Annotated in this window: 34 protein-coding genes (1 of these 34 only partly in view); 32 read left to right on the plus strand and 2 right to left on the minus strand. The window is 41.8% G+C overall.

Annotated features, from left to right (window positions below; all coding sequences use genetic code 11):
• Positions 1 to 84 precede the first annotated feature (84 nt).
• The 29 genes from QWY93_RS08370 (at position 85) to QWY93_RS08510 (ending at position 52,004) form a co-directional block, all read left to right on the plus strand.
• On the plus strand, positions 85 to 1,698 hold the full coding sequence (locus QWY93_RS08370) for a DUF5060 domain-containing protein (RefSeq protein ID WP_290247743.1): 1,614 nt from the start codon (positions 85 to 87) through the stop codon (positions 1,696 to 1,698).
• Positions 1,699 to 1,881: 183 nt separating this feature from the next.
• On the plus strand, positions 1,882 to 3,516 hold the full coding sequence (locus QWY93_RS08375; protein WP_290247744.1) for a glycoside hydrolase family 28 protein: 1,635 nt from the start codon (positions 1,882 to 1,884) through the stop codon (positions 3,514 to 3,516).
• A 265-nt stretch (positions 3,517 to 3,781) separates the two neighbouring features.
• Positions 3,782 to 4,915, plus strand: coding sequence for a pectate lyase (gene pelA, locus QWY93_RS08380; RefSeq protein WP_290247745.1), 1,134 nt, complete (start codon positions 3,782 to 3,784; stop codon positions 4,913 to 4,915).
• A gap of 238 nt (positions 4,916 to 5,153) precedes the next feature.
• Positions 5,154 to 5,726, plus strand: a complete 573-nt coding sequence (locus QWY93_RS08385; RefSeq protein WP_290247746.1) for an RNA polymerase sigma factor — start codon at positions 5,154 to 5,156, stop codon at positions 5,724 to 5,726.
• 559 nt (positions 5,727 to 6,285) lie between these two features.
• Positions 6,286 to 7,365 (plus strand): FecR family protein, encoded by a 1,080-nt coding sequence (locus QWY93_RS08390; protein WP_290247747.1) that lies wholly within the window; start codon positions 6,286 to 6,288, stop codon positions 7,363 to 7,365.
• 74 nt (positions 7,366 to 7,439) lie between these two features.
• Complete coding sequence (locus QWY93_RS08395) at positions 7,440 to 11,021, plus strand: TonB-dependent receptor (RefSeq protein WP_290247748.1); 3,582 nt, start codon at positions 7,440 to 7,442, stop codon at positions 11,019 to 11,021.
• 18 nt (positions 11,022 to 11,039) lie between these two features.
• Positions 11,040 to 13,004: a RagB/SusD family nutrient uptake outer membrane protein gene (locus QWY93_RS08400; protein WP_290247749.1), complete on the plus strand. Its 1,965-nt coding sequence runs from the start codon at positions 11,040 to 11,042 to the stop codon at positions 13,002 to 13,004.
• Positions 13,005 to 13,414: 410 nt separating this feature from the next.
• Positions 13,415 to 13,729: a hypothetical protein gene (locus QWY93_RS08405; RefSeq protein ID WP_290247750.1), complete on the plus strand. Its 315-nt coding sequence runs from the start codon at positions 13,415 to 13,417 to the stop codon at positions 13,727 to 13,729.
• A gap of 278 nt (positions 13,730 to 14,007) precedes the next feature.
• Positions 14,008 to 17,250: a SusC/RagA family TonB-linked outer membrane protein gene (locus QWY93_RS08410; RefSeq protein WP_290247751.1), complete on the plus strand. Its 3,243-nt coding sequence runs from the start codon at positions 14,008 to 14,010 to the stop codon at positions 17,248 to 17,250.
• A 31-nt stretch (positions 17,251 to 17,281) separates the two neighbouring features.
• Positions 17,282 to 19,279, plus strand: coding sequence for a RagB/SusD family nutrient uptake outer membrane protein (locus tag QWY93_RS08415; RefSeq protein ID WP_290247754.1), 1,998 nt, complete (start codon positions 17,282 to 17,284; stop codon positions 19,277 to 19,279).
• Positions 19,280 to 19,372: 93 nt separating this feature from the next.
• Complete coding sequence (locus QWY93_RS08420; protein WP_290247755.1) at positions 19,373 to 21,070, plus strand: pectate lyase family protein; 1,698 nt, start codon at positions 19,373 to 19,375, stop codon at positions 21,068 to 21,070.
• 499 nt (positions 21,071 to 21,569) lie between these two features.
• A complete protein-coding gene (locus tag QWY93_RS08425; RefSeq protein ID WP_290247756.1) occupies positions 21,570 to 23,285 on the plus strand; it encodes a pectate lyase family protein in 1,716 nt (571 codons plus the stop codon).
• A gap of 28 nt (positions 23,286 to 23,313) precedes the next feature.
• Positions 23,314 to 23,961, plus strand: coding sequence for a DUF3826 domain-containing protein (locus tag QWY93_RS08430; RefSeq protein ID WP_290247757.1), 648 nt, complete (start codon positions 23,314 to 23,316; stop codon positions 23,959 to 23,961).
• Between the two features lie 54 nt (positions 23,962 to 24,015).
• The gene (locus QWY93_RS08435) at positions 24,016 to 27,174 is read left to right on the plus strand and encodes a DUF6298 domain-containing protein (RefSeq protein WP_290247758.1); all 3,159 of its coding nucleotides are present in this window, start codon (positions 24,016 to 24,018) and stop codon (positions 27,172 to 27,174) included.
• Positions 27,175 to 27,299: 125 nt separating this feature from the next.
• Positions 27,300 to 28,721, plus strand: a complete 1,422-nt coding sequence (locus tag QWY93_RS08440; RefSeq protein WP_290247759.1) for a glycoside hydrolase family 140 protein — start codon at positions 27,300 to 27,302, stop codon at positions 28,719 to 28,721.
• A gap of 117 nt (positions 28,722 to 28,838) precedes the next feature.
• Positions 28,839 to 30,422, plus strand: coding sequence for a glycoside hydrolase family 28 protein (locus QWY93_RS08445; protein ID WP_290247761.1), 1,584 nt, complete (start codon positions 28,839 to 28,841; stop codon positions 30,420 to 30,422).
• Between the two features lie 7 nt (positions 30,423 to 30,429).
• Positions 30,430 to 31,371, plus strand: a complete 942-nt coding sequence (locus tag QWY93_RS08450) for a glycoside hydrolase family 43 protein (RefSeq protein WP_290247762.1) — start codon at positions 30,430 to 30,432, stop codon at positions 31,369 to 31,371.
• Between the two features lies 1 nt (position 31,372).
• Positions 31,373 to 33,241, plus strand: coding sequence for a sialidase/neuraminidase family protein (locus QWY93_RS08455; protein WP_290247763.1), 1,869 nt, complete (start codon positions 31,373 to 31,375; stop codon positions 33,239 to 33,241).
• A 16-nt stretch (positions 33,242 to 33,257) separates the two neighbouring features.
• Positions 33,258 to 36,116: a glycoside hydrolase family 78 protein gene (locus QWY93_RS08460; protein ID WP_290247764.1), complete on the plus strand. Its 2,859-nt coding sequence runs from the start codon at positions 33,258 to 33,260 to the stop codon at positions 36,114 to 36,116.
• Positions 36,117 to 36,143: 27 nt separating this feature from the next.
• Complete coding sequence (locus QWY93_RS08465) at positions 36,144 to 37,049, plus strand: dihydrodipicolinate synthase family protein (protein WP_290247765.1); 906 nt, start codon at positions 36,144 to 36,146, stop codon at positions 37,047 to 37,049.
• A 15-nt stretch (positions 37,050 to 37,064) separates the two neighbouring features.
• The gene (locus QWY93_RS08470) at positions 37,065 to 38,660 is read left to right on the plus strand and encodes a sodium:solute symporter family protein (RefSeq protein ID WP_290247766.1); all 1,596 of its coding nucleotides are present in this window, start codon (positions 37,065 to 37,067) and stop codon (positions 38,658 to 38,660) included.
• A complete protein-coding gene (locus QWY93_RS08475; protein ID WP_290247767.1) occupies positions 38,657 to 39,802 on the plus strand; it encodes an iron-containing alcohol dehydrogenase in 1,146 nt (381 codons plus the stop codon). Before QWY93_RS08470 ends, QWY93_RS08475 begins: the two co-directional genes overlap by 4 nt.
• 9 nt (positions 39,803 to 39,811) lie before the next feature.
• Positions 39,812 to 40,861 carry a 4-hydroxythreonine-4-phosphate dehydrogenase PdxA gene (pdxA, locus tag QWY93_RS08480; protein ID WP_290247768.1) on the plus strand — a complete coding sequence of 350 codons (1,050 nt, stop codon included), beginning with the start codon at positions 39,812 to 39,814 and terminating at the stop codon, positions 40,859 to 40,861.
• The gene (locus QWY93_RS08485; protein WP_290247770.1) at positions 40,839 to 42,014 is read left to right on the plus strand and encodes a four-carbon acid sugar kinase family protein; all 1,176 of its coding nucleotides are present in this window, start codon (positions 40,839 to 40,841) and stop codon (positions 42,012 to 42,014) included. The genes pdxA and QWY93_RS08485 overlap by 23 nt, the downstream gene beginning before the upstream one ends.
• Before the next feature lies 1 nt (position 42,015).
• Entirely contained in the window at positions 42,016 to 43,461 is a 1,446-nt protein-coding gene (locus QWY93_RS08490; RefSeq protein ID WP_290247772.1) for an alpha/beta hydrolase family protein, read from the plus strand.
• A 182-nt stretch (positions 43,462 to 43,643) separates the two neighbouring features.
• A complete protein-coding gene (locus QWY93_RS08495; RefSeq protein WP_353959629.1) occupies positions 43,644 to 46,103 on the plus strand; it encodes a glycoside hydrolase family 95 protein in 2,460 nt (819 codons plus the stop codon).
• A 29-nt stretch (positions 46,104 to 46,132) separates the two neighbouring features.
• A complete protein-coding gene (locus QWY93_RS08500; protein WP_290247773.1) occupies positions 46,133 to 47,353 on the plus strand; it encodes a glycoside hydrolase family 88/105 protein in 1,221 nt (406 codons plus the stop codon).
• A 17-nt stretch (positions 47,354 to 47,370) separates the two neighbouring features.
• Positions 47,371 to 48,930: an MGH1-like glycoside hydrolase domain-containing protein gene (locus tag QWY93_RS08505; protein WP_290247774.1), complete on the plus strand. Its 1,560-nt coding sequence runs from the start codon at positions 47,371 to 47,373 to the stop codon at positions 48,928 to 48,930.
• Between the two features lie 281 nt (positions 48,931 to 49,211).
• The gene (locus QWY93_RS08510; RefSeq protein WP_290247775.1) at positions 49,212 to 52,004 is read left to right on the plus strand and encodes a glycoside hydrolase family 78 protein; all 2,793 of its coding nucleotides are present in this window, start codon (positions 49,212 to 49,214) and stop codon (positions 52,002 to 52,004) included.
• Between the two features lie 161 nt (positions 52,005 to 52,165).
• Here QWY93_RS08510 and QWY93_RS08515 read toward each other — a convergent pair whose 3' ends face one another.
• Positions 52,166 to 52,447 carry a hypothetical protein gene (locus QWY93_RS08515; RefSeq protein ID WP_290247776.1) on the minus strand — a complete coding sequence of 94 codons (282 nt, stop codon included), beginning with the start codon at positions 52,445 to 52,447 and terminating at the stop codon, positions 52,166 to 52,168.
• A 161-nt stretch (positions 52,448 to 52,608) separates the two neighbouring features.
• Between QWY93_RS08515 and QWY93_RS08520 the strand changes: the two genes are divergently transcribed.
• Positions 52,609 to 53,780 (plus strand): IS3 family transposase gene (locus QWY93_RS08520; RefSeq protein ID WP_435380184.1). Its coding sequence is split into 2 segments (ribosomal slippage): positions 52,609 to 52,870 and positions 52,870 to 53,780, totalling 1,173 coding nucleotides; the frame shifts between segments, so codons are not numbered across the junction.
• A 599-nt stretch (positions 53,781 to 54,379) separates the two neighbouring features.
• Positions 54,380 to 54,997 (plus strand): hypothetical protein, encoded by a 618-nt coding sequence (locus QWY93_RS08525; RefSeq protein WP_290247777.1) that lies wholly within the window; start codon positions 54,380 to 54,382, stop codon positions 54,995 to 54,997.
• Positions 54,998 to 55,439: 442 nt separating this feature from the next.
• Here QWY93_RS08525 and galE read toward each other — a convergent pair whose 3' ends face one another.
• Positions 55,440 to 56,462, minus strand: coding sequence for a UDP-glucose 4-epimerase GalE (gene galE / locus QWY93_RS08530; protein ID WP_290247778.1), 1,023 nt, complete (start codon positions 56,460 to 56,462; stop codon positions 55,440 to 55,442).
• 222 nt (positions 56,463 to 56,684) lie between these two features.
• On the opposite strand from galE, the gene QWY93_RS08535 reads away from it, so the two are divergent.
• Positions 56,685 to 57,671, plus strand: partial view of an acyl-CoA dehydrogenase family protein gene (locus QWY93_RS08535; protein WP_290248845.1) — the 5' portion only. The gene runs 153 nt beyond the window's last position; only the first 987 of its 1,140 coding nucleotides appear in the window; the start codon lies at positions 56,685 to 56,687; the stop codon falls past the right edge of the window.

The raw sequence follows: 57,671 nt of genomic DNA on the forward strand, positions 1-57,671 counted from the left end.
TTTTTTAATCAGCAAAGTGCAGGAAAGTTGGGTAGGAATATCTTATTACTTTATTCCATATCCATTTTTAACCCAAAATTAACCATGCGATTAGCTATTAAATTCAACAAAATATTCCTGACTTCTTTTTGTTTAGCGCAACTGTATTTCCTTACTGGGAATTCAGTAGTTGGTCAAACTTCTGTACCGCAATGGGATTTATTTGAATTGATCCTTGAGGGGCCGGAAGGTGGAAATCCTTTTATTGGAACAGAATTCGGCGCGGTTTTTTATAATGATAACGATTCACTTTGGACGGAGGGGTTTTATGATGGTAATGGAGAATACAAGATCCGATTTATGCCGGAAGAGCAGGGAGAATGGACTTATAAAACTTTCAGCAACAAACCTTCTTTGGATGGAAAAGAAGGAAAATTAATTTGTACGGAAGCCAAAAGAGGAACCCATGGACCTGTAATGGTTCGGGATCAATATCATTTTCAATATCCAGATGGAACTCCTTTTTACCCTTTTGGTACCACTGTTTATGAATGGCCATTTCAATCCATGGAATCCCAGTTAAAAACTTTGGAAACCTTAAAATCTTCACCTTTTAATAAGGTGCGGTTTTTGGCAGTTCCTCCCTATAAGGAAAGGTACATTGAAGAGGGGAAATTAAAAATAGAAGAATTTCCATTTGAAGGGACCTCCAGGGAAAACTGGGACTTTTCGCGCTTTAATCCTGAATATTTTAAAAAACTTGATCAATGTGTAAAGTGGCTTTATGAAAATGGAATACAAGCAGACCTGATTCTTTTTAGACCCTACGATGATGGACGATGGGGCTTTGATGAAATGGATCAGGAAACCAACAAACGTTTTGTCTCCTATATGATGGCTCGTTATGCTGCATTTTCCAACATTTGGTGGAGTTTGGCCAATGAAAATAGTTTTATGAAAAGTCTGACTGATGAGGAATGGGATGAATTGTTTCAGTTGGTGGAAGAAAAAGATTCTTATGGCCATCTCCGGTCCATACACAATGCAGGAAATATTTATGATTATGGAAAACCTTGGGTGAGCCATATTAGCTTACAATATTATAATGCCGTGAGAGTTCCCGGCGTAAGTCCTTTACTGAGGGATTTGTTCCGGAAACCAGTTGTCCATGATGAAATCAATTATGAGGGAAATATTACCAGAAGATGGGGAAGGATTTCTGCCGAAGAACTTACTTTTCGTTTTTGGAATGCATACATCGGGGGAGGATATGCGACTCATGGTGAATCTTATAAGAAGAACCCCTGGATTTCTACAGGTGGAAAACTGATAGGGGAAAGCCCTGAAAGGATTGCCTTTTTAAAATCGTTGGTGCAAGAAAGTCCGGTGGATTGGAATCCTGTTGATCAGTATTATGAATTGAATCTTACTGGAAAAGGAGGGGAGTTTTATATGTTTTATTTCGGAAAGGAAAGCCCATCCTCTTGGAAGGTGATTTTGCCCAAAAGAGGCCTAGAAGAAGGGGATCGGTTTAAAGTCGAAATTATAGATACCTGGAATATGACCATAGACCCGGTTGAAGGAATTTTTGAAATGGTTCCTTTAGAGGGAGATGGCTATAAGTTCAGAGATAAAGATGGAAGGGAAATCCAACTTCCTGGAAAACCCTATTTAGCTTTAAGAATTAAAAAAGTAGCAGAAAAGCCTTTTTATCCATAAAAAGGCTTTTAGAATTAATTGAAGCTTCTTTGTTTAAACTATTGAATGTCAATAATGGTAAAGGGTGATTTTCCGCAGGATAGCACAGGACAGATGTCTTTCCCGATTAAATTAATTTGAAACTTATTCTGTAAACTGATTGAACAATTTTCCTTGAATGGAAGGAAACAATCTAAGATAACCATGATTAGAAACAATAATGTTTTTGTGATTTTGATGGCTGGCTTGCTTTTGGCCACCGCTTGTACTCCCAATAAGGCAGAGAAAAAGGAGGAATCTTATTTTCCTTTGGACAGCTTAATGACCAGGGACCAGGTGGGTGCTGATAACTTGCCAGAGGAGATAGCTCCGGTAGATGCACCTTTCGATATGCCGGAATTTAAAAAACCTGAATTCCCCGATCGTACGGTAAGCATTGTGGATTATGGAGCTAAGCAAGGGGTGATATCCACAGCATCCATCCAAAAAGCCATTGACGAGGTAAGCGCCCAGGGAGGTGGTAAAGTGGTGGTTCCTGAAGGAAAATGGAAATCCGGAAGAATCAGTTTGAAGAGCAATGTTAATTTCCATATTTCCGAAGGTGCTGAACTTTATTTTAGTGGTCAATTGGAAGATTTCCGGCCAGCGGTATTTACCCGACATGAGGGGGTAGAAGTAATGTCCTTGGGTGCATGTATTTATGCATATCAGCAGGATAATATAGCATTGACAGGAAAGGGTACTTTGTATGGTCCTGAGGAAGGACCTGTGAAGGACCAAATGATGACGGAGGATGTTACAGAGAAATTTGTTCCCATCGAAAAACCGGTTGAGGAAAGGGTTTATGAAGGCTACAATGGGGAATCTATCTTTTTGCCCATGTTTGTCAGCCCAACCGAATGTACCAATGTTTATATAGAAGGGATTACCCTGGAGCGTACAGCCTTTTGGAATATTGTACCGGTTTATTGTGATGGAGTGATCATTCGTGGGGTAACCGTAAATTCTGTTGGGATCCCTCGTGGAGATGGAATTGACATTGAATCCTCTAGAAATGTTTTGATAGAGTATTCTACCCTTAATAATGGGGATGATTGCTTTACCATGAAGGCAGGTAGAGGTAAGGATGGAATCCGTGTCAACAAGCCTACCGAAAATATTGTAGTCCGCTATTGCCTGGCCAAACAAGGACATGGTGGAATTACCGTTGGGAGTGAAACTGCCGGGAAAATTAAGAATCTTTACATCCATGATTGTGTATTTGACAATACCGGTGTGGGGATTCGTTTCAAAACCCGTCGTCCAAGAGGTGGAGGCGGTGAAAACCTATATTATGAAAGATTAAGAATGAACCTGGAAATGACAGCATTCCGTTGGGATTTGCTTGGCCAGGAATTGTATGTGGGTGATTTGGCCAAAAGAATGCCTCCCCGTGAAGTCAATGAATTGACACCTAAGTTTAAAGATATTCATATCAAGGACATATTGGTAAATACTGCTTCGACCTTTGTAAATATTAATGGTATTCCAGAATCCCCATTAGAAAATCTGGTAATGGAAAATGTTGAGGTAAAAGATTGCCGCAGGTTTTTCAATGCCGATGATGCAAAAAACCTCACTTTCCGGCATGTCAAAGTAAGCAGCCAGGACAGCCTGATGAAATTTTTGGATGCCCGCGATATCCTGTTTGAGGATGTTCAGTTTGACGTTCCAGGGGGGGGCATTTATGCTCAAACTAAAGGTGAACAGACCAAAAATATTCAGTTCGAAAATACTACCCCGGCCCATCCCAAAAATTGGAAAGATGGAAGTTACAGCGGGGAGTCTGATGCAAAATAATTGATAAACAGAGTCCGGTTAATTAGGACCGAAATATGGAATAAACCGTCATTGTCCCATGGGGACGCCTATGGAGCGAATCCTTTTGCGATTGGTGTAGTGTGAGGAAAGGGTGTTGCAATCTTCATGGAGACTGCCACGACTTTTTCCCCACAACCTCCCAATAAGCCTCGCAGTGACGATTTTAGATTCGAACTAAGGTTGATAATTCCAAATGAAATAATTCCTGCATTCGGACAACCTATTTAATAGCCAAACCCAAAATATGAAACTCCAATCGTTATTTCCTTTCTCTGGATTATTTGGAGGAAAAAACCTTCACAAAAGGTTATTAATCTTCAGTTTGTGTTTAGTGGCAATCGCCTGTGGTATTAAACCAACTGCCGAAAAGGTTTCCTGGAATGAAGCGCAACACCAGGAAGATAGTTGGTATGGCAGTCAGGAAGCCCAACGGATTGCTGACAATGTGCTTTTGTACCAGAATCATAATGGAGGATGGGTGAAAAACATTGATATGGCTGCAGAGCTATCTGAGTCCGATAAGAAAGATTTGGCAAAGGAAAAGAGTAATCAAATAGGGACCACTATTGACAATGGTGCCACCCATACCCAAATGAGGTATTTGGCCAAAGTGTTTGATGAAACAAAAAATGATAAATATAAAGAAGCTTTTTTGGATGGTTTGGATTATCTGTTGGAAGCACAGTATGAAAATGGAGGTTGGCCCCAGTTTTACCCCATCAGAGAAGGTTATTATGAACATATAACTTACAATGACGGGGCGATGATTGGGGTAATGCAACTGCTCAAAGACGTGGCAAAAAAGAAACCTCCATATGATTTTGTAGGTGAAAATAAGCGTCAAGCTGCTCAAAAAGCCATCGATAAAGGATTGGAAATCATATTGGAAACCCAGGTTGAGGTGGATGGAGAATTGACTGTTTGGTGCGCCCAGCATGATAAGGACGATTTAAGTCCAGCTAAGGCAAGGGCTTATGAGCTGCCTTCACTTAGTGGAAGCGAAAGTGTTGGCATAGTTCAGTATCTCATGGAATTGGAACAACCAGATGAACGGGTGATTACTGCGGTAGAAAGTGCGGTGGATTGGTTCGAGTCCTCTAAAGTAGAAGGAATTCGCCTGGAAAAAGTAAATGACGAAAACTCTCCAAAAGGATATGATCTGGTAGTTGTAGAGGATCCCGAAGCCAAACCCATTTGGGGACGGTTTTACGAATTAGAAACACAAAGACCAATTTTTGTCGGAAGGGACGGTATTATCAAGTATCACCTATCCGAAATCGAACAAGAAAGGAGAATAGGTTACAGTTTCTTAGGCAATTATGCCGGGAAGTTGTTGGGAAAGGATTATCCCGAATGGAAAGCCAAAATAATTCAATAAAGAATAAAACTTCCATTTCCGGCAAAAAAATGTCATAAACGGGGATTTTGAGAAATCGGCAGGTAAGTACAGGGAAGTTCAGCGGGAGATAGTGATAACTTTGTTAATGTTACTGGGATTGAAATTTGATTCTATTAAAAAACAACAGAAAGAAATTTTCACTTGAGTAACAGCTGAAAAGTATAATGAACCAAGAAAGGTTTAAATCCAAATATTAGGAACAGGAAACCCAAGGGCTATGAACTATGAAACTTTAAATGATGCACAGTTGTGGAAGATGATCGCATCTGATGACAGGGGAGCTTTTGGCTATTGCTTTAAAGTTTATTCCAAGGACTTATTTAAGTATGGCCAAAAATTTACCGGTAGCCGGGAGGTGATTGAAGATGTTATTCAGGATGTGTATTTGGGTATTTGGAATAAAAGAAAAACAACCCAGATCAGTTCATCGCTTAAGTTTTATTTGTTCACCGCATTTAGAAGGGAGATCATCAGAAGGTTGTCTTCTTTTAGAAAACAGGAAAGTATTGACCAATTTTCTTCTGCTTTATTAAAAGAATCTTCCTATTTGGATGGTGTGGTAAAGAAGCAATTTATCAATGAATCCAATGAAAAACTACACAAAGCCATTAACCTGCTGACAGAAAGACAAAGGGAAGCGGTGTATTTGCGTTACTTTGTAGAATTAAATTATGATGAAATAGCAGAATTGATGAATGTTCAGATTCCTTCTTTATATAATTTGATATTTAAATCTATTAAGGTTTTAAAAGATTCAATGACCGAAAAAGTGCAATCGAAGACCAAATGAGAGACTTTTTAGAAAGTCATTACCAAAAATGAAATTTTTTCTTTATTAAATACTTCTTTAATCCATCCATTTTTTGGAAAAGTATTAGGACAACTCTCCCAAAATCCATTTATCATTAATCCAAGTCAGCGGGCCCAATTTGAAAGCCGCTTGAGGAATTAAAAATAACACCATATTCACCCCTTGAAAGATGGCATATTAAGATTGTTTTTTAATTGAAAGCTATTCATTGATACTTCTATTTGACCAGTTCAATCCTACAGGAAGAAAGAATCAATTTTGAAGAAATAGTTTGGAAATTTTATCCAGTTATAAATCCCCCATGCCTTAAAAAAGGGTAGTTCATATTCAAAAAATGCCCAAAAAGGAAAAAAAGATTAAAATTGAGCCTGGAAAATCATCTTTTTTGTATTAAGATCTATTAAAAATTTTACCGATTTATTGCAAGGTTTGTAAATATCGATGGAGATAGTTGAAAAACTATTGAAGTTTCAATTTTTATGAAAAATGGTGATTAGAAATCAGATAATTGGCCCCCTTCTAATTAAAGAACCTGAAATTGAATAATCATTTCAATCATATCGAAGATTTCTTGGAGGATGCTTCCTTTAGACAATGGGTGTTCCGTAAGGAAACATTTCAGGACCAGCAATGGGAAGCTTGGTGTGAAAACCATCCGGAAAAAATGGATATGGTAGAGGCTGCCAAGTCCCTATTGTTGGCGATGGGTGAGCAGGAGCAGGAATGGGAGCCGGAAAGCCAAAATAAGGTTTTTGCAGCCATCAATAATATCATTGATGCCGAGGAAGAAAAACCTGTTGAATCCCATCTGAGAGAAAGGCTAAAGCCTAGGCGGGAATACACCGGATTAAAAATTATGGTGATCCTGGTGGTAGCAGTAGTGGGTTTGGTTGGAATTAATCTTACCGGGATTTTTGAGGAGACCATGAGGGAAGAGGAAAAAATGAGCTGGATTGTAAGAACCGCTCTTCCCGGCGAAAAGAAAAAAGTGCATTTGCCCGATGGCAGTGATGTGATTTTGAATGCCGCTAGTGAAATCCGATACCAGGAGGGTTTTGGTCAAAATAACCGGGAGATCATCCTGAAAGGAGAATCCTACTTTAAAGTAGCCAAAGACAGTTTGCTTCCTTTTAGAGTTCATGGAGGCAACCTAACCACAGAAGCTTTAGGGACAGCATTTAATGTAAGTGCCTATGACGGGGAAACCAGTAAAGTGCAATTGGTGGAAGGAAAAGTAAAAGTGGATCAGGAAAACCAAAAAGCAAGGGCTCAGGAGAGCATGATCCTTAATCCAGGTGAAGCTGTTTTACTTTCCGAAAAAGGATTTGAAAAAGACCATTTTGATACAAATACTGTACTACTCTGGACCAAGGGGACCATTTACTTTGAAGACACACCATTTCCTGAGGTGGTCAAGACTTTAGAGAGGTGGTATGGAGTAAAAATCAAAACTGAGGGACAATTTGGAAAGAATGCCAAAGTGTCCGGGGAGTTTCATAGAGATAATTTGGAAAATGTACTACTGAGTATTGCTTATGCTTTCCAGTTTGATTTTTCCATAGAAAATAAAAACGTAACCATACAATTTAAAAAATCATCAACCCAAATGAAAACATAAATAGACATGGAGTATGGGTGACTGAATAACCTTCGGTCGCCGCAAAACTTTATTTATTCAATTGAGCATAAACCTTGGGTGATAAAAGCCGGGTTTTAGCAATTAACAATTCACCAAAACAACAAATGATTATGAAGAAATTATTACACAGCCTAAAATTTAAGGGGAAAATCTTTCTCTGCGGCTTTGTATTACAGCTTTTCTGCTTGAATTTGCTGTATGCTGCAGGAGCAAGCACCCAAGGGCCAAAGGATTTGGAAGAAATCCAAGTGTCTTTAGACTTAAATAATGTCTCTTTGGAGGAAGTATTTTCCGCTTTGCATAAAGCGACTGAGTTTTCTTTTGTCTTTGACAAAAAAATGTTGGCCCGTCAGGCCACCGCAAATGTAAAAGTAAATAACGGATCTTTGGAGGAAGTTTTGAGCCAGTTGGCAACTTCCCACGGATTGGCTTTCAAACAGGTTAATGACCGAATCAGTGTAAGGAAAGCTGAAAATAAGGTTGATGCTGTTGCAGCACCTGTGCAGGCACAGGTAACCATCACTGGTACTGTAGTGGATGAAGAGGGTGAGCCTCTTCCAGGTGCTACTGTAACAGTGGTAGGTACCAACAAAGGTACAGTAACTGACATTGATGGTAATTATAGTATTAATGTTGAGGAGGGTGCCACCTTGCAATTCTCTTTTATTGGTTTCGAAAAGAAACAAGTGGTTGTTGAAAATCAAACTGAAATCAACATAACCCTGAAAATGGATGAGAACGCTATGGATGAGGTTGTTGTAGTAGGCTATGGGGAACAAAAAAGAGAACATTTAACCGGTGCGGTAGAAACCGTAAACATGGAGGAGCTTGAGGACCTACCTGTAGGTGATTTAGCTACTGCATTACGCGGAAAACTACCAGGTGTTAATATTTCAGGTGGTTCTACCCGTCCTGGTAGAAAACCAACATTAACGATTAGAAATCCTATATCCTTGTCAAAAGACGGCGGTAATAATCAGCCTTTGTATATTATCGATGGGGTTCTTCAGATTGATGATCATGGGCGAAATGATAATACTTTATTCAACCAACTTGACCCTTCAGAAATCGAAAGCCTTAGTATTTTGAAAGATGCGGCGGCTGCAGTTTATGGTTCAAGAGGTGCTAACGGTGCCGTGGTTATTAAAACAAAACGTGGAAAAGCAGGCCCTCCTAAGTTTAGTTATAATGGATCTTATGGTATTACTGATGAACAGAAGCGCACAGAAATGCTTAGTGCTGCTGAGTATGGACGGTTTATGAATGAACTTAACGGCCCATACGGTAACCCAAATGTTAGCAGGGATGATAGTAATAGCGATAATTATTTCTTCTCCGATGATGAGATTGCACATTTTGAAGACAATAGTTATGACTGGCTTGATCGCGCATGGTCTTCAGCTTCTACGCAAAGACACTCAATTAATGCAAGTGGTGGGGCAGAAGGTGCAACCTATTTTGCAGGCGTTTCTTACTACCAACAAACAGGAAACTTAGCTGAGGTTGATTATGACAAATGGACCTTCCGTGCCGGATCAAATCTTGATATAGCAAGAGGTTTAAAAGCGAATTTGCAGGTGTCTGGTAATTTCTCAAATCGTTCTTCTACTTTTAATAAAGTAAGTGGTGAAAATGAAGAAGATGATTATAATAACTTGCTTCGTGCACCTCGCTATGTACCTCCTTATATTAACGGATTGCCTGTAAATATCCCGAGGGGTGGTATTGGTGGAAATGGATACCATTATTTCGCCATCCAAAACCTTGATAACTTTAAAGTAAATCAGGATCAGACTTTAACCTTCAATATGAATGTTGCCTATGAGGTTCCGTTTATTGATGGATTGGCCTTTAGAGCAACTTATGGTAGAAACATGGGAAGCGGGAAATACCACCAGTTGGGTACAAAGTATGAGCTTTATAATTTTGAAAGAAGCGGAGAAAATGGACATATATATCTGCCAGATGCAGAGGTAGTTGGAGATCCTGTTGTGGTTGAAAATGGGGACCGTATCTTCTATAGAAATTCAGATAGCTTTTCAGAACAATACAACTTTGTTGGAACTTACAACAAAACATTTGGGAAGCATACCATTGGTGCCCTGGCTACGATAGAGCGTGGTGAATCTGAGGGCTCTCAGCAACAGGTTCGACGTGAAGACGTGGCGCCAAATTCAAATGGTGAATTTAACTCAGCATTTGGTCCGCAAGAAGGATATACATGGAGATATGAGTCAGGTGCACTTTCCTACGTAGGGCGAGTAAACTACCGATATGATGATAAGTATTTATTGGAAGTTTTATATCGGTCAGATGCATCTACAAAATTTGCTCCTGAAAATTACTGGGGTCACTTCTACTCAATTTCTGGGGGATGGATAATCTCTGAAGAAGATTTCTTCGAATCGGATGTGCTTGACTTCTTGAAGATCAGGTTATCTCACGGTAAATTAGGGAAAGACGATACCAAAATGTGGGCATGGAGACAACGTTACACCTATCAAATAGCTAAAGGCGCTGCATTTGGTGGCGATGCCCCAAGGACAGATGGGTTTAAGATGGAGCTTTCCCCAAATAGAGATGCGGTCTGGAGTGATGACTATAAAAACAACCTCGGTATTGATATGCAGTTCTTAGATGGGAGGTTAAATATTACAGCTGATGCCTTCTACAATAAAGGACGAAACATGTTAATTGAACGAACAGGAGCTGTACCATTCTCCATTGGAGGTACTGTTGCTGCAGAGAACTATGGCGAAGTGAATTTTTGGGGAGGTGAATTTGCAGTAGGATGGAAAGATAATATAGGTGAAGACTTTAGCTATGGTATTGATGTGAACAGTGGTTGGAGTACCAATAAAGTCCTTGTAGGGAATTTTGATGAGAATTCTGTTTTGCCTTGGTATGCTGGTCAGGGAGAGCCATCAGCCGTTGGAACCTGGGGTTATGATTACCTTGGCATGTTCAAAGACCAGGCAGAAATTGATGCCTATGTGAGTGAGTATAACATTCAACAGGTATTTGGTACACCCGCAAATCAACTAAAACCAGGAATGCTTTATTACCGCGATGTTCGAGGAAATCATTTGGGTGATGGCGAGTTTGCTGAACCAGATGGTATTATCAATGACAATGACCGGGTAGAACTTCAGAGACCAAATTCTAGTTATGGTCTTGGGTCAACCATAAGATTAAAATACAAGCAGCTAAGCCTTCATGCAACTCTTGGAATATCTTGGGGTGGGTATCATGACATTGATGCCAGGAACATCAGGATTAGATCAGAGATCGACCGAAGTTTCCAAAGTGTACCAAAAATCTGGAATAATATCTATAATCCAGATACAAACCCAAATGGTACCATGCCAAATCCATACTTTAGAAATATAAATAATAGACCGTCTGATTTTTGGAGGGTGAGTAGTTTTCGGTTTACCATGCCTAACTTAAACCTGGGCTATTCATTGCCGAAAGAAACTGTTCAAAAATTGAACCTGTCGGCTTTAAGTGTTAGGCTTACTGCAATTAATCCAGTTAACTTTGTTAATCCATATTCCTACAAGAATGCAAATAGTTCATGGGATGGATATCCAGTGTTAAGTACCTATTCTTTAGGCCTAAACATCAGACCGTAACTTAAAATAATGAATACAATGAAGACTATTAATATAAAAAATATAAGCAAATTATATTTACTGGCATTTGTGTTCCTGATGGCATCTTGTAATGATGATTTTCTCGAGGAAAAACAAGATTGGACAGGGGTAAACGAGCAGGTGTTTCAGGATGAATTAAGGGCCTCAGCCTATGTGGACTATGTTTATGGTTTGTTTTTGCCCAGCGATGGGAATGTGCCGCAATGGTATTATAACTCCCATAACGATGACCTAATGCAAACCAGTGATGAGGCATATGGTGAAACAAGATGGAATCAGGAATGGGCAACCATTTCACCAAGTGAATACCATTGTTGGGATTATATTGGTAGAAAGATGACTACCAAGATAGAAAACACACCGTATACCAGAATTCGCCAAATTAATTTATTCATCAATAGCGTAGATGAATATGACGGAATTGATGAGCCAATGAAAAGTTACTTGAAAGGACAGATGTATTTTTGGCGTGCTTATCAGTATTACGATCTGGCCACCTGGTATGGTGGAGTTCCAATCGAATTAGAAGCAAAAAATCCAATTGTGGACCCTTCTGGTGGTACGCCAAGAGCCTCTGCAGAAGAAACTCTCGGACAAGTAATGGCAGATTTAGATAGCGCCATAAATTTATTGCCTGGCAGATGGGCTGATGCAGCTGATTGGGGTAGAGTGACCAGTGGTACGGCTGCAGCTTTAAAAGGAAGGGCCGCCTTGTTATGGGCAAGCCCCCAGTTTAACAGAAATGATGAAGAAGCCCGTTGGGAGGCAGCTTATGAAGTAAATAAAGAAGCTATAGAGATCCTGGAGGCCAATGGATTTGGATTGTATCAGGGAGATTGGGCTGATATTTGGAGTGAGGAAGTTGGTAATCCAGAGGCTGTTTGGGTTTGGAGCTATAATACTATCACAAATGATCGACAAATGAACAGTGGTTGGGCAACTGTTACTCGACCAGGTGATCAGGGAACATTTTATCAATTAAAACCAACCAAACAAACCGTTGATGCCTTCCCGATGAAAGATGGACGTCAAATTGGCGAATCTGAAAATTATAACTACGATTTACAAACGTTTTATAAAAACAGGGATCCACGCTTTTATGCAACCTTTGTATTCCCTGGCGATAAATTTCCATATGGAGATGATCCTGACTACCGCTCCTGGAACTATACCTGGTCTAGTGAGGAAGGATTAGAAACGCCAAATGAGGATACTGGTAGAGCTGCTAGTCGAAGTGGTTTTTATGTGAAGAAAATGACAAATCCTAATGCATCAGATGATGACTTCTTTACAAATTCCGGAAATGATTATATCGAAATACGTTTTGCAGAAGTAGTCCTAAATCTGGCAGAATCTGCGATTGGTTCTGGAAGATTGGATGAAGGTAAACAAGGCATTATGGAAATTCGTGAACGTGCCGGAATCGAGAACCTGGATGGCAGTTATGGATTAGCTAATGTAAATTCAAGAGATGAATTATTTGGAGCTGTTGTAAGAGAAAGACAAGTAGAGTTGGCTTACGAGCGTCAAAAAAGATACCACACCTTGAAACGTTGGATGTTGTTCAATGATGACTTCAATACTTGTACTAGACTGGGAATTGAGCCTCTTGATGGATCAAGAAGAACTGGTTTCTACTTTATTGCCCAAAATGAAAGTGGCGAAGATTATGTAGGAAGTGAGGATCCATTTGAAGGAAGTGATGCTCCGGTAGTGAGCAGAGAACCAGAAGAATTCCCAGAAGGAATTGAAAACCAAGATCAATATACTGAGTGGTGGAGAGATAATTATTTCCGTGTTCAGGAAAGAGATAACCTCGACCCAACAGATAATAACTGGACATTTACCTGGTATAACGAATTTTATTTCCTTGGAATTTATCAGGATCTAATCGATACAAACCCCTACCTACAACAATACCAAACTAAAGGTTGGGGAGGAGATTTTGATCCGCTTCAATAGCAATTATTGATTATGCCAATTAAAGGAACTTATCTCATTTAGAGGTAAGTTCCTTTTTTTTTTTCGGAAATTTGAGTTTTATAAATATTTTTATGATGAAAGAGTAGATTTATTGTTTCAAAATTTTCTTTAGGTAGTTGTTTTTTAATAAGCTGAATATGGCTTTTCAGGAATAAAATAAATCTCGGATTATTTAATTTAAAACAGTCCTTTTATCAAAAGGACTGTTTTTTTTTATTTTTAATGTCCACTCGGTGATATGTTTTTTGTGTAAAAAACAACTTGTTTTTTTGATAAAAACGCAATAAATAAAGCGAATTGGTAAATTAAATGGAAATTTAAATTTTTTTTATCATTTGCATGATTAGATTCCAAATGATTTTTTCCCTTATATAAAATCTAAAAATAAAATGAACAATGAGCTTTATTCCTTAAAAGAACATTTGGATGATTCTTGGTTTATAAAATGGTATTTGGAATGGTGTGATTTCCAGAATCCTTTTCGGGAAAAATGGGCCAAAAATCATCTGGATAGTACCAGGATACCCGGTCAGGTGACGAAAATATTGACTGCCATGGAAGAGGATACTGTTGATTGGGAACAGGAAAACCTAGACCGGGTATGGCAGGAAATTCAAAATCGGATGGACCTGAGGATGGAGACTGAGACCTCAAATCTAAGGAGGGTTAGTACAGCATTTCCTGCAAAGGATCCATTAAAATAATTAGGACTATAAATTTTGCTAGGCCTTGCAGTGGCAATTATTGGAGCTTTGGCTTCATTTGATTTGGGCACATATCAACAAGATCACCTCAGCATCGATCATAAACAGGTGTTTATCCAATTTAAAAAATAGATAAATATATGAGATAATAAGATGAAGAAAAACCGAGAGCAGCCATGAGGGAGTTTCATGCACTTTCATTTTTAAAAAATGGGCTCAAACCAAAAATTTGAAGATCCAATATTATCAAATGAAAATTTACCAAAATAGCTAAGATTATGAAAAAAATGCTTTACTGCCTTAAAACCACGGCTAAGATTTGCCTATTGGGGGCAGTTCTTCAATTGTTTATAAACCAAAGCCTCCAGGCAGGGATCTTGGAGAGAGGGGAAATGGAAATTCTCCTGGAAGCAGAACAGGTGACCATCACCGGTAGGATTATTGACGAAGAGGGCGAGCCACTTCCAGGCGCGACGGTATCTATTGTGGGCACCAATAAAGGAACTGTAACTGACCTGGATGGTACGTATAGCCTTGATGTTGAAGTAGGTGCTACTTTGCAATTCTCTTTTATAGGCTTTGAAAAGCAACAAGTGGTGGTAGGAAACCAAACTCAGATCAATATAACCTTGAAATTGGATGACAATTCTTTGGAAGAGGTAGTTGTAGTAGGTTATGGTGAGGTTAAAAAATCACACTTGACCGGTGCTGTTGAGACTTTGGATGCAACCGAAATTGAGGATCTGCCCACCGGTGACCTCAGTACTGCATTAGCAGGAAGGGTGCTTGGTGTAGGAGTGAGTGGTGGTGCAACCCGTCCTGGTTCTCAGGCTTCCATTAGAATTAGGAACCCTGAAACACTTTCCAAAGATGGTAATGGAACAGCGCCACTTTATGTGATTGATGGGGTGCTCCAAATTGCTGCTGATGGTAGTAATGATGCAACTAGGTTCAATACCTTAGATCCTGCAGAAATAGAAAGTATTTCCTTTTTGAAAGACGCTTCTGCGGCTATTTATGGTTCCAGAGGAGCCAACGGTGCAATAATCGTAACCACTAAAAGGGGTAAAGATGGCAAGCCAAAATTTAACTATAGCGGTTCTTATGGTGTAAATGATGAAGCCTATAGAACCAGGATGTTAAGTGCCTATGAGTTTGGAATGTATTACAATATCATGAACGGTCCATATGGTAAAGCGGCCACCGAGGGTGATGACGATCGGTTCTTCTCTCAAGATGAATTGGATTATTTTAAAACAATCGATTATAACTGGCTGGAAGAGGCTTGGTCTACGGCTTCTACTCAAAGGCATAACCTAAATGTAAGTGGAGGATCACAAAAAGCCAGTTATTTTGCAAGTGCCTCTTACTTTACCCAGGATGGTAACCTAAGTACCTTGGATTATGACAGATGGAACTTCAGGGCTGGGGCGGACATAGAAGTGATGGATAATTTGAAGGCCGGTCTTCAGGTTGCGGGGTATTACGCTGACCGAACTAAGACTTTTAACAAAATCGGTGGTGAGAATGATGAGAATGATTATAGAAACTTATTATTATCACCAAGATATATCCCTCCTTATGTAAATGGTTATCCAGTGGATTTGCCTAGTAACCGGGTAGGGGATTACCACTATTTTGAAATTCAAAAATTGAATAACCTGGCTACTCAAACGGACCAGAATATGAGTGTGAACTTATATGCTGAATATGAAATGCCGTTTGTGGAAGGATTGAAGGCAAGACTTTCCTATGGTAGAAATATGGGGGCAGGAAGAGGAACTCAGGTAGGTACGAGGTATACCTTATATGAATTTGATAGACTTGGAGAAAATGAGCACATCTATGATGGTGCAGAGGTTTCAAAAAGCAGGGAATATAAAAATGGTGATAGGCTTTATTATTCTAACCAAAACTTCCTTTCGACACAGACGAACTTTACAATGAGCTATGCCAATGATTTTGGATTACATAGTGTAAGTGGATTGTTTAGTATTGAACGCGCAGAAGCTGAGTCATCTCAGGAAGATGTATGGAAAGAAGAGCCAACCAGCTTTACCAATGGTCAGTTCAGTACTGCATTTGGAGGGATTGATGGTAGAACCACAGGCTCTGAATCAGGTTCTTTGGGTTATGTTGGCCGTGTGAATTACAGCTATGCTGATAAGTATTTGGCAGAAATCTTATTCCGTTCCGATGCTTCCACCAAGTTTGCTCCTGAAAATTATTGGGGTAAATTCTATTCAGGATCTCTAGGATGGGTTATTTCAAAAGAAGAATTCTTTAATTCTACCTGGATTGATTTCTTGAAGTTCAGATATTCAGCAGGTTTGCTTGGCCGTGATGAGATCAAAGCATGGGGTTGGAGACAACGTTATACCTTCCAAAATGGAAAAGGTGGCGTGTTTGGAGGTAACTCTGATGCATCTACAGGTATGAAGATGGAAAGATCTCCGAACCGTAATGCTTCATGGAGTGATGAGTTCAAAAATAACTTTGGTATCGATGCAAGGTTTTTGGACAGCAGGTTGTCAGCTGTAGTTGAAGCTTACTATAACAAGGAAACCAATAAATTGATGGAAAGGACCGGTAATGTTCCGGTAACTGTAGGTGGAAGCGTGGCTGCTGAAAACTTTGGGGAAATCAATTATTATGGTTTTGAACTTGGCTTAGGATGGAGCGATAATATCGGAGCTTTCAGATACGGTGCTGATCTACGATATGGGCGTTCAAATAATAAATTGATCGTGGGTAACTTTAACGAAACAGATGCCCTATATCCTTGGAGAGACCGTGCAGGTCAGCCTACTGATAATGGCACTTGGGGATATGATTATTTGGGGATGTTCAAGACCCAAGAAGATATCGATAGATATGTAGAGCAATACGAGATTACACAAGTGTTTGGTACTGTTTCAGATAACCTTATGCCTGGAATGCTTTATTACAGAGATATTAGAGGACCTCTTCAAGCTGATGGTACTTTCGCCGGGCCTGATGGAATCATTGATGAAAATGACCAAATTCAATTAGAAAAAGGTAATGCTGGTCATGGCATAGGTTCTACCATTAAGCTTGGCTACAAAGGATTGAGCTTGAATGCAGTATTGACGGCTTCTTGGGGTGACTGGTATGAATATGATGCCAGAAAACCAATGCACCAAAATATCAGCAGAACGTTCCAGAGCGTCCCATCATATTGGGGAAATATTTATGATCCGGTTTTAAATCCTAACGGCGTATTCCCGAATCCAGCTCATGAGAAAATCAGTTTGTCTCCTAGATCTGAATTCTGGAGAGTGGATAGCTTTAGAATGTTTATTAGAAACATCAATATAGGTTATAGCTTACCTAAGCAAGTGACGGACAAGTTGAAAATTAGCAATGCCAGAATGTACTTTACTGTGCTTAACCCGGTTAGTTTCTACAACCCATATGGTTATAAAAACCCTATTGGAGGTTCTTGGGATAATTATCCGGTATTGAGAACTTATTCAGCGGGTTTAAATCTGTCACTGTAAGCTTAATTGACACCCAAAATATTGAAAAGACATGAAAATAATTAAAAATATATGGAGTTTAGCACTGGCAATTTTGGTGCTAACAGGATGTAATGATGATTTCTTGGAGGAGAAATCAGATATTACCGGAGCGAATGAAGAGGTGTTTCAAGATCCTGCTATGGCCCAGGCCTATGTGGATTATGTATACTATCTATTCTCTCCAGGCAATAATGGTAGAAACCTGATTTGGGATCTTTTTGGAAACTTTGAGTTTGCAAAGAATACCGATGAAATGCCAGGTAGAAGTGCTATTAATGGAGAATATGCCCAAATATCCTTTACTGAGGACCATGCTTTGGAATATTTCGGTGAAAGAATGAGTACAAGTCTTAGAAATAATACTTGGACCCGAATGAAACAAATTAACTTGTTCTTGGCGGAAATTGATAAACATGGCCTTCCTGAGCAGTTAAGAAATGAACTTAAAGGCCAAATGTATTTCTGGAGAGCTTGGCAATATTTTGACTTGGTGAAACTTTATGGTGGTGTGCCTTTGATTTTGGAACCCCAAAACCCAATCATTGCAGATGCTGAAGAAACAGAAGTGCCAAGAAGTTCAGCAAAAGAATGTATGGACCAAATAGTGGCAGACTTGGACTTGGCGATGGAATTATTGCCAGGAAAGTGGCCATCTGAAGATTGGGGCCGTATCACAAGCGGAGCTGCAGCTGCATTTAAAAGTAGGGTGTTGATTGCCTATGCCAGTCCACTTTTTAACAGAAGTGATGACCAAGGTAGATGGCAAGCAGCGTATGATGCAGCAACTGAAGCAAGAAGTATTCTTGAAGCCAATGGTTTCGGACTTTACCAGGAAGGAAACCTGGAAAATGGAGAGGCTTGGGAAAATATGTGGTTCGATGAGGTTAATAATCCTGAGGCTGTTATGATTTATGGCTTTAACAATAGAACTTCTGATCAAACCAGAAAGAACAATGGATGGGAAAATGCCTGCCGTCCAAGAACCCTTGGTGGTGGTGGTAGAATGGAGCCAACTATCCAATTGTTGGATGCATTTCCAATGGCTGATGGCCGTCCTATTGGTGAGTCTGCAAACTATGAATATGACTTGAACCATTTTTATAAAAACAGAGATCCACGTTTCTACAAGACTTTTGTCTTCAATGGTGCTCAATGGCCATATAAAGAGGATCAAAACTATAGACACTGGAGTTATAGGTGGTTTAAAAATACTGGTGATGCAACCCCAAATAATACCACAGAAACAAGTGGAGCAAATGCCAGTGGTATCTATATGAGAAAATCTACCAATCCAAATGCTTCCAACGCGGACAACTTTTCTGTGAGTGGTACTGATATTATGGAAATCCGTTTTGCTGAAGTGGTATTGGATATTGCTGAGGCAGCTATCGGCATTGGAAATATTCAGGAAGGTTTGAATGCGATCATGGAAGTAAGAGAGCGTGCAGGAGTTGAGAATCTAGATGGATCTTTCGGCCTTGGAAGTGGATTAAGCAGAGATGAGGCTTTTGCTAAGGTGCTAACTGAGAGAAAAATCGAATTTGCTTTTGAAGGCAGAAGATTCTGGGATTTGAGAAGATGGTTGTTGATGGATGATACCTATGGTACTACAACTAGGCTAGGTTTTGAGCCAATAGACGGTATGAGAAGAAAAGGAATCTATGTGATGGTAAAAGATGATGCTGGTGAGTTTTATGCTGGGGGGAGTGATCCTTTGATTGGAGATGAAGATGGCAATGCCATTATTGTAAATCGTTCTCCAGAAGAATATCCTGAAGGTATTGAAACTGAAGAGGAATATTTGGATTACCTCTATGACAATTATTTTGAAGTACAGATTAAGGATGATCTTGATCCAACCAATAATAATTGGACATTCACCTGGTATCCAGAGTACACCTTCTTTGGACTAAATGAAAATGTCCTAAGCACTTCACCTTATTTGGAGCAGACTATTGGATGGCCAAGTATGAAAGGTGAGGGTACTTTTGATCCTCTTGCTGAGTAATAATTAAAAATAATTTAAAGTTAAACCTTCCCATGCCTGGCTTCCCGGTCAATGGGAAGGTTTTTTAGTGCTAATATTTATCCTAATCTAAAGATGATCAAATCTCTTTTAAGTATCTTATTGAGCATTTTGGCTTTTTCTGCGGCCTTTGCCCAATACCCTGATGTTCCTGCTGAAGCCCGGGCAAAGTCAGATTCAATAATGTCAGCCAACCAAAAGCTTTCAGATGAAGCCTGGAGGGATGCCTGGCCCATTGTATTAAAGGAAATGGAAGAAGGTAAGCCATATGTTCCATGGGCTTTCAGGCCGACTGATATTCCTCAAGCGAATATTCCTGCCTTCCCTGGTGCCGAAGGAGGAGGAATGTACAGCTTTGGGGGCCGGGGAGGAAAAGTTCTCACTGTAACCAGTTTGGAAGATCGAGGTCCAGGTACGCTTAGGGAAGCCTGTGAAAAAGGTGGAGCTAGGATTGTGGTTTTTAATGTGGCTGGGATCATCAAATTGAAATCGCCGCTAATTATTAGAGCACCTTATATTACCATCGCAGGTCAAACTGCTCCAGGTGATGGCGTTTGTGTGGCAGGTGAATCTGTTTGGATTGACACCCATGATGTGGTGATACGCCATATGCGGTTCCGGAGAGGCGAAACTTTTGTAGGTAGAAGAGATGATGCAATAGGCGGTAATCCGGTAGGAAATATTATGATTGATCACGTTTCTGCAAGTTGGGGTTTGGACGAAAATATGTCGATGTACCGTCATATGTACAGCCCAGGCGGGGATTATAAAGAAGTTAAAAGAGGAACGGTAAATATCACCATCCAGAACAGTATATTCTCTGAGGCTTTGGATACCTACAACCACTCTTTGGGGAGTACTTTGGGAGGTGAAAATTGCTCTTTTATGAGAAATCTTTGGGCCAATAATGCGGGGAGAAATCCATCCATTGGCTGGAATGGGATTTTTAACTTTGTGAATAATGTGGTATTTAATTGGAGCCATAGGACCACCGATGGAGGGGATTATATGGCCAAATACAATATTATGAACAATTACTACAAGCCAGGTCCAGCGACTCCAAAAGATGAGCCAATTGCTTACCGGATTTTAAGGCCTGATGCAGTGCTTTCAAGATTGGACACTACCGTTTTTGGTAGAGCCCATATTACCGGAAATATTGTTGAAGGGTTTGATAAGGTGAGCCAGGACAACTGGGAAGGTGGAATTCAACTAAATGGCAAAAAAGGAGAAATGACCTTGTCTGAAGCCAAACATTATTTCCCGAGAATTAAGTCCAATAAATCTTTCCCAATGCCAGAAATGGCCATTATGCCCGCTCAGGAGGCTTATGAGTTTGTCTTGGCCAATGTTGGTGCAACATTGCCCCATCGTGATCCTGTGGATGAAAGGGTGATCCGAACGGTAAAAACTGGCAAAGCTGAATATGTGAAAGGCTTAAATCCCGAGGATTATTACCAGTTTGAGCACAGGAGGTTGCCCAGGGATGCGTATAAAATGGGAATCATTACAGATATTTCCCAGGTCGGTGGTTACCCTGAATATAAAGGCAAACCTTATCAGGACAGTGACAAAGATGGAATGCCCGACAAATGGGAGAAAAAGCAAGGCTTAGACCCTAAAGATCCAACAGATGCCAACGGAGACTTAAACGGTGATGGATACACCAATATCGAAAAGTATATCAACGGTATTGATACCAAACAAAAAACCGATTGGTCCAAGCTAGCCAATAACCATGATACTTTGGCTAAAAACGGCTTAGGAAGATAGATTTTTGATTCAAAAATCAGGTACCGAATATCAATTTAGGATACTTGGTACCTGATTCCTTTTACTTTTATATAAACACCGGTGGCATCACAATCCAATTTGCGGAGCCAGTCGTAGTCTTCTAACTCTTATTTATATGATGGAGGTCTATACAAAAAACCAAAATAAACGCTCCCCCTACCGATCCTTGTCCTAATTCCTCTTATTTTTTACCCAATTTAGTCTTGATACCAAAATCTTGCTACTTTTTACTTTTTTCACCCCAAAATCTTAAAACCCACTTTTCCCAACTCAGTCTTCAAATATCCCTTTTCAGCTTGCTTAAACCCCATTAGCAGGATAGGTCAGGAAGGTTAATGGTCCTTATCTTTTAACTTTACATTAGTGATTGGGAGGGACTTGAGTGCATTTTGGTTCAATGTTCCTAATTCAATTTTGATTGAAAATATTAAAAATTTTATGGGTAACCAGACCCAAAATAACGCTAAACTAATTGCATATGTTTTTATTTAATAATTCTACTCAACAAAAAGGATTAGGCTTAGGCTTGTTCCTTTGCCTGTTGGGTTTTCAGGCTTTTGCCCAATACCCGGAAATTCCAGAAGCCCTACAAAATGAAACTGATGCGGCCATGGCTGCTGAAGAGCAAAGATTGGAACAAGTATGGGAAAATATCTACCCAACAATAGAAAAAGAAGCTGCTCAGGGGAAACCTTATATCCCTTGGGGCTCTTACCCAAAAGATTTTGAAAAGGCCGAAATTCCCGCTTTTCCAGGTGCTGAAGGCGGAGGGGCTTATACCTTAGGGGGTAGAGGCGGAAAAGTCTTTGTAGTAACTAATTTGGCTGATAATGGCCCCGGAACATTAAGGGAAGCCTGTGAGGCAGGTGGCGCCAGAACTATCGTTTTTAATGTGGCTGGAATCATCCACTTGGAAACCCCAATCAGTATCAGAGCTCCTTATGTGACTATTGCCGGTCAAACCGCTCCAGGTGATGGTGTTTGTGTGGCTGGAGAGACTTTCAGGGTGGATACCCATGATGTGATCATCCGTCACATGAGATTCAGAAGAGGGCAAACAGATGTTACCCGTAGAGCTGATGCATTAGGAGGAAACCCCATGGGAAATGTGATTATCGACCATTGTTCTGCAAGTTGGGGCTTGGATGAAAACATGTCCATTTACAGAAACATGTTTAAGCCCAATGAGAATTCTGACCGTAAAAAATTGCCAACTTCCAATATCACCATTCAAAACACCATTTCTGCCGAAGGTTTGGATACTTATAACCACGCATTTGGAAGTACCATTGGTGGTTTGAACAGTACCTTTATGCGAAACCTTTGGGCCAATAATGTGGGTAGAAACCCATCTGTCGGCATGTATGGTGATTTTACTTTTGCCAATAACGTACTTTTCAACTGGTGGAACAGATCCGTGGACGGTGGTGATTACCGCTCCATGTTCAATATCATCAACAATTATTACAAGCCAGGGCCGATCACTCCTGAAGGTGATATCCGACACAGGATCATCAAACCGGAATCTGGTTGGTTGGATCCAAAAACTTTTGGCCGCGCTTATGTGGAGGGTAATATCGTAGAAGGCTTCCCGGAAGTTTCTGAAGATAACTGGAATGGTGGAGTTCAACCTGGAGATTTGAAGCCAGAAGAACGCCAAAAGCATTTCGCCTATATGAAGCAAGAAGAGCCATTTCCAACTGCTCCCATGACCATTTTGCCTGCCAAAGAGGCTTTTGAATATGTAATGGAAAATGTTGGGGCCATTCTTCCTGTTCGGGATGCTGTAGATAAAAGAGTAATCAAGCAAGTAAGAACTGGGGAAATAAATGCCAAAGAAGGAATGGAAATGGAAGTGGGAAGTGAATTTATCCACAGAAGGCTTCCAAAAGACTCCTACAAAAAAGGTATCATCATGCACCCTGACCAAGTGGGGGGGTATCCAGATTACCAAGGGGAGCCTTATGCGGATGAAGACGAGGATGGCATTCCAACTGCCTGGGAAGAAAAATATGGCCTGGATCCTAATGATCCAACCGATGCCAATGGTGACATCAATGGGGATGGCTACACCAACATTGAAAAATATTTTAATGGCATAGATCCAACCAAAAAAGTGGATTGGACCGAATGGGAAAATAACGAAGACACTTTGCTTGAACTTGCAAAGACCCAGAGTAGGCTGCTTCAATAATTAATAAACGAAAGAAAAATACATCATTATGAAAAAAGTAATATTATCAGCATTTGTGATGCTTCTTACAATAGGAGCTAATGTGGTCAACGCACAAGACTTTGATCCTGAATATGTAAAAGTCACCAATGAGCGTGCCCGTAAGATTGTGGATAAAATGGATATCCAAAGTGAAGAAAAAGCTGACCTGGTAACAGATTATATTGCCAAGCAATATAGGAACCTGAGTGTGATCCATGATGCCAGGGATGCCAAAATCGAAGCGGTAAAAGAAACTTATGAAGGGGAAAAAGAAGCAAGAAAGATCAAAAAGGCCGAAAAAAAGGCAGACAAAAAAATGGATCGTCTGCACAAAAAATTCATCGACCAATTGTCTTCAGAATTGACTGATGAGCAGGTGGAAGAGGTGAAAAATGGCATGACTTATCATGTTGCTCCTAATACCTTCAAAGTATATCAGGAGATGGTTCCTGATTTAACCGAAGAGCAAAAAGCAAAAATCTGGAGCTGGTTGGCAGAAGCAAGGGAACATGCCATGGATGCAGGTTCATCCCATGCCAAACATGCTTGGTTTGGCAAATACAAAGGTAAAATCAACAATTACCTTTCTGGATTGGGAGTGGATCTGAAAAAAGCAGAAAAGGAAATGTTTGAGCGTAAAGCCCAAAATAATTAATTCCAGACCTTTTGATATAAAAGCATAAAATGCCCAAACTCAAATAACCATAGGATGAGAATCATTAATTTAAATATGCTATCAAATAGAAAAAATACGGGGAATTGGGTTTCTCCGTATTTTGTTTTTTGGGTGATTTTTTCCCTAATGGCCACAAGCATACAGGCCAGACAGGAACAAACTAAGCCCATAAGCTATTCCCAGGGTCAATTACAATATGAAGCCCAAGAGGATGGGGATAGGATACCAGATTTTTCTTATTGCGGATACCTGGCAAGTGAAATGGCCATTCCCACCATTCCGGTAAAAGTGGTTTTGTCATCAGATAATGAAGATGCTACTGAAAAAATCCAAGCTGCTTTAGATTATGTGGGAACCTTGCCCAAAGATGAATTTGGATTCCGTGGTGCTGTTTTACTGGGACAAGGGACTTTTAAGGTCGGTGGCCAATTGCAATTGAATGCTTCGGGTGTGGTCTTGAGAGGAAGCGGACAAGGTGAGCAAGGTACTATCCTGCTTGGAACCGGAACTACCCGTGAAACTTTGATCAGGGTACTGGGTGAAGATGATAGACAATGGGGAGATACCCTGAAAATTTCCGATGAGTATGTTTCTGTAAATGCAACCTCATTTAAGCTGGAGTCCTCTAATAAATTGAAGGAAGGCAATCAAGTGGCTGTGGTAAGACCATCTACCCAGGAATGGATTGACAAACTGGAAATGAATGAGTTTGGTGGGGAAACCGGCTGGGTAGGCTGGAAACTCGGAGACCATACCTTAAGATGGGAAAGGAAAATCAAAGCCATAAATGGAAATGAAGTAGAACTGGATGTGCCCATAACCAATTCCATTGATGAACAATTTGGAGGAGGGTATCTGGTAACCTATGATTGGCCTGGAAGAATTGAAAAAGTGGGGGTTGAAAACCTGACTTTGAAATCTACTTATGACCAGGAAAATCCAAAAGATGAAGCCCATAGGTGGTCTGCCATCAGCCTGGAAAATGTACAGGATGCATGGGTAAGGCAAATTGAATTCAAACATTTTGCAGGATCTGCAGTGGCGATCTATAAAACTGGACGCAGGGTAACCGTAGAGGATTGTCAATCCTTATCTCCTGTATCTGAAATTGCCGGGGAAAGAAGGAATTCATTTTTCACCGAAGGCCAACAAACCCTTTTCCAAAGATGTTATTCAGAATATGGCTACCATGATTTTTCCACTGGTCTAGCCGTAGCAGGTCCAAATGCCTTTGTGCAGTGTAAAGCCTATTTGCCCCACAATTTCAGCGGTGCGCAGCAAGGCTGGGCATCCGGAATTTTGTTTGATGTGGTGAGGATCGATGGCCACGCCCTTAAGTTTTATAACCGTGAGCAGGAAGGAAGAGGAGCCGGATGGACAGCTGCCAACAGTATGTTCTGGCAATGTAATGCTGCCAAAATTGAAAATTATAACCCACCCACAGCTCAAAACTGGGCCGTTGGAGTTTGGGCCCAATTCTCTGGTGATGGTTATTGGGGAGAGGTCAACAACCATGTCAATCCAAGAAGTTTATTTTATGCCCAATTGGAAGAAAGGTTGGGAATATTACCACTGGAACCTTATTTGATGCCGGTAGGGTCCGAACCTTCCACCAGTCCCACATTGGAACAGGCGCGAGAACTGACCATATTGGCCAGGGAGGAGCTGCTGACCTTGGAAGAATGGGTTGCTTTAGCCCCAGAAAGAAATCCGATTTCTATCGAGCATGAAAACGCCAAAACTTTGGCTGACTTGCCTATAAATAGATATGGAAAAGAAATTGACATCTCTCAAGAGCAAATTGAGATTGTTAATGGCCGTTTGATTTGGGATGGAAAACTTTTGACCGGGAAAACCCAAACCGTGCAATGGTGGAGAGGAAGCATTAGACCTAGGGAAGTGGGAAGGGCAAGACCTCATGTCACCCGATTTGTTCCTGGAAGATATGGAAAAGGTTATACTGATTATATCCCTGATGTAGTAAAATCCCTGAAAAATAACGGAGCGGTTGCCCTGGATCATAATTATGGATTGTGGTATGATCGCCGCAGGGATGACCATGAACGCGTTCGCCGTATGGATCCTGATGTTTGGCCGCCATTTTATGAGCAGCCTTTTGCCAGAAGTGGTAAAGGGGAAGCTTGGGATAGGTTAAGCAAATATGACTTGACAAAATATAATACCTGGTATTGGAGCCGCTTGAAGCAATTTGCTGACCAGGCAGAAGATGAAGGGATCCTGTTGATGCACCAAAATTATTTCCAGCACAATATCCTGGAAGCAGGTGCTCACTGGGCAGATTCTCCCTGGAGGCCTGCCAATAATATCAACCATACGGGATTTCCCGAGCCAGCACCATACGCGGGGGACAAAAGGATTTTTTTGGATGAACAATTTTATGATATCAACCATCCTGTCAGAAGGGAATTGCACAGGTTGTTTATCAGGCAGTGTATGGAAAACTTTGCTGAAAACAGCAATGTCCTACAGTTTACTAGTGCAGAGTACACTGGCCCATTACATTTTGTGGAATTCTGGCTGGATGTGATCCAGGAATGGCAACAGGAAAAGGGCCAGGATGCTTTGATAGCCCTGAGTACTACCAAAGATGTCCAGGATGCCATCCTTGCTGATGAAAAAAGGAATGACTTGGTGGATGTGATTGATATCCGTTATTGGCACCCATCTGAAGATGGTGATTATGCGCCCCAAGGAGGCAAACACCTTGCACCTCGTCAGCATGCACGGAAAATGAGACAGGGAAAAGAAACGCCTGGATCTGTTTACGAAGGAGTCTTGAGATACAGAAAACTATTCCCAGACAAAGCGGTGATTTACTCCACCCATGCAGCAGGTGGATTAGGTTGGCCTGTGCTTTTTGCAGGTGGGTCATTGCCTAGCTTGCCGGAAATTGATGTAGAAGGGTTTAAAGAAAGCTTAGCTACTTTCCGCCCTGTTGATTCCAAAGGTTCCAATTGGAAAATGGAAAACCAAAATGGTGAACAACTGATCTACAGTCGTGGGAATGCCAAACTGGACCTTGAGCTGAGTGGATCAAGAAGTCGACTTGAGGCTTACATTATCAATCCTGAATCAGGAAAATTGGAAGAACGAACCAGTTTAAGAGGAAGTCGAAGCAAAACCCTTGATTTGCCTGATGAGGGCGGCTGGGTGGTTTATATCAAAAAATAATATAATAGCTCTCGGTTGCAATGAGGGCTATTCCACGTATTTATTGGTCCTTGTTTCAATGGTCCTCGTTGCAAACGTGGACCATACATATAAAAAAAAAGAAAGCAATTATTAAAACACAAAATATGCATCTCAACAAAATAACAATTGGCATTGCCGCCCTGACATTGGGTAGCTTTATGGGCTGTCAAAGCCCCAAAGAGGAAACCAAGGTGGAAGTTGAAGAGCCACAGGGCCTTCCTGCCCTTAAAGTTTCTGAAAATGACCGGTATTTTGTGACCGAAAAAGGGGAACCCTTCTTTTGGTTGGGGGATACAGGTTGGTTGATGTTCAATAAGCTGAAAAGAGAAGAAACAGAACATTACCTGGAAGACAGAAAACAAAAAGGATACAATGTCATCCAAGTGATGACCCTGCATACGCTTGGAGCCGTCAATGCCTATGGGGACAGCGCCTTGATCAACCAAAATGTGGCGGAACCATTGATTACTGAAGGGGACGATTTCTCTGACTCCATTGCGTATGATTTTTGGGACCATATTGATTTTGTGGTCAATACAGCAGAAGAAAAAGGGCTATATGTGGCCATGGTCCCTGTATGGGGCAATAATGTGAAAAATGGCGGGGTAACCGTTGAGGAAGCCAAAGCCTATGGCCAATTTTTGGGAGAAAGGTACAAGGATCAAAAGAATGTGATCTGGCTTAATGGGGGTGATACCTTTGGTAATGAATATACCGATGTTTGGAATGCCCTTGGAAATACTCTGGATCAGGTTAACCCCAATCACCTGATTACTTTCCACCCAAGAGGGAGGATGCAGTCTTCCGATTGGTTTGCAGATGCGCCTTGGATGGATTTCCATATGTTCCAATCAGGTCATAGACGTTATGATCAGGATGACACCGAAAGGGCCTATGGTGAAGACAACTGGAGATATGTAAAGGCAGATTATGCCCTGGATCGTAAAATGCCAACCGTAGATGGTGAACCTTCCTATGAAGGGATCCCTGAAGGATTGCATGATCCTGAAGAAGGATTTTGGGATGATGATGCAGTGAGAAGGTATGCTTACTGGGCAGTTTTTGCAGGTGCTGCCGGCCATACTTATGGACACAGCGCTGTGATGCAAATGCACCGCGAACAAGATGGAGAAGTAGGTGCTTATGGAAACAAAAAACTTTGGACTGAGGCTTTGGATGATCCGGGAGCCAAACAAATGGTCCATTTGAAAGACCTGATTCTGGAATTCCCCTATTTGGAAAGAGTGCCGGATCAATCCCTGGTGGTCAATCAAGGAGAGAAATATGATTACCTGGCAGCTACCAGAGGTGAGGATTATGCCCTGGTTTACACTTATACCGGAAGACCTATTGAAGTTGATTTGGAAGTTATTGAAGGCGAAAATGTTAAGGCCAGGTGGTTCAATCCGCGAAATGGGCAGTTTTCCGAAATCGGTGAATTTGAGGCAGTTGGGAATAAAGAGTTCACACCAAGCGGGAAGGTGCAGGATGGCAACGATTGGGTTTTGGTGTTAAATTACATGTAATATAAATGGCGGATTTTGAGGCAAATAGAGGATAAGGCTCTTTGTTTTATGTGGTTTTGTCCTTGCCTCGCAAATTAAACAAGTCAAAAAAATTGGCCTATTAATCCAAAGTAACAAATGAACAAGCGTTTATCCTATTTATTATTAGTCAGTCTTTTTATCACCTTTTCGGCCCTTGGTGGTCCCAAGGAAGGATGGATCAATATCCTGGAAGTAGGTGGAAACAATAAAGGAGAACTTTGCACGGAAGCCATTCATGGTGCTATCGAAAAGGCCTCAGAAAGAGGAGGGGGAACTATTTATTTCCCTGCAGGGGAATACCTGACCGGAGCGATAAAATTGGAAAGCAATATTACCCTTCATCTTGATGCAGGGGCGGTATTAAAATTTTCTACCAATTTTGAACATTACCTTCCCTTTGTACAGATGCGTTGGGAAGGGACCGTAATGAACAACTTTTCACCTCTGATTTATGCTTATGAAGCTGAAAATATAACCATTACCGGTAGAGGTAGAATTGATGGCCAGGGGAAACCTTGGTGGATGGAAATGTTCCGTATCCATGAGGCGAAGGGCCCCATTCCTTTGACCAAATACCAAAAGATGTGGATGGAGCAAAACGAAGGGCTTGAAACAGAAGAATATTATCAAAAGACCATGAATTTGAAATTCTTCCGACCACCCTTGATTCAGCCTTTCCGTTGTAAAAATGTTCGCATTGAAGGGGTGACCATTGAAAATTCCCCGTTTTGGACGGTAAACCCTGCTTTTTGTGAAAATGTGACCATTACAGGGGTAACCATCAAAAACCCACCATCTCCCAATACAGATGGAATCAACCCAACTTCTTGCAAAAATGTCCACATTTCTGACAGCCATATCAGTGTAGGGGATGATTGCATCACCATCAAATCCGGAAGGGATATCAATGGAAGAAAGTGGGCTACACCAACCGAAAATGTAACCATTACCAACTGCACCATGCTTAGCGGTCACGGTGGTGTGGTTATCGGAAGTGAGATTTCTGGTAGCATTAGGAAAGTAACCATCTCCAATTGTGTCTTTGATGGTACCGATAGGGGCATTCGCTTGAAAGCAGCCCGTGGACGTGGGGGTGTTGTAGAGGAAATCCGCGTGAATAATGTGGTGATGAAAAATATCCAAAAAGAGGCTTTTGTGATGAACCTCTTCTATGATAAAAATACCAAACCTGAACCGGTGACCGAAAGAACTCCAACTTTCAGAAATATTCATATTTCCAATGTGACTGGTTCCGGGGTGAATGTAGCAGGAAAAGTATTGGGTATTGAAGAGATGCCAGTTCAGGATATCAGCTTCTCCAATATCAATATGGAAGCTAAAGAAGGCCTTTTTATCCACACAGCTAAAGAAGTGGAATTGCATGATGTTAAAATCTCTACAGAGATTGGACCATCTGTAACAGCTGAAGAGGTGCATGGTTTGGTATTGGATAATGTGAAAACAGAAAAACCAAAACAAGATCGCCCTGTAGTGGAGATCAAAAATGTATCCAATGCATTCATCACTAATAACTTCCCCATGGTGGAAACGCCAAACTATTTGGAAATTTCGGGAGAGAAAACAGAAAAGATTTTCCTTCAAAACAACCAATGGGGCAATGTAACCAACCCTGTAATCAAAGGTAAAGGTTTAAATACCAACGCCATTAGTGAAAAATAATAGGGTGATGCAAAACGTGAAAAATATAGGTTTGATGGCTTTTCTGGCATTGGTAATCACTGTTCTCAGTGCTTGCCAGTCAGAAAAGGAATATTACATTTTTACCTCTTTCAGGGAACCAGCCGATGAGGGGCTATATCTGGCCTACAGCGAAGATGGTTATAACTGGAAGGATTTGGGTGGACCTTATTTGCCTCCTGTAGTTGGGGAAAGTAAGATCATGAGAGACCCTTCCGTGGTTAAAGGCCCGGATGGTACTTACCATATGGTTTGGACAACTGACTGGAGAGGTGGAAATGGCTTTGGCTATGCCAGCACCAAAGACTTCATTAACTGGTCAGAGCAACAGTTTATTCCTGTGATGGACCATGAACCTGATGTGGTGAATGTATGGGCTCCAGAGATTTATTATGATGATGTCAAAGAAAGGTATATCATCATTTGGGCTTCTACCATTCCTTACCGTTTCGAAAAGGGCGAAGAAGAAGAGAAGAATAATCACCGGATGTATTATACCACCACCAAAGACTTCAAGACCTTTACCGATACCGAACTTTTTATCGATCCTGGATTTAGCGTCATTGATGCTGTGATTGTCAAAAGGGGAATAGAAGATTATGCCCTGGTATTGAAGGATAATACCCGGCCCAACCGAAACCTGAAGGTGGCATTCGGTGGATCTCCCCTGGGACCTTTTGATGATATTTCAGAGCCCTATACTGATTTCCTGACCGAAGGACCAACAGTGATTAAGGAAGATGGAAAATGGATCATTTATTACGATAGTTATGGGTCAAAAACCTATGAAGCTGTCGCCACTGAGAATTTTGAATCCTTTACTAATATTGCTGATCAAGTCAGCCTTCCTGAAGGTCACAAACACGGCACCATAAGCACGATTTCCGAAGATGTTTTGGAAAAACTAAAAGCAGAAGCGAAAAAGAAATAAAATGAGCTATAACGAAATTTTAAATAATAATTTTAAAAAGCTTTTTGCCGGTTTATTGATGACCGGTGCGACGCTGGGAACGGCTGAAGTAATGGGGCAAGATACCCTTCATTACAGCGGTGAAACCCTTTCCCGGGTGGATTACCACCACGGCCAATTACAACCAGCCGTTGGCGTTCATGCCATCCAGACCATGCGTGCCAACAGGCAACAGCCTGATAAGGCAGATGGATTTGGCTGGACCTATAACCATGCTCCTATGTTGGCTTACTGGAATGGCACTTTCTTTATGGAATACCTTAGTGATCCAGTGGGTGAGCATATTCCACCTGGCCAGACTTTGTTGCAGACTTCCAAGGATGGCTACAACTGGACGGATCCGGAAGTGATTTTTCCTCCATACCGCATACCAGATGGCACCACCAAAGAAAACTATGAAGGGGTGGCCAAGGACCTGGATGCTGTCATGCACCAAAGAATGGGCTTTTATGTAGCCTCCAATAATAAATTTTTGGCTTTGGCTTATTATGGTATTGCATTGGATGCCCATGATGGACCTAATGATGGCCATGGAATCGGCCGTGTAGTGAGGGAAATCAATGAAGATGGCAGTTTTGGTCCTATCCACTTTATCCGCTATAACGATGGATGGAATGAGGACAATACAGATTACCCATTTTATAAAGACAGCAAGGACAAAGCTTTTGTAAAAGCCTGTGATGAATTGCTTAGCAAACCCTTGATGATGCAGCAATGGGTAGAGGAAGCCGACAGGGATGATCCATTGATTCCTCTTCAAAAGCAATATAAGGCATTCAGTTATTACCATTTGCCTGATGGCAGGGTGGTAGGTTTGTGGAAACACGCCCTTACCAGTGTTAGCCATGATGGAGGAGAGACTTGGGAATACAATCCATTGAGAGCTCCTGGCGTGGTAAATGGCAATGCAAAAATCTGGGGCCAAAGAACGGATGATGGCGCTTATGCCACTGTCTATAATCCTTCAGAATACAGGTGGCCATTGGCTGTTTCAACCAGCCAGGATGGTTTGGATTATACGGATCTTCTTTTGGTGCATGGAGAAATCACTTCTATGCGTTACGGGGGAAATTATAAATCCTATGGTCCTCAATATGTAAGGGGTATCCTGGAAGGTAATGGCAACCCACCAGACAACAAAATGTGGTTGACCTACAGTGTAAACAAGGAGGATATCTGGGTAGCATCTGTACCTACTCCAATTACCGCAGAAGCTGCTGGCCACGCCAATGAGGTATTTAATGAAATTCCTGACGGGAGTGAATTAGATCTATGGAATATCTACAGCCCTGCATGGGCAAGGGTAGAAATAGAAAAAGATAATGAAGGAAATAAATGGTTGGCATTCAATGATAAGGACCCATTTGATTATGGCAAGGCCCAAAGGATTGTTCCGGAAAGCGAACAGTTGCATGTGGAATTTACTGTTAAGCCAGAACAAAATGACCATGGAAAATTCCAAATAGAATTCCGGGATGCTAAAGGCCGACCTGGTGTGCAGTTGATCTTTGATGAAGATGGAAAGTTCAAAACCCGGTCAGGGTACCGGATGAATACCCTGACCGAGTATGAGGCTGGCGAGGAATACCATGTTGAATTGGAGCTGGATGCCAGTACCCGTTTCTATCAGATAAAGGTCAATGGAGAAAACAAAGGACCTAAATTGTTCTTTGCTCCATTGGATAAAATGGAAAGGGTGATGTTCAGAACTGGAACACAAAGATATTTCCCTACAGCTGAAACACCTACTGACCAGGATTATGATCTTGAAGATCCGGGAAGGGAAGATCCTGAAGCCAAGTTCTACCTAAAGTCCTTAATTACTTATTAATACCACATTTTAAATCATGTTGATCCAAAATAACCATATTGGTTACACCATATTGAACAACAAGGTCAATTTTTTGGCCTTGTTGTTGGTGCTTCTGGCCTTTTGCCAATGCAACACTAAAAATACCTCATCGGATATTCAACTAGGGAAATTAACCACCGAATTGGCTGTCAACCCCATTGGAATTAAAAAAGAAACTCCCAGGTTTGGCTGGGAATTGGAATCCAATGGCCAAGGGGTGAGCCAAAAAGCTTATCACATCATTGTGGCTTCCAGCAAGGGAAAAGCAGAAAATGGTGAAGGTGACATTTGGGACAGTGGTATGGTAGCCAGTGACAAGAGTCAATTGGTGCCATATGGAGGTGAAACATTGGAGAGGGCTTCGAGGTTTTTTTGGAGAGTAAAAGTTTGGAACCAGCATGAGAATGGTTCTGACTGGAGTGAAGTGAATTTTTTTGAAACTGCCCCTGATGCATCCTTTTTGGATGCCCATTGGATCGGTGCTATTACCAGGGAAGAAAGCCATTTGCCGGAAGGCAGGGATTACCATACCCCTGTAATGGGCAAAGAGAAAAAGGAAAAATGGAGCAAAGTTGACCCATTGGCCAAGCAAAGTATCCAATTGAGGAAAACTTTTGAGGCTGGAAAAGATATTGAAAAAGCTACAGTTTATATTAGTGGACTTGGACATTATGAACTGACCTTAAATGGTGAAAAAGTAGGAAACAGTGAATTTGCACCGCTTTGGTCAGATTACGACAAAACCGTTTATTATAATTCTTATGAAGTAAAGGATTTACTGCAAAATGGTGAAAATGCCATCGGGGTATTGCTGGGTAATGGTATGTACAATGTCGCTGGAGAGCGTTACACCAAGTTTAAGATCAGCTTTGGCCCACCAACCTTATTTTTTAAGATGAAATTGAAATTTACAGATGGATCGGAAGAAGTGATCGCCTCAGATGATTCCTGGAAATGGTCCAATAGCCCTATCACCTTCAACTGTATATTTGGAGGCGAAGACTATAATGCCAATTTGGAACAAGAAGGCTGGAACAAACCTGGTTTTGATGATCGAACCTGGCAACCTGTAGTTATTCAAAATGCCCCAAAAGGAAAATTAAGGCCTCAAAATGCCCCTCCTGTAGCCGTCCAAAAATCTTATGAAATCCAGGAAGTTAACGAACCTGAAGAGGACTTGTTTGTCCTGGATATGGGCCAAAATCTTTCCGGTTTCCCTTCCATCAAAGTAAAAGGCAAAAAAGGCCAAAAGGTGAAATTGGTGGTTGGTGAACACTTAAAGGAAAATGGTACTGTAGGCCAGGGACGAACCGGCGGACCTCATTATTATGAATATACTCTAAAAGGAGAAGGAGAAGAATTCTGGCAGCCCAGGTTCAGCTATTACGGCTATCAGTATATTCAGGTAGATAAGGTAAACTTGCCCGGTCAGGAAGAAAATCCTGATTGGCCTACCTTGGTGGATATCAAGTCAAACTTTATCTACAATGATGCCGGTACCCGTGGAAACTTTGCAAGCTCCAATGAGATATTCAACCAGACCCATGAGCTAATTGACAAAGCCGTAAAAAGTAATATGCATAGCGTGTTTACTGATTGTCCACACAGGGAAAAATTGGGCTGGCTGGAAGAAACTCATTTGAATGGCCCTGGCTTATTCTACAATTATAACCTGGCCACTTTGGTACCTAAGGTTATGCAGGACATGGCTGATGCCCAAAGGGAAAATGGCTTGGTACCTAGCATTGCACCCGAATATGTGATATTTGGAGGTGATTTCACAGATTCCCCGGAATGGGGCGTGGCTTGTGTGGTCCTCCCTTGGATGTATTATGATTATTATGGTGACCCATCCCTGATCCATGAATACTATGGGACCATGAAAAAATATGTGGACTACCTGAGCTCCACTGCCGACAATCATATTGTTTCTCATGGATTGGGGGATTGGTATGATTACGGGGAGCATGTAGCAGGATATTCTAAAAACAGCCCCATTGCATTATCCGCAACTTCCCATTATTACTTTGGAATCCAACTCCTGACCAAAGCCGCAAAAATGCTTGGAAATACAGCCGATGAGCAGAAATATTCCCGACTGGGAGAGAATGTCAAGGCAGCATTTAACAAGGAATTCTATAATGAAGAAATTCAAGAATATGGCACGGAAAGCCAATTTTCCAATGCCATTCCTATTTTCTTAGACTTGGTTAGCCCAGAAGATAGGGATGAAGTCTTGAATAATTTAGTGGAAGATGTGAATGAAAAAGGCAACCGCCTCTCTACAGGAGATGTAGGCAATCGCTATTTGTACCAGGTTTTGGCCAGAAATGGGCATAATGAACTGATGTACAAAATGCACAACCACTATGAAACCCCAGGTTATGGCTTTCAGATCAAATTTGGCCTGACTACCCTTACCGAACAGTGGGATCCAAGAAAAGGCAACAGTTGGAACCATTTTATGATGGGCCAGATCGAGGAATGGTTTTATAGAAGTTTGGCAGGAATTGTTCCGGACAAGGAAAATCCTGGATTCAAGCATTTCTACCTTAAGCCAAAAGTGGTGGGAGATATGACAGGAGTCGAAGCTAATCATGAAAGCCTTTATGGGAATATCAAATCCGCCTGGAAACTGGATGGGGATAGTTTTAATTTTGAATTTTCTATTCCTGTGAATTCGGAAGCCACAGTTATTCTGCCTGTTGAAAAAGATGCAGAAGTAACTGTAAATGGAGTGGATTTGGAACAATTTGAAGGGGCCGAATTAGTGGAAAATGAAAATCATCCTGCCCTCCTTTTGGGATCAGGAAATTATAGGATAAAAAGTACCTATGGTCCTGTAACTAAATAATCAGGGAACCATAAAAATAAATCCAAAATGATGAATAAAAAATATAAAGGAGTTGTTGTGCCAATGGTCACTCCCTTGACAACTAAAGGGGAAATAGACCGGGAGGCTGTGGCCTGCATCATGGCCCAATTTGCCCAGAATAACATATCTCCATTGGTTTTAGGGACCACAGGGGAATCGGCCTCTTTTTCGGAAAAGGAAAGTCTTGAAATGCTGGATGCTACCCTTGAAGCCAAAGCTGATGGCCAACAGGTTTATGCCGGATTGGTCAGCAATGAAGTGGCCGATCAAAACCGACGTGGAAAGCTTTATTTGGATAAAGGCGTCGATGTGGTTGTGGCCACCTTGCCAGGGTATTATAAGCTCAATGAAGGCCAAATGAAAGCCCATTTTGAACGATTGGCAGATGAGCTTCAGGGGCCTTTGATGGTTTACAATATCAAGGCCACCACGCAAATGTCCATTCCCTTGTCAGTGATTGCCGAACTTAGCCACCATCCCCATATCTGGGGGCTGAAGGATTCTGAGCGGGATCTTGAAAGATTAGGGGAAAGCATCCAGGAATATCAGGATCGGGAGGATTTTTCCTTTTTCTGCGGTTGGGGAGCCCAGTCTGCTTTCAGCCTTAAAATTGGTGCTGATGGGATTGTGCCCAGTACAGGAAATATTGTTCCGGAAATGTACAAAGCCTTGTATGCTGCTGCCCAAAAGGGAGATCAGGAAACCGCCTCACGTTTCCAAGACTTGACCGATCAGGTGGCCAGGATATATCAGGGAGAAAAAAGTCTGGGTGAATCCCTGGCTGCCTTAAAACTGATGATGAATGATAAGGGTTGGTGTCAGCCTTATATGAAACCACCACTTTCCTTATTGCCCAAGGAAGAAGCGGAAGAGGTAGTTCATCAATGGAAAAGCTTTTATATCACCAATTAACAATTAACAATAACCATGGGAGGAGAAGGATTACATTTAATCGATTATATATTGATCGTCGCCTCGATTTTAGGAACGATTTACATGGGGATTTATTTCTCAAGAAGGCAAAAAAGCAGTGAAGACTATTTTGCCGGAGGTGGAGGAATTCCCTCTTGGGCCATTGGAATGTCCATTTTTGCCACATTGATCAGTAGTGTGACTTTTTTAGCTTACCCGAGTGCTGCCTATGAATCCAATTGGATTTTGCTGGTGCAAGGGCTTATGGTTCCTATTGTTCTTGTAATGATGATCTGGATCATTGTGCCTTTATTTAGAAAGGTCATTGGTCTAAGTACCTATGAATACTTTGAAAAGCGTTTTGGCTTTTTTGCCCGTTTGTACAGCTCACTCGCATTTGTGTTGACCCACTTTTCCAAAATGGGAACCGTGCTGTTTCTTGTGAGCTTGGCTTTGAGCAGTATGATTGAGGTGGACATATTTGTTATCATCGCTGTCCTTGGAGTCGTGATTATTTTCCTCACCTTACTGGGGGGAATAGAAGCGGTAATCTGGATGGATGTGATACAGGGTTTTCTGCTGATTGGAGGTGGATTATTTTGCCTGGGATTATTGCTTTGGGTGCCAGAAGGCGGCCCGCAAAGGGTAGTTGAGGAAGCCTTCAATATGAACAAAATAGGCTTTGGCCCTTATGATATTGATTTTACCCGGTTGACATTTATTGTTATTGCCTTCAACGGGGTCTTTTATGCCATCCAAAAATATGGTACAGATCAAACCATTGTACAGCGGTATTTGACAGCCAGAAACGACAAGGAGGCAAAAAAAGCAGCCTATATGGGCGTTTTCTTAAGTGTTCCGGTTTGGGGACTTTTTATGCTCATCGGCTCCTTACTTTTTGTTTTCTACCAGATTTCAGGAAGTGCATTGCCGGAGGGCACCAGCGTAGATGCTGTGTTCCCTTATTTTATTATGTCTGAATTGCCTCCAGGAGTGACCGGGTTGGTCATTGCAGCATTGGCAGCAGCTGCCATTTCAAGTTTGGACTCTGATATGAACTGTCTTGCTGCAGTAGGTGTCGAAGATTATTACAAACGATTCAACCCCAATTGCACCACCCAGCAAAAACTAAAAGTAGGAAGAATTTTGGTTTTCATTTCCGGCTTGGCGGCTTCTTTTGTGGCCGTATTGTACGTGTTTTGGGAAGGTGAAGGAGTGCTGGGTGCCGTGTTTGGCCTTTATGCTATTTTCTCAGCAGGGATTGTGGGGATTTTCTTATTAGGCCTATTTAGCCGACGGGCAAACAAGGAAGGTCTATATTTTGGCATTGTTACCTGTATTCTTTTTACAGCTTATGCATTTTTAACTTCTACGCCAATGAACCTTGGTGGCGGAGAAAAGCTGGTATTGGATTTTGGAAGATTTAATTTCCCCCATCACAAATACATGCTGGGGGTTTATAGTCACTTGATTGTATTGGTAGTCGGTTATGTTGCCAGCTTGTTCTTTGACAGACCAAAAGCGGATGTAAACCTCACCATCTACGGTTATTTCAAGGAGAAGCAGGTAAAGAAAGAAAAAAAGGAAGAAAAAATTAGTCAATTGTCATGAGGGCGATAAGTTTATTACAGCCGCAGAAATTAGTATTTGGGGAAGAAGCCCTGAAACAATTTACCGAAGATACACTGGCTTCGGATAGGAAAAAAGTTTGGATACTCATTGCAGAACCATTAGTGGCTGCTTTGGAGGAAAGTGTGGAAACCATCAAAAAGGCAGGCATTGCTGTTGAACTGGTGATTTATGAAGAAGGAGAGCCTACCTTTTCTCTTTATGAGGAATATTTGGAAAAGGCCAGGGTTTTTGGCGCTGAGAGTGTAGTGGGAATTGGCGGAGGAAGTGTTTTGGACCTTGCCAAGATAATTGCTGCTATGCAGGATTGTGACCAACAATTGGATAATTTTGTGGGATTAAATTTGCTTCCAGTCAGAAAAATCCACATGGTTTGTATTCCAACTACTTCTGGAACAGGAAGTGAGGTTTCCCCCAATGCTATACTTTTGGATGAGGGTACTTTGGAGAAAAAAGGTATAATTAGTCCATTTTTGGTCCCGGATGCAACCTATATCGATCCATTGTTGACCTTGAATTTGCCCCCCAAAATAACGGCAGAAACAGGTATTGATGCCCTTTCTCACTGTATTGAGGCTTTTACCAATAAATTTAGCCACCCTTTGGTGGATGATTATGCACTGCGTGGGATAAGGTTGATCGGAAGGAATCTTCATAAGGCATATGAAAATGGTCAAGACCTGGATGCCCGGTCAGCTGTAGCTTTGGGTAGTATGTATGGAGGTTTGTGTTTAGGCCCAGTGAATACGGCTGCCGTCCATGCTCTTTCTTATCCTTTGGGGGGAAAATATCATGTGCCTCATGGCTTAGCTAATGCAGTTTTATTGCCGGAGGTGATGTCTTATAATATGAATTCCGATTTGGAAAAACATGCCCAAATTGCCATTGCTATGGGAGCAGAGGAAGGTGCAAGCCTGAGGGAAACCGCCCAAAATGGTGTTGAGAAAGTAAGGGAATTGGTGAGCTTGTGCAATATACCCCAAAACCTTACTGAGCTTGGGGTTCAAAAAGAAGATGTGGGAGAATTGACTGGCTTGGCCATGAAAGTTACCCGTTTATTGAAAAATAACCCCAAAGAGCTGACAGTACAGGATGCAGAAAACATTTATTGTCGATTATTTTAAGATTAAAAGATGTTACCAATAATTGCCATATCAATGGGAGATCCCGCTGGGATAGGCCCGGAAATAATTATCAAAAGTTTTCAGGAAGCCAGTCTTTTTGAAAAATGTAAGCCTTTGGTGGTCGGTGATGCCGCCACCATCCGGAACATGGCAGCCCATTTGAATTCCAATTTGGAAGTCAATGCCATCAATGATGTGGGAGAGGCCCAGTTTAGACTTGGCACAGTGGATGTATTTGACCTGGCCAATGTGGACCAGTCCCAATTGGAGTTTGGCAAAGTATCTGCAATGGCGGGAAATGCTGCTTTTGAAGCGGTGAAAAAAGCCATAGAGCTGGCCTTGGCCGAAAAGGTGGATGCAACCGTTACTGCACCCATTAATAAAGAATCTATTAACTTGGCAGGCCATCATTATGCCGGCCACACGGAAATATATGCGGAATTCACCGGAACCAAGAAGTTTGCCATGCTTTTGGTGGAACAAAACCTTAGGGTAATCCATGTGACTACGCATGTAGCCTTGAGAGAGGCCTGTGACCTTGTCAAAAAAGACCGGGTGAAAGATGTGATTAAGTTACTCCATGATGCATGTGTGCAATTTGGTATTGAAAAACCAAAAATTGGGGTTGCAGGATTGAATCCTCATGCTGGTGATGGAGGCTTATTCGGCACGGAGGATGAAAGGGAAATTGTACCGGCAGTTCAGGAATCCATAGCTGAGGGATTTGAGGCCGAAGGGCCAGTACCACCGGATACCCTATTCGCAAAAGCAGTGCAAGGGTATTATGACGGATGTGTGGCCATGTACCATGACCAGGGGCATATTCCATTTAAAATGGTGGGCTTCAAATGGAACAATGAGACCAAGACTATGGAAAGTGTGAAAGGGGTAAATATTACATTAGGTTTGCCCATCATCCGTACTTCTGTAGACCATGGAACTGCCTTTGAAATTGCCGGACAAGGAATTGCATCAGAGGATGCATTGAATTTAGCGATTGATTACGCCATTCCGATGGCTCTAAATAGAAAAAAATATGATAGCAGTTATAGCCGATGATATTACGGGAGCCGCTGAAATTGCAGGGGTGTGTTTGAGATGGGGAATTCCGGTGTCCTTCTCACTGGATGTAAAACCCGTAAGTGGAGCAAAGGTAATGGTCATAGCTTCCAATACCCGATCCATGAAGGAAGCCGACGCTATAAAGGAATCGAAGCGTTTGGCCGAAGCCCTGGTGGAAATGAAAGTGGACAATGTCTTTAAAAAATCGGATTCCGTAATGCGGGGTCATGTTGCCGCTGAAATGAAAGCCCTGGCGGCACAATTCAAAAAGGAAAAGATGATGTTGGTTCCCGCCAACCCTTATACTGGCAGAAGTATTAGAGATGGGATTTATTATGTGGACCAAAAACCTTTGAACGAAACCAGTTTTAAGGATGACCCAGAATTTCCCGCTGCTTCCAGTTCAGTAAAAGAGTTGTTAAGGGAAGAGGAATTGAATGTTTGTACAGGGAAGTTTACGGAGGAGCAAGACCTCAAACCAGGTTTTAATATCCCGGATTCCAAAACCATGGGAGACTTGTATGCCTGGGCAAGCTTGATGGACAGCACAGTATTGCCATCTGGTAGTGCCGCATTCTTTGAAATGTATTTGAAAAGAAATTTCCCTGAATGGATGCATGGACAGGAACCTGATCCTTTGTCCTTCCTTGGCAACAGTCTGATGGTAGCAGGAAGTACACACCAAAATAGCAAAAACTTTATCGACAAGGCAGTGGAAAATGGTACTATCCTTAGCCTAATGCCTAAGGAACTGAAAAGTCCAAATGCCCCTGAAAGTGGTGTAACAAAATGGAGCGATGAAATCACTAAAAACCTAAAAGGAGGTGATAAAGTGATTATGTCTGCAGGGAAAGAAAAAGTCACCTTTGAAAATAGTAACGAAGTGCTGAAAACCAAAACAGCCGAAACTGTCGCCAAGGTGCTGGATAGGGTTCCTGTTAGGGAATTATTGATTGAAGGTGGAGCAACAGCCTTTGCTGTAATCCAACAATTGCATATGGGACCATTGTTGCCGCTTCAGGAACTTAGCCCCGGGGTGGTGCGCATGAAAGCAGTGGACAGCGATTTGGTACTTACTATTAAGCCTGGTAGTTATGTATGGCCTGAGGCTGTATATAAATATTATGAAATGAAAAAAACCACTGCATAAAATGGGAAATGGAGATTCTGCTCAGTTTCAAAATAAATATATGCTCAACACATTAAACCTTAAGGCTTTTTTTCTGACAAGTATGCTCTGTGCTACCATTTTCCTGGCCAAAGCCCAGGATTCGGACCAGGCATACCGGAATACACTAAAAGCTACTTTGGACCGTATTGAGGATGTTTTTGAGATAAATCTCCAGTACAATGAAGATTTGGTGGAAGGAAAGGAATTGGATTATGCATTTTGGCGTATCGTTCCGGGGAATTTAGAAACTTCCCTTGCCCAAGTGTTGGCACCTTTTGACCTGACCTTTTTTGAAAAACCCAATGCACTTTATAGAATTACCAAATTTGATTACCCAAGAAGGTCTGTCTCCTTTGGAGAAGATCATCTAAATTACCTTTCCGGATTGTATTCTAATAAAATGGAATGGGAATCCAGGAAAGCTGAAATGAAAAGTTGTTTGATTGAAGCTTTGGGCATAGATGACTTGCCCGAGACTCCAGCATCCCAACCGATCATAACCCAAAGAAGAAAATACAAAGGCTATTCTGTTGAAAATGTAGCCTTAGAAGTTTTGCCTGGTGTTTATACTACCGGATCGGTGTATAAACCCAGGCCTTTTAAGAAAAACCATCCCGTTATCATTACTCCCAACGGCCACTTTGGCCAGGGAAGATACAGGGAAAGTGAACAAATCCGCTGTTCAATATTGGCTAAAATGGGAGCTGTGGTAGTCAGTTATGACCTTTTTGCCTGGGGGGAATCCCGTTTACAATTCCCTTCCACAGCTCACAAGACAAGCATTGCCCATACCATCCAAACATGGAATGGAATAAAGTGGCTGGACTACCTGACCTCGCTTCCGGAAACGGATCCCGATAAAGTTGGGATTACAGGAGGTTCTGGTGGAGGTTCCCAGACTATGTTATTGACAGCCATAGATGATCGCATTGAAGTGTCCGTACCGGTAGTGATGCTTTCTTCTCATTTTTCTGGAGGTTGCCCTTGCGAAAGCGGCAAGCCCATTCATCTCTGTGGAGGAGGAACCAACAATGCAGAAATTGCCGCTATGGCATCCCCAAAGCCTCTTTTGGTGATCTCCGATGGAGGAGATTGGACCCACACTGTACCCGAATTAGAATTTCCGTTTATCGAATATATTTATGGTTTTTATGGAGAAAAGGATAAAGTGAAAAATTCCCATTTCCCGGAAGAAGGCCATAATTATAAAGTTTCCAAACGACAATCCATGTATCCTTTTATGGCCAAATACCTGGGCCTGGACATTGAAAAAGTTTTAGGTGAAAACGGATTGGTTAAGGAGGATGACGTTACACTCGAATCCGAGGAGGAATTAAAAGTGTTTGGAAAAGACGGGGAAGACCTGCCAAAAGGTGCCATCAAAGGCCTTGAAGCACTTTACCATATGTTGGAAAAAGCCCAATAATTCCAGGTCTATTTGATAGATACCCATGGGAAAAAGCAATTTTTCCTGTTTGGCCATTTTGGTGATTTATCAAATTATCCGAAAGAGCTTGATTATAACTGATATTCCCCGGGAAAGGAAATGATTTTACCCAAAATAAAACGCTGGTCGATAGACCATTAATTTTCAAACTAACTCGTACAATGATGAAATTCTGGATGAAGCTGGCTGTATTGTTCTTTTTAATTACCAATACCGTCCTGATGGCCCAATCCCGTGAAACTCCTTGGAAACTGTGGTATAATGAACCTGCTTCCAATTGGAACGAAGCTTTGCCGGTGGGCAATGGTAGATTGGGAGCCATGGTTTTTGGGGCTCCTGCCATGGAAAGATTACAGTTGAATGAAGAGACCATCTGGGCAGGCTCTCCCAATAGCAATGCCCATAAAAAGGCCAAGGATGCGATTCCTTTGGTTCAAAAGCTGATCTTTGAAGGGAATTACCAGGCGGCCCAGGAATTGGCCAATGACAAAATCATGTCCCAGACCAATGATGGTATGCCTTATGAAACTTTTGGAGATGTTTTTATCTCTTTTCCAGGTCATCAGGATTATAATAATTATTACCGTGATCTGGACTTAGAAAATGCGGTTTCCTCAGTTTCTTATACCGTTGATGGAGTTGACTTCAAAAGGGAAGTTTTTAGTGCTTTTGAAAATGATGTGATCATGGTACGGTTGTCAGCAGACAAGCCCGGACAAATCACCTGTACCATCAACATGACAAGCCCACATGACAATGCTGAAGCCAGGGTAAGAGAAGATCAATTGACCTTGTCTGGTGTTTCCCGTACCCATGATGATCAAAGGGGGGGAGTGAAATTCCAAGGAAGGATCAAAGCAAATCATAAAAGTGGAGAGCTGGCAGTTAAGGATGGCTTAATCAGTGTGAAAAATGCGGATGAAGTAACCCTTTACATTTCCATTGCCACCAACTTCAAGAATTACAAAGACCTTTCTGTAGAATACGAGAAAAAGGCAAAGGAAATTTTGGAAAAAGCCTTGACAAAGGAATACAAGGAAATCAAAAACGCCCACACCGAATATTATCAGCAATTTTTTGACAGGGTGTCTTTAGATTTAGGAAAAACAGATTCCATCCAAAATCCAACAGACCAGCGGATTAAGCAGTTTGCAGATGGAAATGACCCCCAGTTGGCAGCCCTTTATTTCCAATTTGGCCGTTACTTGCTGATTTCCTGCTCCCAACCAGGTGGGCAACCATCCAATTTGCAGGGCATCTGGAATGATATGCTGACCCCTCCCTGGGAAAGTAAATACACCTGCAATATCAATGCTGAAATGAATTATTGGCCGGCAGAATTGACCAACCTGAGTGAAATGCATGAGCCATTCCTTCAAATGGTCAGGGAAGTCAGCGAAACCGGAAAAGAAACTGCAAAAATGATGTATGGCGCCCGTGGTTGGGTCTTGCACCATAATACGGACATTTGGAGGATTTCCGGACCAATCGATTATGCAGCCTCCGGCATGTGGCCGAGCGGTGGAGCTTGGTTAAGCCAACACCTATGGGAAAGATACCTTTACACTGGTGATAAAGATTTCCTGGAGGAGGCCTATCCCATAATGAAGGGGGCAGCCCAGTTTTATCTGGATGTCCTGATCAAGGAACCCGAACATGGTTGGCTGGTAGTTTCTCCTTCCAGTTCACCCGAAAACAGTCATATCCACGGTGCCACCATTGCCGCAGGTGTGACCATGGATAACCAATTGATGTTTGACCTTTTTTCCAACATCATTCGTTCCACAGAAATTCTGGATAAGGATGCCGATTTTGCAGATACCCTGAAAGCCACCAAAGAAAAGCTGGCACCTATGCAAATAGGCCAATATGGTCAGTTGCAGGAATGGATGCATGATTGGGATGATCCCGAAGATAAGCACCGTCACATTTCTCACCTGTATGGAGTTTTCCCCAGCAATCAAGTGTCTCCTTTCAGGACGCCTGAATTATTTGATGCAGCAAGAACTTCCCTGATTTTTAGAGGAGACCCTTCTACAGGCTGGTCAATGGGCTGGAAAGTTAATCTTTGGGCAAGATTCCTGGATGGAGATCATGCCTATAAATTGTTGACCAACCATTTGAGCCTGGTGACTCCATCAACCAGGGGAGGCGGGACTTATCCCAATATGTTTGATGCGCACCCACCTTTTCAGATTGATGGAAACTTTGGCTGTACGGCAGGAATTGCGGAAATGCTGATGCAAAGCCATGAGGGAGCAATTCACCTTTTGCCTGCCCTGCCAAGTGTTTGGGAGGAAGGAAGTATCAAAGGAATAAAAGCAAGGGGTGGATTTGAAATTGTGGAGTTGAGCTGGAAAGATAATGAGGTTGAAAAACTGATTATCAAATCCTATTTGGGAGGCAATTTGAGGTTAAGGGCGGAAACTGATCTTTCCGGAAAGGGTCTGAATGCCGCTGATGGGGAAAATCCCAACCATTTCTTTGATATGCCGGAGGTGAAGAAGCCTTTGATTTCCGAAAAAGCTGAACTCAACGCCCTTGACTTGCCCGAATACCAGGAGTTTGACCTGGCCACAGAAGCAGGCAAAACTTACACAATCAAGGGACGTAAATTTTGAAATTGAAGAAAAATATTAAAAAAAGAATCATGAAAATACCAAGCATAAGGACAAAGGGACTATCATTTTTAATGTCCGCAACCTTGCTTTTGTCGGCCTGTGGTGGCAAAAACAACCAGAAACAGGAAACAGCAAGCGAGGAGACCCAATCCGAAAAATGGTCGGTTAGGCTGGCTGAATCTGACATGAAACGCTATAAAGATTGGATGACTGGCGAGCCCTATTGGGGTTATCACGAAGGTTTGATCGGGAAAGCGATGTTGGATATGAGGGAATATACTGGTGATGAAAAGTATTTTGAGCTGATCAAGCAATTTGGTGAAGACATTATCAAAGAGGACGGCACCATCAGGACTTATGAACTGGAGTCCTACAATATTGACAATATCAATTCTGGAAAATTATTGATTCCTCTTTACCAGGAAACTGGTGAAGAGAAATACAAAAAGGCCCTGGATTCTTTGATGAAGCAGTTGGAGGACCACCCAAGGGTTTCTGATGGAGGCTTTTGGCATAAGAAAAAATATCCACACCAAGTTTGGTTGGATGGGTTATATATGGCCGGGCCATTTTTGGCTTCCTATGGAACTGCCTTTGACCAGCCCGAGCAATTAGAAGATGCCATCGATCAGATTATTGAGGTTTCCAAGGTGCATTATGATCCGGAAAAACAGCTTTTTTACCATGGTTGGGATGAAAGCAAAGAGCAGGATTGGGCCAATAAAGACACCGGGCTGTCAGACAATTTCTGGAGCAGAAGTATAGGTTGGTATGCCATGGCAGTAGTGGACGTTTTGGATTATGTTCCTGAGGACCACCCAGACCGTGATAAACTGATAGAAATTGCTGGAAAACTGGCTGAAGGAATCCAACGTTATCAGGACGATGCCACTGGGGTTTGGTACCAGGTGACGGATCAGGGTGACAGAGAAGGCAACTACCTTGAATCTTCCGGAACAGCCATGTTTGTTTATTTCCTATATAAAAGTATCCGTGAAGGTTACATCAGTGAGGATTATTTATCAACTGCCCACAAAGGATATGATGGCTTGGTGGAACAGTTTTTCAAAGTGGAGGACAATGGAATGGTAACAGTAACTGATGCTTGTTCCGTAGCTGGCCTCGGAGGCGATGGCAACAGGGATGGAAGTTTTGAATATTACATTTCTGAGCCTATCAAGGAAAATGATCCCAAAGCCAATGCCCCGGCAATCATGGCCAGCATAGAGCATGAAAGATCTGTTAAATAAATCGGGTATTATTGTGTATGCAATACGCTAGAGTTACAAAGATAATTACGGCCTTATTGGTCGGTATATGCCTGGCAGGTTGTGCTTCTTCTACCAAAGAAAAGGGACCTGCCATATTGAAGAAAGAGGATTTTAAACATTATGTGGAATACTTTAACAGGATGGAGGATGAAAATATCCAGCAGGCCATCCCAAACGAAGATTCCTGGGAATGGATGAAAGCCAATGTCCCCTTGTTTGAAGCTCCTCAGAAGAACTTTGAAGAGATATTCTATTACAGATGGTGGACCTTGAGGAAACACATCAAAGAAACTCCGGTAGGTTATGCCATGACCGAGTTTTTGGTTGAAAGGTCCTATTCTGACAAATACAATTTGATCAGTTGTGCTCTTGGCCATCATATTTATGAATCCCGATGGCTGCATAACCCCAAATACCTGGATGGAATTGTCCATACCTGGTACCGTGGAAATGACGGCAAGCCCATGAAAAAACTGGATTCTTTCAGTAGCTGGACGGCCAATGCCCTTTACAACAGGTTTTTGGTCACTGGCGACAGCAGTTTCATTATTGACATGTTACCTGATTTGGTAGCTGAATACGAAAATTGGGAAAAGAACAGGCAAAGACCTGATGGTTTGTTTTGGCAAATCGATGTGAAGGATGGCATGGAAGAATCCATCAGTGGAGGCCGCCATGTGGAAAATGTCCGGCCTACCATCAATAGCTATATGTACGGAAATGCCAAAGCCATTGCCAAAATCGCAAGGATGAAAGGTGATGAAGACCTGGCTAAAAAATACGAGGAAAAAGCAGAAAAACAGCGGGAAAGGGTTCACAAAAATCTTTGGAACCAAGACCGCTTGTTTTTTGAAACGGTGAAAGAAGAAGGTGGATTTGCAGAAGTTCGCGAGGCCATCGGGTTTATCCCTTGGTATTTCAACCTTCCCAAAGACGAGAATCCATATCATGCTGCTTGGGACCAGGTGACCGATCAAGGTGGTTTTATGGCACCCTTTGGCCTGACAACTGCAGAATGTCGTCACCCGGAATTCAGAACCCATGGATGTTGTAATTGCGAATGGGACGGGGCAGTATGGCCTTTTGCCACTTCTCAAACATTAACTGCTATGGCCAATCTGTTTAACAACTATGATCAAAGTATGGTTGATGAGGAGGATTATTTCCATCATATGAACAGGTATGTGGAATCCCAATATTACAGGGGAAGACCATATATCGGAGAGTATTTGGATGAGAAAACAGGTTTTTGGTTGAAAGGTGATGAGGAAAGAAGCCGTTATTATAACCATTCGACCTTCAATGATATGATTATCACCGGCCTAGTAGGATTTAGACCAAGAGCTGATGAAAAAATAGAAGTTAATCCCCTGGTTCCTGAAGGAAAATGGGATTGGTTTTGCCTGGATAATGTAAAATATGAAGGAGATATCCTGACTATTTTCTGGGACAAAACAGGAGAAAAATATAACAAAGGAAAAGGCTTACATGTCCTGATTAACGGGAAAGAAATAGCCTCTTCTGAAAATCTTGAACGTATTGTTGCTAAGAAATAGGTTTGATTAGATTGTTTGATATGAAAAGGGGACTTCTGTAGGGGTCTCCTTTTTGGTATTAAAAATCGTCACTCTGAGGGGAAGTGGGAGATTTGTTGGGGGAGCAGCGGGAGTCTCCATTTTAATGAAGAGATTGCGTCTTCCCTGATCACCGGGATTCGCGCCATAGGCGTCCCCACGGGGCAATGACGGTAAAGATTAAACTTTGTTTCATTATAAGTCAAATAAGCTTGTAAGCAATTGATCAATACAAACCCAAAACCCTTGAAATCCTAAAAAAAATGAAAAATTTCCTATCCGTTATCTTGACCATTCTTTTGGTCAATTCCTGGAGTCAAGTATTGGCATTTGATCCTCCATCAGAGGAAAGCAAAGCCATCTCACTTGAAGAATTGCAGGTGGAACAACTGACAAACCCTGTGGGAATCGATTTGCCTCAGCCCAGACTGAGTTGGAAAATCAATGCTGAGACAAGGAACACCCAACAGACATCCTATCATGTTTTGGTGGCCACAAGTCCCGATAAATTAACTCCGGGGGAAGCTGACCTGTGGAATTCCGGAAAAGTAAATAGTGACCAAAGTGTTCAGGTCCGGTATGAAGGAAAGACCCTGCAAAGCAATACACCCTGTTATTGGAAGGTTAAAGTCTGGACCAATCAGGGAGAAACTGAATGGAGTGAAGTGAAATATTGGAAGCAGGGCTTATTGTATTACAAAGATTGGTGGGGCCGCTGGATTGGTTTTGACAGGACATTTCCAGGGGAAAGTGAGGAGAAGTTTCCCACCCTAGGAGCAAGATATTTCAGGACTGAATTTGAACTGGATAAGGAGATAGAATCGGCTACAGCCTATATTATTGGCTTGGGGCTTTATGAATTCCACCTTAACGGTCAAAAAGTGGGTGATGCCGTTTTGGCCCCTGCTCCGACAGATTACGTGGAAAATGTCAAATACAATGCTTTTGATGTAACTGAAATGCTTCAGTCAAAGGGGGACAATGCCATTGGGGTAGCCTTGGGTAATGGCCGTTATTTTACCATGCGTCCTCATTATAAGCCTTATAAGATCAAAAATTATGGCTTTCCAAAAATGGTTTTCCATATGGAAATCAAATTCAAAGATGGAAGCCGGAAAGTGGTTTATTCAAGCGATGACTGGAAGGGAACAGCAGATGGCCCCATCAGAAATAACAATGAATATGATGGGGAGTTTTATGATGCCCGAAAAGAATTTCCAGGCTGGACTAAGCCCGGCTTTGATGATTCAAATTGGCTTCAGGCCGAATATGTGCAAGAACCAAGAGGGGATTTTGAAGCACAACTGAATGAAAACATGAAGGTCATGCAGGAAATCCAGCCAGTGGATATCACCCAATTGGATCAAAACCGATATATCTTGGATATGGGCCAAAATATGGTCGGATGGATTCAGATGAAGGTCAAAGGACAGGAGGGGGATACTGTGAAATTGAGATTTGCCGAATCCTTAGAAGAAGATGGTGAACTTTTTATGGCCAATCTCCGGGATGCCAAGGTAACTGATACCTACATTTTAAAGGGGGAAGGTGAGGAATCCTGGGAGCCTAAATTTACATATCATGGATTCAGATATGTGGAAGTTAGCAATTATCCGGGAACTCCCACCATGGATGATTTTGTGGGCAAGATGGTCTATGATAATATTCAAACGGTAGGAAAATTTTTAACTTCTAATGCTACCATAAACCAAATTTACCAAAACGCGTGGTGGGGCATTGCTGGTAATTACAAGGGAATGCCTGTGGATTGTCCACAAAGGAATGAAAGACAACCTTGGTTGGGAGACCGGGCTGTGGGAGCCCATGGAGAGAATTTTATTTTTGATAATTCCAGGCTTTATACCAAGTGGTTGGAGGATATCAGAAGGGGACAAAAAGCTGATGGATGCCTCCCGGATGTGGCTCCCGCTTATTGGCGGTATTACAGTGATAATATGACCTGGCCAGGAACTCTCCTGATGATTGCAGATATGCTTTACCTGCAAACCGGAGATGTGAAAGTCCTGGAAGACAACTATCCGGCTATGAAAAAGTGGTTGGAATATATGCGTGACCGCTACATGAACGAAAATTATATTGTGACCAAGGACAGCTATGGGGACTGGGTAGTTCCCCCTCCATCCATTGAGGCAGGAACCGGACAAAATGCTGATGTCAAAAGGCCAAGTGAGTTGATCTCCACTGCTTATTATTTCCACTTTATGAACATGATGGCGAAGTTTGCCAAAATCATCGGAGAGGACCAGGATATCCCTGCCTACCTGGAGTTGAGGGATAAAGTGGGCAAAGCTTTTGAGGAAGAATTTTATAATGAAGAAGGATATTATGGGAAAGGGAAAATGACCGATAATATTTTGCCCCTTTACTTTGGAATGGTTTCTCAGGAAAAGGAGCAAGAGGTTTTTGATCATATTGTCCATACCATTGAGGTGGAAAATGACGGGCACCTCAGCACCGGCCTGATAGGTACCCAATGGTTGATGAGGACCCTTACCAAATTTGGACGAGCAGATCTTGCCTTTCAATTGGCCACCAATCGCACCTATCCAAGCTGGGGTTATATGTTGGAAAATGGAGCTACTACCATTTGGGAACTTTGGCATGGTAATGTGGCAAAAGCCTCCATGAATTCCCAAAACCATACGATGTTGTTAGGGGATCTGAACCTTTGGTTTTATGAAAACCTTGCTGGCATCCAGGCTGACCCTAAAGCTCCAGGGTTTAAGCAGTTTATTCTGGATCCAACATTTGTGGAGGATTTGGATCATGTCAATGCTTCCTTTGATTCCCAATATGGTACCATTGGCAGTCATTGGGAAAAAAGAAGGAAATCCATCTCTTGGGAAGTAACTGTGCCGCCAAATACCCAAGCAAAAGTCAAATTCCCTGTTGAGCAACTAAGCGACATTGAATGGGACAATAAAGTTTTGGGAGAATTAAAAGGTATTGGAGGGTTGGAAACAGATCCATCCGGGAAAGTTTCTGTAACCTTGGGGTCTGGAAGTTACCGGTTTTCATTTCCATATATACAATAAAAGAGTTTAAAATACCCTAAAAGGGGCTTTTCAAATCCCTGTTTGGTTTCCAATTTAATGGAAAACGGACAGGGTATTTTTTTAAAAATAACCTCAACTCGTATCTAAAAACGTCACTGCGAGGCTTTGTAATGGGTGGCGGGGAGGAAGCCGTGGCAGTCTCAACTTTCAAAAACTGGATAACCACACCATTTTTTAAATTCAAAATGGTTCGTCCCCTGTCGAAGGCTTTCCAATTGGGAAATGACGGCTGATATCGAAATCCGGTCTTTTTTAGTTGCACTCAGGTTTTTGGGGCATTCCTCACCCATATCAATGGAAAAATGAGTAAAGAGTTTAAAGCCAAGAGCATAGATTAAAAATTCTGCTGGACTACCTGAATAGTACATTTTGAAATGTTTGGGATGGTTCAACCCCCAATGGGGTTGATGGGTTCCTATCATTTTTACCTTCCCCGGGTTTCACCCAGGGTTATTATTTTTGAAGGCTTAATTAGGCTTCTTTTCTCATCATCCCCAATGCAGTAGAGACTGTGGTGAAAAGAGTTTGGAGTGTATACCTTTGACTGGACAATAAGTTAAGCTCTTTTCTTAAATTTGAAACAATGAGTAATAGAGAAAGGAGAACATTTGACAAGGCCTTTAAAACGATGGCCGTAGAGCTTCATTTGAATGGAAAAACAAGTACTGAAGTTGGAAGAGAACTTGGGATTGGACCAGACCTGGTCAGGCGTTGGGCCAGGGAATTTAAAGCAAGTGAATCCAGCAGCTTTCCCGGAAACGGGAAACAGCATCTAACAGAAGAAGAGAAAGAAATCCTTGCCTTGAAAAAAGCCCTGAAAGAAGCCGAACTGGAGCGTGATATTCTAAAAAAGGCAGTAAGCATCTTTTCCAAGGGGGACAACAAATATTCCGGTTCATAAGGGCTCACAGGCACGAGTTTGCTGTTGAAAAGATGTGCAGGGTTTTTAAAGTAAGCAGAAGCGGTTTTTATGGCTGGCTTAACCGAAAACCATCCAAATGTGCTGAGGAGCGAGAAGAAGTATCCAGGGAAATCCATAAAATCTATGCTGAAAGCAAGTGCCGGTATGGAAGTCCGAAGATAACCATTGAGCTTAGGGACAGGGGCTTTTCGGTGTCCAGGCCAAGGGTTGCCAGGATAATGAAAGCAAATGGGCTCAGGAGTGTGATATCGGGGAAGTTCAGTGTCTGTACCACTGAATCTAACCACAGTTTCAGAATCAGTCCGAACCTGCTTAACAGGAACTTCAGCCCTGATGGCCCTGCAAAATCATGGGTATCGGACATTACCTACATCTGGACAGAAGAGGGATGGCTTTACCTGACCATGATCATGGACCTGTATGACCGTAAGATAATCGGATGGTCGATGTCCACCACCATGCATGCCGGGGCAACAGTTATACCGGCATGGCGAATGGCACAGATCAACAGGCCTTTTTTCAGAGACCTGGTTTTCCATTCAGACAGGGGCGTACAATATGCCTGCGGTGAATTCAAGAATGAACTCGATTCTGAAAAGGTGAGGCAGAGCATGAGCAGAAAAGGAAACTGCTGGGACAATGCAGTAGCTGAAAACTTCTTCAAAATCCTGAAATCGGAAACAGGATACCGTAAATACGGATCAGTAATGCAAGCAAAACAGGAAATTTTCGAATTTATTGAAATCTGGTACAATAGGAACAGGAGACACTCCTCACTTGGGTACCTATCACCTGATCAGTTCGGAAAAACCAACAAAAAAATTACCGTATAAAGACTGACCTCGAAATTGTCAGGGTGATTTTTTTTTCAATATCGCACTGACAATTTGAGGAGCCCGCGGCAGGCGTTATTATATTAACATAGAGCTTAATCATTTGTCCAGTTTTTTGTTGCAAATCCAGTTCTTCCATGTAGGAATATCCCTACAAGCTAAATATTAGAGGTAATGGGTAATAAATAAGATAAACTAAAGGACCCGCCAGGCGGGTCCTACTAAAATAACCCCGGGCAGCTGCTTCTCAAAAGCTGCCACCCGGGCTATGGAACGAAAACTTTCCAGCTTTAGCGGCCAGCAATCAAAATTGAGGAAACCAATTTCCGCTAATGCACAGGAATGCTCAATAAAGCCTTTCAAAGCCCCTATCGGAAATCATACGATTTTTACTTCTAAAACCATGGTTTGTATCCTCACCAACCCCCGCATAAGGATTCTGCAACATCCTGAAATGTTTTAGCAAGGTCAATTCAGTTAAGGGTTTGAAATACAAGGCTTATAGCTTGTTTTAAACAATTGAGGGCCTTAAATTATATAAAAGGAATTGGAGCATTTTTTGGCGAAAATGACAAATAAATCCATTAACCCACATTGTTATGCATAAAAAATCAAACAAGTCGAAAGTCGGGGAAAGTACACAGGTAATACAGTCGATGATTGAGGAAACCCGGTTTAGTATTTATCATGACCGATTGTTGTACTTTATGTGGGGGTATTTGACCTTGGCCTGCGCCTTCACCCATTATGTTTTTGGTTATTTATATGAATATTCGGAGCCTTATAGAGTTTGGGCTTTTATGTTTTTGGGTGCCGTGGTCCATTTTATTTATTTGGCCAAAAAAAGAAAGGCTTCCAGGGTAAGAACCTATATGGGAAGGGTGATGGCCGGCATTTGGGGAGGAATGGCCCTGGCAGTTATAGCAGTCCTGTTCAGTGCGAGTGAATTAGGTTGGTTGGTGATTTACCCTATCTGTTTGATTTTATATGGAACCGCTGGTTATGCTACAGGAATGATCCTGCAGTTTAAGCCAATGATCTGGGCAGGGGTGGTCAGTGCAATTGGGGGATGTTGGGCATTTTATCAACCTTTTCAGAATCAACTATTACTATTGATGGCAGTGATCATTGTAAGTTATTTGGTGCCGGTGCATATGGTTCAGCCCAAACATGAGGAGGTAAAGGAAATGGGTAAAGGAGATTTGAGTCATGAGTAGTAAGTATTGAGTGCCCACTCCGGCCCATCAGATCTAATGATATAACAGAACCAAGAAATAAGAATAAAGAGCAATGATCGCTGGCTAATGCATTAATAGGTAATTCGACAATTCCACGGTTCGACAAATTTACTTTTATAAGAAAAGAATTAAAGTTCTGAAAATCTTTGTTTTACAGCATGTTGTTAAATAATAGTGCGAGGCTGGGAACGGTTAACCGTTAACCTAAATTGAAGTTGGTGTTTTTGCAACTGCTGAGTTAAAAAAAGCGCTTTAAAGTCAAGTGAAAATAAAAAAACCATTTGCTTATGAAGCAAATGGTTTTCGATTAATAAACCCCTAATTAAAACTCGTAGTATTAATTATAGGTTAAAATTAATTACTTGACTTCTAAAAACCGTCCTGTACTGTCTTGGGATTCAGAGGGTAATTTTTCGAATTATTAAACTTTTTCTTTGCCCAAATGAAGCTGCCAATTCCAGGCATCTTTCAGTGCATCTTCCAGTCCATACTTAGGGGACCAACCCAGAACAGAAGAAACCTTGTCGGTGTTGGCCCAAACTTTTTCGATGTCACCAGCCCTTCTGGCTCCAATTTCGTAATTCAATGGTTTTCCACTTACTTTTTCAAAAGCTTTTATCACTTCCATAACAGAGTTTCCATTACCGGTGCCCACATTGAATAGGTCAAAGAAATTGTTCTTTTTGTCCGCCAGGTATTCGATTGATTTTACATGGGCGTCTGCAAGATCCATCACATGGATATAATCACGGATACAAGTGCCGTCAGGGGTATTGTAATCATCCCCAAATACAGTGATTTTTTCCCTGATCCCTGCTCCAGTCTGGGTAACGAATGGAACCAAGTTGGCAGGTACTCCCAATGGAAGTTCCCCGATTTTGGAGGAAGGGTGAGCACCAATTGGATTAAAATACCTCAAAGCAATTACCCTTGCTTCAGCACCGCTCTTGATATGGTCGGTAAGGATATCTTCGCAGATCTTTTTGGTGTTGCCATAGGGGCTTTCCGCATCTTTTCTCGGTGTGGTTTCTTTTACCGGCAGTTCATCAGGCTGCCCATAAACGGTGCAGGAAGAAGAAAAAACAATATCTTTTACCCCAAACTCCTTCATAGTTTCAAGAAGGATGATCAGGGAATTGATATTATTGCTGTAATAGGTCAAAGGAATTTGAGTGCTTTCTCCAACCGCTTTGCTGGCAGCAAAGTGGATAACCCCTTGCAAATCATTTTCCTTGAAAATTTTTTCCATCATTTTCCGGTCATTGCAGTCTCCTTCGTAGTATTTGACCGGCTTGCTCAAGATGGCCTCCAGACCTTGAAGCACATTTTTATTGGAATTTGAAAAGTTATCTATGATGATAGGTTCAAATCCGGCATTGACCAAAGCTACTGCGGTATGGGATCCTATATAGCCGGCTCCGCCGGTAATCAAAATTTGTTTCATAATTAGCTTCTTTTATAGGGGTAATAGGTTTTATGAAAATTCATGACAAATATATAGTAATCAATAGCCTCTAAAAATAATTAACTGTATTTAATGGGTAGTAAACTTATTTTTTCCCTGGAAGTTAATATCTTAACAATAAGGAAGCTATCGGAAAAGAGCCAAAGCTGCCTTTAAATTTTTTATAGTTTAAAGATAGGGCCCTAAACAATTATCCTTATGATGAATTTTGATTTTAATGAAAACCAGTCCATGATTGCCCAGATGATCAGGGATTTTGGTGCGAAGGAAATCACTCCGTTTCGGAAAGAATGGGATGATAAACAGCTATTTCCATTGCCACTTTTTAAAAAGATGGGGGAGTTAGGGTTAATGGGGGTGCTGGTGCCCACAGAATATGGAGGCAGCGGGTTTGGTTACTTTGAATATGTAACGGCTATTATGGAATTGTCCAAACTGGATCCTGGGGTAGGCTTGTCCATGGCTGCCCACAATTCGCTTTGTTGCGGCCATATAATGCTTTTTGGTAATGAAGAGCAAAAAAAGAGCTACCTCCCCAAGTTGGCTACCTGTGAAGCGCTAGGGGCTTGGGGACTTACTGAACCCAATACCGGATCAGATGCAGCCAATATGCGAACAACCGCCGTGCAGGATGGGGATTACTTTGTGATCAACGGAGCCAAGAATTTTATTACCCATGGTGTTTCCGGGGATATTGCCGTGATCATTGCCAGAACAGGGAAATTGCGGGAGTCCCGAGGGATGACGGCATTTGTGATTGAAAAGGGTACTCCGGGTATGAGAGGAGGAAGAAAAGAGGATAAAATGGGCATGCGGACTTCAGAAACCGCTGAGATGATTTTTGAGGATTGCAAGGTCCACAAAAGCCAAGTGCTGGGTGAAGTAGGAGAGGGATTTGTCCAATCTATGAAAGTGTTGGATGGTGGAAGGATATCCATTGCAGCTTTGTCCCTGGGTATCGCAGAAGGAGCTTTGGAAGCATCCATACAATATGCCAAAGAGCGGCACCAGTTTGATCAACCTATCAGCAGTTATCAGGGGATTTCTTTCAAATTGGCTGATATGGCCACCCAGCTGGAGGCTGCCAAATTATTGACTTTTAAGGCAGCAGACCTTAAAAACCGGGGAGAAAAAGTCACACTTGCCAGTGCCAAAGCCAAATATTATGCTTCTGAGGTAGCTGTAAAA

It is taken from the genome of Echinicola jeungdonensis (assembly GCF_030409905.1).
In the GTDB taxonomy this organism is placed as follows: Bacteria; Bacteroidota; Bacteroidia; order Cytophagales; family Cyclobacteriaceae; genus Echinicola; species Echinicola jeungdonensis.

What these genes read in the sequence shown, in the direction of transcription:
- QWY93_RS08415 (WP_290247754.1), top strand. Translation starts at nt 17,282, where the DNA reads ATGAAAATAATTAAAAATATATGGAGTTTAGCACTGGCAATTTTGGTG.
- pdxA (WP_290247768.1), top strand. Translation starts at nt 39,812, where the DNA reads ATGTTACCAATAATTGCCATATCAATGGGAGATCCCGCTGGGATAGGC.
- QWY93_RS08505 (WP_290247774.1), top strand. Translation starts at nt 47,371, where the DNA reads ATGCAATACGCTAGAGTTACAAAGATAATTACGGCCTTATTGGTCGGT.
- QWY93_RS08525 (WP_290247777.1), top strand. Translation starts at nt 54,380, where the DNA reads ATGCATAAAAAATCAAACAAGTCGAAAGTCGGGGAAAGTACACAGGTA.
- QWY93_RS08485 (WP_290247770.1), top strand. Translation starts at nt 40,839, where the DNA reads ATGATAGCAGTTATAGCCGATGATATTACGGGAGCCGCTGAAATTGCA.
- QWY93_RS08460 (WP_290247764.1), top strand. Translation starts at nt 33,258, where the DNA reads ATGTTGATCCAAAATAACCATATTGGTTACACCATATTGAACAACAAG.
- QWY93_RS08455 (WP_290247763.1), top strand. Translation starts at nt 31,373, where the DNA reads ATGAGCTATAACGAAATTTTAAATAATAATTTTAAAAAGCTTTTTGCC.
- QWY93_RS08510 (WP_290247775.1), top strand. Translation starts at nt 49,212, where the DNA reads ATGAAAAATTTCCTATCCGTTATCTTGACCATTCTTTTGGTCAATTCC.
- QWY93_RS08470 (WP_290247766.1), top strand. Translation starts at nt 37,065, where the DNA reads ATGGGAGGAGAAGGATTACATTTAATCGATTATATATTGATCGTCGCC.
- galE (WP_290247778.1), bottom strand. Translation starts at nt 56,462, where the DNA reads ATGAAACAAATTTTGATTACCGGCGGAGCCGGCTATATAGGATCCCAT.
- QWY93_RS08400 (WP_290247749.1), top strand. Translation starts at nt 11,040, where the DNA reads ATGAAGACTATTAATATAAAAAATATAAGCAAATTATATTTACTGGCA.
- QWY93_RS08410 (WP_290247751.1), top strand. Translation starts at nt 14,008, where the DNA reads ATGAAAAAAATGCTTTACTGCCTTAAAACCACGGCTAAGATTTGCCTA.
- QWY93_RS08370 (WP_290247743.1), top strand. Translation starts at nt 85, where the DNA reads ATGCGATTAGCTATTAAATTCAACAAAATATTCCTGACTTCTTTTTGT.
- QWY93_RS08515 (WP_290247776.1), bottom strand. Translation starts at nt 52,447, where the DNA reads ATGATAGGAACCCATCAACCCCATTGGGGGTTGAACCATCCCAAACAT.
- QWY93_RS08445 (WP_290247761.1), top strand. Translation starts at nt 28,839, where the DNA reads ATGAACAAGCGTTTATCCTATTTATTATTAGTCAGTCTTTTTATCACC.
- QWY93_RS08490 (WP_290247772.1), top strand. Translation starts at nt 42,016, where the DNA reads ATGGGAAATGGAGATTCTGCTCAGTTTCAAAATAAATATATGCTCAAC.
- QWY93_RS08450 (WP_290247762.1), top strand. Translation starts at nt 30,430, where the DNA reads ATGCAAAACGTGAAAAATATAGGTTTGATGGCTTTTCTGGCATTGGTA.
- QWY93_RS08435 (WP_290247758.1), top strand. Translation starts at nt 24,016, where the DNA reads ATGAGAATCATTAATTTAAATATGCTATCAAATAGAAAAAATACGGGG.
- QWY93_RS08375 (WP_290247744.1), top strand. Translation starts at nt 1,882, where the DNA reads ATGATTAGAAACAATAATGTTTTTGTGATTTTGATGGCTGGCTTGCTT.
- QWY93_RS08465 (WP_290247765.1), top strand. Translation starts at nt 36,144, where the DNA reads ATGATGAATAAAAAATATAAAGGAGTTGTTGTGCCAATGGTCACTCCC.
- QWY93_RS08405 (WP_290247750.1), top strand. Translation starts at nt 13,415, where the DNA reads ATGAACAATGAGCTTTATTCCTTAAAAGAACATTTGGATGATTCTTGG.
- QWY93_RS08430 (WP_290247757.1), top strand. Translation starts at nt 23,314, where the DNA reads ATGAAAAAAGTAATATTATCAGCATTTGTGATGCTTCTTACAATAGGA.
- QWY93_RS08495 (WP_353959629.1), top strand. Translation starts at nt 43,644, where the DNA reads ATGATGAAATTCTGGATGAAGCTGGCTGTATTGTTCTTTTTAATTACC.
- QWY93_RS08440 (WP_290247759.1), top strand. Translation starts at nt 27,300, where the DNA reads ATGCATCTCAACAAAATAACAATTGGCATTGCCGCCCTGACATTGGGT.
- pelA (WP_290247745.1), top strand. Translation starts at nt 3,782, where the DNA reads ATGAAACTCCAATCGTTATTTCCTTTCTCTGGATTATTTGGAGGAAAA.
- QWY93_RS08385 (WP_290247746.1), top strand. Translation starts at nt 5,154, where the DNA reads ATGAACTATGAAACTTTAAATGATGCACAGTTGTGGAAGATGATCGCA.
- QWY93_RS08420 (WP_290247755.1), top strand. Translation starts at nt 19,373, where the DNA reads ATGATCAAATCTCTTTTAAGTATCTTATTGAGCATTTTGGCTTTTTCT.
- QWY93_RS08500 (WP_290247773.1), top strand. Translation starts at nt 46,133, where the DNA reads ATGAAAATACCAAGCATAAGGACAAAGGGACTATCATTTTTAATGTCC.
- QWY93_RS08475 (WP_290247767.1), top strand. Translation starts at nt 38,657, where the DNA reads ATGAGGGCGATAAGTTTATTACAGCCGCAGAAATTAGTATTTGGGGAA.
- QWY93_RS08425 (WP_290247756.1), top strand. Translation starts at nt 21,570, where the DNA reads ATGTTTTTATTTAATAATTCTACTCAACAAAAAGGATTAGGCTTAGGC.